The sequence below is a fragment of the Halorubrum kocurii JCM 14978 genome, assembly GCF_000337355.1.
GTDB lineage: Archaea > Halobacteriota > Halobacteria > Halobacteriales > Haloferacaceae > Halorubrum > Halorubrum kocurii.
The window spans coordinates 1-42,117 of the sequence record NZ_AOJH01000030.1; the positions used below are offsets into that span (position 1 = coordinate 1).

The window sequence follows — 42,117 nt, forward strand, 5'->3', positions numbered from 1 at the left end:
AGAAGGTCGAGGAGACGATGGACGAGAAGGTCGAGGAGACGATGGACGAGAAGGTCGAGGAGACGATGGACGAGAAGGTCGAGGAGACAGTGGGCGAGAAAGTCGAAGAGACGATGGACGAGAAGGTCGAGGAGACAGTGGGCGAGAAAGTCGAAGAGACCGTCGATGAAAAGGTCGAGGAGACTGTCGAAAAGACCGTCGACGAGAAGACATCCGACGAGAAGAAGTCCGACGACTCGTAGCGGCGACTGCCTGACCCACGATTTTTAAACGGCGTCTGATCGCCGGCTCGGAAGCGACTGCTCCCCCGCCCGCCCTGCACGCGTTAGAAGGCGTGGGGAGTAACCTTGGACGACGGTCCTGCTCCGGGTTGGTCTCGCCGTCGCGGTCCCCTCCGTATCGGTTTTAAATGCTCGGCAGCGTTCAGGTATGAACAATCTATTGGCTATAAATTCCGTATTCCGAAGCATACATCAGTATCTAGAGATAATAACGCGATAGAAGCATGGCCGGACACGACTTGGATCGAAGCCTCGGGTTGTACCCGACGATGATGATCAGTATGGGCGCGATGATCGGGAGCGGGATCTTCGTGCTCCCGGCACTGGGTTATAAAAAAGCGGGTCTCGCGGTGATCCTCGCGTACGTGTTGGCCGCGCTCGTCGTGTTGCCGGCGGCGCTGTCGAAAGCCGAAATGGCGACGGCGATGCCGGAGTCCGGCGGGACGTACCTCTACATCGACCGGGCGCTCGGACCGCTGTTCGGGACGATCGCCGGTGTCGGCGCGTGGTTCTCGCTGGTGTTCAAGAGCTCGTTCGCGCTCGTCGGACTCGGCGCGTACCTGCTGCTTTTCGCCCCGCTCTCGCAGGGCGCGGTGGTGTACGTCGCGTTGGCGCTTGCCGTGTTCGTCGTCGCCCTGAACATCTCGGGGACGAAGATGAGCGGCCAGATACAGGCGGTCATCGTCACGCTGGTCGTCGCGGGCCTGCTCGCGTACGTCGTCAACGCCGGCTTCGTCGCCGACACCGGCCGATACACCCCCTTCACGACGGACGGAAGCGGCGGGGTCATCACCGCCGCCGCCTTCGTCTTCGTCTCGTACGCGGGCGTCACGAAGATCGCGAGCGTCGCGGAGGAGGTGAAGGACCCGGGGAAAAACCTCCCGCGCGCGATGCTCGGATCGATGGCCGTCATGACGGTCCTCTACGTCGCCGTCGTGGGCGCGATCATCGGACTCGCCGACCCGGAGGTGTTGAAGACGGGCGGTCCCGACGGGACCGCGTCGCTCACGCCGATGGCCGACGGTGCGGGGGCGCTGCTCGGCGGATTCGGCGTGGTTGTGATCTCTGTGATCGCCGTTATCGCCCTCACGAGTATGGCGAACGCGGGAGTGTTGTCTTCGTCGCGATTCCCCCTCGCGATGAGCCGAGACAGGCTGCTCCCTCCGGCGCTACAGACCATCGACGAGCGGTTCAAAACGCCCCGGAACTCGGTGTTGCTCACCGGAGTTGTGCTGCTGCTGCTCATCGCGTTCGTCCCGGTGATCGAGTTGGCGAAGCTCGCGAGCGCGTTTCAGATCCTCGTCTTCTCGATCATCAACGTCTCCCTGATCGCGTTCCGAGAGGCCGACGTGCCGTCGTACGAACCCGAGTTCACGGCGCCCGGCTACCCGTTCGTTCAGTTGTTCGGCTTCCTCGCGGGACTGGGACTGCTCACGCAGATGGGAACGGTCCCCATCCTCGGGGCGGCCGGGATCATCGCCGGGAGCGCGCTCGTGTACCTCGTCTACGGGCGGTCCAGGACCGATCGGACCGGAGCGGTCGGGTCGATCCTCCGGGCCCGCCGCGGGGAGGAGGACGACGGAATCGCTTCGACGGAACCGGAGTGACCGGCGGAAGTCGCCGGGGCGGCCGGCGGCCGCCGCCGAGCGGAACCCTGGTCGGACCCCTCGACTCGGAAACGGCGCGCGGAGCCGGGGGACTCGGCCCGGTCAGTAGTCCCGGTTGACGACGATCACCGGGTCGCGGGTGTTGTTCGCGATCCGGTCTGGCAGCGTCCCGAACACCCGATCGCCGAGCCGCGACTCGGCCTCGTACATCACGACTGCGTCGTACTCGTCGGCCACGCGCAGAATTTCGTCGTCGTGCTCGTCGCCCTCCGCCACGCGGGTGTCCACCGATTCGGGGTCGAACCCCGCATCGACCAGCTTCTCACGGGTCTCCGCGACGATCCGCTCTCCGCGGTCCCGGGACTCCTCCCCCTCGACGACGTGGAACAGCGTGATGCGCTGCGTGGTGTCCTCGGCGAGAACCCGAATGAACGCGGGAAGGCGGTCGAACTCCGCGACGTCCGGGATCGGAACGAGAATCCGGTCGATCCCGTCGGTCGGGGCGGGGTCGAGCTCCGCTGCGCACTCCTCCTCGACGGCGACCTGCCGGATCGCCGTCTGCCGGTCCTTCCCGAACACCAACCGGGTCCTGACGGTCGCCCCCGCCTCGGCGAACTGGTCCGCGACCTCGTCGAGCGTCGCCCGCGCTTCGTCCTCGAACTGCTCGCGGGCCGACCGGACCGGCGTCTGTTCGGGCAGGTCGTAGTGTCCGAGCACCACGACGTCGAGCGACGACAGGTCGTCGATCAACACCGGCGACAGCGGTTCCGGGTCCGGAAGTTCGATCGGAACGAGGATCGTGTCTCCCATGGGATAAACTCGACCGCCGAGGCTAAAAAGCGGGCGGGGTCAGGGAGCCGCCGAGTCGGCGGGCTCCTCGGACGCGACGAACGCGGCCAGGTGCCCTTCCTCCGACGCGTCCTTCGGGAGCACTGTCACCACGTCGTTCGGCCGGACGGTCGTCTCGTCGGCGGGGTGGATGATCGACCCCTCGCGCTCGATCGACGTCACGACCGTGTCCGCGGAGAGGATCCCCTCGTCACGGGCCTCGGCCGGCGTGAGGCCGACGATCGGCGCCTCGTCCGTCACGCACACCTCGATCACCGCGGTCCCGTCGGCGAGCGTGACGGTGTCGGTGACCACGGGGCGCTCGGCGTCGTCGGAGAGGAACCGCGAGTACGGCGTGTGCAGCTCGGTCTGGAGCAGCTCCTCGTCCTCGATGCGGATGTCGAGGCCCGAGAGCTCTCGGGCGATCTCCCGGAGGTCGCTGGTCTCCTCGCCGACCGCGACCACCTGGAGGTCGCGTCGCCCCGCCATCAACACCCGGACGTTGATCACGCCGGGGATCGACCGCGCCGCCAGCGCCAGTCGTTCTCGCTCGTCGGCCGGAACGGTGCACATGAACACCGACGTGAGGCGGCCGCCAGCCTGCTCGAAGTCGACGATGGCGGTGTACCCGCGGATCACGCCCTCTTCCTCCAACCGCTCGATCCGGTTCCTGACCGTCGCCGGGGACACGTTCAGGTCCTCCGCGATCATCGGTGCCGACGTGTTTCGCGCGTCGGTCATCAGCGCGTGCAGTATCCGACGGTCGATCTCGTCGAGGTGGTGGCTCACGGCCGCTTCCCTCCCGCTCCGGTCGTACGCAGACCGCGCCGTCGAACGGTCGTCATACCGCGACGTAGCCGCCAGACCGTAATATGGCTTACTCACGGCTCCGCTCCGCTTCGCGGACCCCGCCCGGCCGTCAACGTCAACGGCCTGTCGACGAAAGCGCCGCACATGCAGTTCGCCGTGATCCAAGGGGACATCGCCGCACAGCGCGCGGACGCGCTCGTGAACGCCGCCGGAACTAGCCTGCGGATGGGGAGCGGCGTCGTCGGTGCGCTCCGCCGAAACGCCGGCGGGCCGATACACGACGAGGCCGTCTCGAAGGGTCCGGTCGACCTCGGAGGCGTCGCGGTCACCGACGCGTACGACCTCGCCGCCGACCACGTCATCCACGCCGCCGCGATGCCGCACTACGGAGACGGTCGCGCGACGGCCGAGTCCGTCCGCGACGCGGCCCGAAACGCGTTGGAGAAGGCCGACGACCTCGACTGTGAATCGGTCGTCGTACCGGTCCTCGGCACCGGTGCCGCCGGTCTCGACTTCGAGGTGGGGGCCCGGTGCGTCTGCGAGACGATCGGCGCGTACGAGCCGGCGGCGCTGACGGACGCCCGGGTTATCGCGCACTCGGACGCCGAGTTCCGGAGCGCCGCGGCGATCGCAGACCGAGTCCGCGCGGCGGACGAGTGACCGGTTCCGAGCGCGCGCGGTTCGACGCCCGCGGTGAATGCGCCCGCCGCCGGTGGGAATCCGGTGTTTCACCGGCGCCCTTCGAGGCCGAGAGATCCGCCCCCAGATACGTCTTTAGAAGCGCCGATAAATGTTCTAAGAGTATCTGAATTATTTTTAAACGGTCGATAAAACCGGTGAACGATCCAGAAATCACTGCAGCGGTCGTTAATCCGGCTGAACACGGGACAACGCTCTGGCGCTTATATGCGATCGGCGCTCCACGCGTCGAGCGAAGACGGTGTTCCCCATGTCAAGCCAAACGTCCCCCTCATCGATCCAAGCACCGATTCGGATCGGCTCACGCCTGTCGACCGCCTGCCGGACCAAAGCGATCGCGGGCGTCCGCGCCGCGGCGTTCTGGGCCGCGATCGCCCTCCCGCTCGCGTACGTTCCCGCGGCGTCCGGCGCGATGGGCTTCGAGAGCGCGTGGAGCGCGCTCGCGCTCATCGCCGTTCACATGGCGTGCGTCGTGATCGGTCACGAGCACAACAGCCCCTCCACCGACGGTCTCCCCAACGACACCCCCTCCACCGACCCATGAGCACCACCCAACCTCCCGCGCAGACGACCGAGCAGTCCGCTGACCAGTCCACCGAATCGACCGCCTCCAAGGCCGACCGCCTCGCCGCGTTCCTGCGCGAGGAGGCGGCGGACGGCGAGACGTACTTCAAGGCGAAGTTCATCGCCGACGACGTGGACCTCTCCCCGAAGGAGATCGGCGCGCTGATCGTGCAGCTCCAGCGGTCGGCATCGGACCTCGAGATCGAGAAGTGGTCGTACACCGGCGCGACGACGTGGCGCGTCTCGACGGCGTAGCCGCCCCGGGCACGTCTCGACGGCGTAGCCGCCCCGGGCACGTCACGTCCGCACCCCACCGGGCGCGCGACTCGGACACCGGGGATTATCCCTCGGTCGGTCGAAGCTTGACCATGGTACTCGCGGACCCGGACCTCTCAGGTTCGACGGCGTTCATCACCGGAACGACTCGCGGCATCGGCAAACAGATCGCGCTCGCGCTCGCCGACCGCGGCTGCAACGTCGTCTCGACGGGCAAGACGACCGACGACGACGACGCCGAGCTCGACGGCTCGGTCGAGCAGACGGCCCGCGAGGTGCGCGACCGCGGGGTCGAGGCGCTCGCGCTCGAACTCGACCTCCGCGACGAGGCTCGCGTCGCGGCGGTCGTTGAGGAGGCGATCGACCGCTTCGGCGAGGTGGACATCGTCATCAACAACGCGAGCGCCATCCAGCTGGCGAACGTCGCCGACCTGCCCGCCAACCGGTTCGACCTCCTGACCGAGGTGAACGTCCGCGGGACCCACCTCGTCGCGCACGCGTTCGCCGACCACCTGGCGGGGCTCGACGAGGCGTGGCTGCTGTCGAACTCGCCGCCGATCGTGACCGACCGCTCGCCGGGGAAGGCGCCGTACGCGTGGTCGAAGCTCGGGATGTCGTTCATCACGCTCTCGCTCGCCGAGGAGCTGGCGAGCGACGATGTCGGCTGTAACACGTTCTGGCCGGTGACGACCATCGACACCCGCGCGACGCGCTACTTCGGGCTCGGGACCGAGGACGACTGGCGCGCCCCGGAGGTCGTCTCCGACGCGGTCCTCGAGATCCTCGCGCGCGACCCGTCCGAGTGTACGGGCAACAGCTTCTACGACGAGGACCTGCTCCGCGAGGCGGGCGTCACCGACTTCTCGGCGTACAACCTCACCGACGGCGACCCGGCGCCGATGTCCGCGCGGCTGTTCGATCCGGAGTTCGAACGGGAGGCGTGACCGCGTCGCGGTCGCGGAACCGGGGCAGAGCGGATTCGAACGCTGGCGGACTCCCTCCGGTCGTCCGGCGCTTCCTGCCTCGCTCCGCTCGGCGGGCACGCCGACCTATTTTATAGCTCCTTCACGAACGTCAGGAAAGCGGATGGGTTGGGGCGGATTCGAACCGCCGACCTGCTCCGTGTGAAGGAGCCGTCATAACCTGGCTAGACCACCAACCCGCTCGTGTCGACGTATCCGACCTCCGGACTTAAGAGTTACCTTACGGCGAAGATTCATTCGCCGAGCGCCCGAATGGACCCGCCGTGACTCACGAACTCCGCTTCCTCGAACGCCTTCGCCAGCACGCGGCGAGTCTACTCCACCTCCCGCTGTCGGCGATCGGCCTCTACGCGGAGCGAGAGACGCCGCGCGACCAGTACGCGCTCACGCTCCGGGAGCCGTACCCGATCGTCGAGGCGCGGCTCCACCGCCTCGGCTTCGTCCGCAACCTCGTCTCGTCGCTCAAGTTCCGGGACTACGCCGCACCGTCCGAGACATCGATCGCGAGCTGGGTCCGGTACCCCGAGGGCGCGCTCGCGAGCGACCGACAGCTCCACCTCGCGCTGTTCGTCGGGCCGACCCGTGAGACGACAGACGTGTACGCGCACTGGGAGCCCTCGTGGATCCGCCACCCGATCCGACACTACCGCGCGACCGACGTCGACGCCGAAGCGGGGATCGAGCGAGTGCGGAGGCTGTTCGAGCGCGAAGGGATCGAGTACGCGGTGGTGCCGGCGGCCGAGCGGCTCTCCGCCGGTGACGCGCGTTAAAAAGCGACTCGCCGCGTCCGACCCGGCCGCCCTACTCCGCCTTGGCGGCGTCGCGGCCGCGGTATTCGGCGACGCGCTCGCGCGCCGATGCGACCGCCTCGCGGGCTTCGCCCTCCGCGCGCTCCTCCAACTTCTTCAAATCGACCTGTAACTGGTCGAGCCGCGACGGCTCCGGCTCCTCCTCCTCGTCTTCGATGCCGACGAGGTCCTTCACTCGCGCCTCGATCGGCTCGAGCTCCTCTTTCACGCCCGCCTTCGCGTGCTCCGCCGCGCGACCCAGGTAGTACCGTGCGTCTTCGAAGTGTTTGCTCATATCTGTCCTTTGGGATGCGACGGATATATTCTTTGTGGCGTCAGTGCGGGGTCAGATTGGTGTCATCGTCGCTCCGTCGTTGTCGCTTCGTCGGCGTCGCTTCGTCGGCGTCGCCCCGCCGCCGCTTCGGGTCGATCCCTTCGCGCGGCTCCGCGTCGGAAAACTCGGAGGACGGTAACGGACCGACGAGAATCAGTACGAGGGCGACTCCTCGCGCTCGCCGTCGCGCGCGTTCGCGACGCGACCGAGCGTGAACAGCAGGTCGGAGAGCCGGTTGAGGTAGGTGACAACTGCCTCGTTGATCGGCTCCGACCGCGCCAGTTCGACGACCCGGCGCTCCGCCCGCCGGGTCACCGTGCGCGCGTGATGGAGGCGGGCGCCCGCCTCGCCGCCGCCGGGCAGGATGAACGAGCGAAGGGGCTCCAGCTCCTCGTCGAGCGCGTCGATCCGCTCTTCGAGCGTCTCGACATGGCCGAGCTCGACGGCGGGGTCGTCGGGGTCCGGATCCGGGTTCGCCAGGTCCGCCTGCACGATGTGGAGGTGGTTCTGGACCGTTTCGAGGAGGTCGTCGAGGTCGTCGTGGCCGGTCGGGCGCACCGTCCCGAGCAGCGCGTTCGCCTCGTCGACGGTTCCGTACGCCTCGATCCGGGGACTCGCCTTCGACACCCGACTCATGTCCCGGAGGTCGGTGTCGCCCTCGTCGCCGCGTCCGGTGTAGATGGTCATGCGAGGCTCCGCTCGACGTACTCCAGGATGTTCGCGCTCTCCGACATCGTCACGCCGCGCTCCTCATCTATCAGGACGGGAACGCCGCGCTGGCCGCTGACTCGCTTCACCTCGTCGCGGTCGGAGTGGAGCGCGTCGACCCACTCGGTCTCGTACGCGGCGCCGGCCTCGTCGAGCGCCTCGGACACGTCCTCGCAGTAGGGACACCCGTCGAGGGCGTACAGTCGGAGTGACATACCCGATCGATCGGTGCGCGACGGCAAGAAGGTAGGGTGTCGCCGGCGGGAGGGCGGCGTGCGGCAGGGACGGATCGACAAGCTGGCCGACCCTCGACCGTCAGATCCCGTGGTACGACTCGATGGTCGACCGGTGCTCGTCGGGGATGGCGACGGGTTTCCCGGAGTCCGGATCCAGGCTCACGAGGGTCGCCTCGGCCTCGGCGACGACCTCGCCGCCGGTGCGAATCTCGTGGGTCATCGTCACGCTGGAGGTTCCCAGGTCGGCGACCGCGAGCTCGACGGTGACGGACCCGTCGGTCAGCTCGACCGGGCGCCGGAAGTCGACCGACATCGACGCCAACACCGTCGCCAGCGAGGAGATGTCGGCGTCGAGCACGTCCCGGAAGTACTCGGTCCGCGCCTGCTCGATGTACGTCGCGTACACGGCGTTGTTGACGTGCCCCATCGCGTCGATGTCGCGAAAGCGAACGTCGATCTCGGTGGTGTAGGTGTTCACGCCGGTCACTCGTCGGGGCCGCGTATGTAGGCGTCGGGATCGGTCTGTGGGCGGGGAGGAGGGAGGCGGGCGGGGAGGTGACGGAGGTCGGCGGGTGACGGGGGCGGTGACGGACAGATTTCGGAGACCCGTCGAGGCCCGTCGAGGCCCGCGACCCCGAGAGACGGCGGTCAGTACAGCAGCTCGTCGTCGTTCTCGATCATGTACAGCGAGCGCGCCGCGATGTTGACCGCGTGGTCGCCGACGCGTTCGAGGTCCCGGATCGTGAGGAGGAGCCGCGAGACGTTCTGCATCGTCCCTTCCACGTCCTCCTGCTCGCGGAGCTCGTCGCGCTCGATCAGGTCGCGCACGACCAGGTCGCTCGCGGCCTCGCAGGCGGCGTCGATGTCGTCGTCGGCCTCGGCGACCGCGAAACACCGCTCGGGGTCGGACTCGGCGTAGGCGGCCATCGCCTCGTCCAGCATCGCCAGCGTGTCGTCGCCGATGCGCTGCACGTCGACGTCGGGGAACACCTCCTTGTCCGCCTGCTTGGCGTACTCGCCGAGGTTCGTCGCGAGGTCGGCGATCCGCTCGAGGTCCGTAATGATCTTGAACGAGGCGGCGATGAACCGCAGGTCTCCCGCGACCGGCTGTTGGAGGGCGATGAGGTCCGTACACTGCCCCTCCAGTTCGAGGTACAGGTCGTTGATCTCGGCGTCGCCGGCAATGACCTCCTCGCCGAGTTCGCCGTCCTGCTGCTCTAAGGCGTTGAGTCCCATCCGGAGCCGCTCGGCGACGATCTCGCTCATGTACAGCACGTCGTCGCGGAGCCCCTCCAGTTTCGTCTGGTACTGTTCGCGTGGCATCGTGTTGGCGTATCACGCTCACCGGACGTATAAAAACACGTCGCCGATCGAACGTCTACAGATCGCCCGGTCGGCGCGCCGAAACCGACCGAACCGTCACCGTCGCCGACCCCGGTGCGGCCGTGAGGCCCGTCCGCCGCTCACTTATAAACGGACGCTGTCGGTCCGAGCCGTGAGCGGCCGGCCGTCGCGGGCTGCCTCGCGGCCGAGGCGGTTCGGGGCCGAACCGCCTCCGGGACCGACAATGGTTCGAGGGAGGCCGCTGTACGGTCGGATCTGACGAGGAATCGACCCGGACCCATGGACGGAACGCACACACGCGACGACGCAATCCCGGACCGGCTCACGCTTCACGTCGGCGACGAGGAGCGGCTGTTCGAGCGGGCCCGACGCCGTTCGACCCCGACCGAACTCGTCGTCTCTCCCGTCGAACTCCACCAGCGGAACGTCCAGCGCCGGCTCCGCGGGGCGGAGCTGCCGACGGACGCCTTCCGCTTCGTGGACCCGGTGGCGATCGGCGGCCGCGTCTTGGAGGCGGCGGGGCGGTCGACCGCGGCCGTCGATCGGGTCGACCGCCTCTCGCTGATCCGGTCCGTCCTCGAAGCGGCGGGCTCCGACGACCCTCCGGGCCTCTCACTCCCGCCGGGGGCCTCGCCGGGCGACCCGCGGCGCGTCGAGCAGCTGCGCGCCGACGTGGAGTCGATCACCAACTTCCACCCGGAGCGGATCGCCGGCTGGACGGACGCCGCCACCGGCCTCGACGGACCGATCGACGACGAGGCCGCGGAGATCCTCGACGTCGGCCTCGGCGTCGAACGCGCCTTACGGTCCCGGACCGCGGACGCCGTCTCGGAGACGGCGCTCCTGCGTCGGGCGACGCGGTCGATCACGGCGACGGACGGGTCGGCGTGGGACGACGCGTACCCGGCCATCGAACGGCTCACGCTCCTCGGGCTCAGCAGCCTGTCGGCGCCGCACACCGACCTCGTCCACGGGCTGGTGGCCGCCACGCCAGTCGAAGTGCACGTCCACTTCCGGGAGGGGACCGGAGAGTACCTCCGGCGCCGGGTTCCCGACCTGCTCGCCGTCAGCGATCCCGGGGCGGAGGCGTTCGAATGAGGGCAGCAGACCGACTCGCGCTCTCGGCACCGATCGACGCGCCGGACGTGCCGACGGTCGAGATCGCCGCTCCGACGCGCCGGGACGAGGCGCGCAGCGCGCTGGCGGCGGCGGCCGCGCTCCGAGAGGAGGGCGTTCCGGTCAGGGACATCGCGGTCGTCGCCCGCGACCTCGACCCCTACGAGGAGCCGCTGTTCCGGGCGGCGCTCCAGTACGACGTCGCGCCCGTGTTCTGGACCCAGTTCCGCGTGACGCGGACCCGACCGTACGCCCTCGTCGAATCGGTGTGCGAGGCGCTGTCCGGCGACGTCGCGGACCGCGAGACGCTGTTACGGCCGCTCGAACTCCGGTGGTCGCCGGGGGGCTCGGGCGGCGCGCCGACCCCGTCGGGTTCGGCGGACTCCGAAACCCCGTCGGGGGACTGGCCGATCGAACCCCGGGCGGTCCATCGAACGCGGGAGGCCCTCCCGGACGGCCCGCGACCGCTCCCGGAGTGGATCGAGTCGATCGAGTCGACCGAGGACGCGGACGACCGGGTCCGGCGGTTCGCGGAGTGGCTCGACGCCGCCCCGGCGCCGGAGCCGTCGTCGGTCGCCTCGCTGCTCGGCGAGGCGGTGGACGGATACGCCGATCGCGGGCTCCCGGAGACGAAGGCCGCCGATTCGCCGGCGCTGCTCGACACCGAAACGGACGCGCGCGCGGTCGTGCGGGTTCGAACGCTCGTCCGACAGCTCCGACGGAAGCTCGCCGACCGGCTCGACGCGGGGACCCTGGAGCGCTTGTGGGGCGACGTCGCCGAGCTCGTCGGCGAGATCGCCACGCAGCGCCCCGGTCGTCGGGAGCACTCGAACGCCCGCGCGCTCGACGTGTTCGAGGCGAACGACGTCTGGGCGCTCGAGGTCCCCTACGTGATCGCCGTCGGGCTGACGGCCGAGGAGTGGCCGAAGCCGCCGCGGTCCGTGCTGCCGCCGGAGTTCCGGGAGGCGGTCCTCCGGGGGGAGGGGACGACCGGGTCTCTCGCCCCCCAGCCGGCGTGGGTCGGCGGCCGCGACCGCGACCAGTTCGTTGACGCGCTCCGGGCGGCGGGGCGGTGCGTCGTCCTCACCCGACACACCCGGACGCCCGGCGGCGAGGACGCGGCCCGCTCCCCGCTCCTCGATCACCTCGACACGCGGCGAGTCGCCGAGGAGTCCCGGCGACGATTGGTCGGAGCGGACCGAGGGCTCCCGCCGGAACTGCGGGCGGTCGTCGCCGACGAGCCCCGGGGCACCCGCGGGAGTCCGGAGGGAGACCGTGAGTGACGGCGGCGGCGGGGTCGGCGACGGCGACCCCGTCCGGCTGCGAGGCGCACAGGAGGAGATCAGGGAGGCGTACTTCGCGTCAGACAGCGGGCTGTTCACCCTCGACTGCGTGCCGGGGGCCGGCAAATCGGTCGTCGCCCACCACGTCGCCGCGGAGGACGTCCTCCGACGATACGCGGCCGGGGACCCGACCCCGGAGCAACACGTCGCCGTGGTCTCGTTCAACCGCGACGAGGCGGCCGAGATCGTGCCGGCGATCTGCGATCGGCTGCGAGAGCTCGTCGAGCACGACCTCGTCCCCGCCGCGCTCGACGTCTCAGAGGAGGAGCTCCGATACCTCCGACAGCGCGTCCGACAGGCGCCATACGCGGGCACCGTCGACGGACTCCTCCGCGGGATATTCCGGGAGTTCGCCGGCGACATCGGCTTCGACGAGACGCCGTCGGTCGGGAACGACGCGCTCCTGAAGCGGGTCCACCGCGACTGCTACGAGTCGCTCCGCGACGACCCGGGACACGCTCGGCGCCTCCGCGACCTCGAGGCCGCCTACCCCGACGGCGAGTACGACGCCGCTGTCGACGAGATGCTGGCGGACGCCCTGACGTACTGCCGCGACCGGCGCCTCTCGACCGAGGCGTTCCGGTCGGCGCTGGAGCGGACGCGCGATTCGACGTACCCCGGCGGGAGACCCGACTCGTTCGACGACCTCGTCCGATCCGTCGAGCGGTTCGTCGACGGCGAGGAGGCCGGGAACGAGAAGGACGGGAGCGAGGAGGCGGGGAGCGGGAGACCCGGAAGCGGAGACGCTGCCGGCGACGAGCCCGACGCCGGAGCCGGTGACCGCGTCCGCGAGGCGGTGACCGGTTCGGACCGAGAGCGCCTCGTCGGCGCCGACCGCGAGCTGTACGACGCGTGGGGCGCGCGCATCGACGACTTCTGTGCCGCCCTCTCGGCGTACCGGACCCGCTACCGAGACGCCGTCCGGGAGCGCGGCGCCGTCTCGCACACGGACGTCGCGTACCTCGTGGACGCGTACTTCGCCGGGCCGAGCGAGCGACCCGACCTCCCCGAGCCGCTCCGGTCGCTCGACGACTCGCGCCGCGACCGGCTCCGTCGGACCTACCGGTCGCGGATCCGGAGCCTGGTCATCGACGAGGCGCAGGACGTCTCGGCCGTCCAGCACGCCGCGCTCTCGCACCTCGTGACGGGCGACGCGCGCGTGTTCGCCTGCGGCGACGTCCGACAGGGGATCTACCTGTGGCGGCACGCCGACCCGCGGTGGTTCGCCGCCGCGACGACCGAGGGGACGTACCTCGGCGTGGACTGGGACACCCACGAGAACCGGACCGCGACAGCGACCTACCGGTGCGTGCCCGACGTCGCCGCGGCGATAAACGCGGTCGCCGAGCCGATGTTTACCGACCCGGCCTGCGGGGGCCTCGGGGACCTCAACGCCGGGTACCCGCGGTTGGACGCGGCCCGCGACGGCGGCGACGACCCGGCGGTCCACGTCTCCTCGTTCGCCGGGGTCGGCCGCCCCGGCTCCGCGACGTGGGCGAACCCCGACGGCGAGGCCGGGGAGGCGAACATGCTCGCGACCCACGTCTCGCGGGGGCTCGCCGACGGAACGTTCCGCGACGAGGACGGCGACCCGCTCGGCGTCACGGTGCTGTTCCGCCGCGGGACGCGGATGCCGGAGTACGAGGCGGCGTTCACCGCCGAGGGGCTCCGGGTCCGGACCTCGACCGACGGGCTGTTCGACTGCCCCGCCGTCGAGACGACGCTCGCCGTCGTCGAGTGGCTGATCGCGCCGGCCTCTCCCCGACGCACCGCCGAACTCCTCACCGAGTCACCGCTCTGCGACGCCGTCGACGCCTCCCCCGTCGAGGCGGGGTCGTGGGACCTCGACCGCGTCCTCGACGACGGTCGGGCCGACCTCACGGACGCGCAGCGAGAGGTTCTCCGCGGGCTCGTCCGGCTCCGCGACCGAAGCGACGGGTTCGGCCGGCTCCCGGCGAGCGTCTCCGTCGAGGAGGTCATCGAGGCGCTCGCGCTGCGGGCCGACCCGAACGAGTGCGTCCCAGAGGTCGACCCGGCCCAGCGGGTCGCGAACCTGGACGCCCTCGTCGAGACGGTGTCCGAGTGGGAGGGCGACGGTCGCTCCTCGGCGTCGGAGCTCGTCGACCTCGCGGAACCGTTCCGGGAGGACCCCGGCATCGGGCCGAAGCAGCCGAGCGCGGCCGGGGCCGCGTACGACGTCGCGTTCCGCACGGTCCATCGGGCCAAGGGGGATCAGGACGACGTGGTCGTCGTCGCCGACCCCGGGTTCGACGTCTGGTCCCGCGGCCCCCACGCCCGCCGATTCGTCGCACAGGGGGCGGTCGCGGGGCTCGCCCCGCCGGCGAACACGGACGTGCCCGGCGACGTCCCCGTCCCGCCGTTCGAGGGCGGGCTGTACGACGCCGGCGACGGGTGGGGCCGCGACGCCGGGCTCCGCTGGGCGACGGCTCGCTGGCGGGACTCGGCGGGCGACGCCGCGCCCGACGACGCGCTCGTCGGCCCGGACCGCCTTCGCCGCGTCGCCGAAAACGAGCGCGCTGAGGCGTGGCGGCTGCTGTACGTCGCGCTGACCCGGGCGCGCGATCACCTCGTCGTGCCGCTCCCCCGCTCGGACGCGGGGGCGGACCAGACCCGGGACCGGTGGCTTGATGCGATCCGCGACGGGCTGTCGTTCCCGCGCGGCGGGACCGGCTCCTACGAGCTGCCGCTCGACGCGGATCCGAACCGCAAGGCGATCGCGGTCGGCGTCAACGACGTCGACCTGTTCGCCCGGCCCGATCGCCCGACCCCGCGAACGGGACGCGATCACGTCGCCGAGGCCCCGCCGCGGCGCAATCGGCTCGATCCGTGGGTCCCCCGATTCCTGAGCCCCAGCACGATGTACCCGCTGACGGAGGACGTCGACCGGTACGCGCTCGCCCACCTGTTGGGCGAGCCGCTGCACACGACGACGAACGCGGTCTCCGGCGACCTCCCCCTGCCCTTCGACCGACTCGGCCCCGAGGAGGTGGGGACGTGCCTCCACGACGCGCTCACGGAACTCGTCGTCCGCGGCGTCGACGAGCGCGCGATCCGAACGGCGGGGCCCGAGGTGCGCGCGGCGTTCGACGAGGCCGCGAACGCGGTTCAGAAACCGGTCGAGGGGGCCGAACGCGAGGGGATGTTCGCCTTCTTCGAGCGCGTCCTCGACGACTTCCTCGGCTCCGACCTCTGGGAGCGGATCGCGGACCCGACGACCGCGGTCGGGGTCGAGCGACCGCTGGACGGACTGGCAGAGGTCGGCGGTCTCGAGGTCGAGATCCACGGGCGGGCGGACTTCGTCGTCGAGTACCCGACCGGGGAGCGGTTCGTGACCGACGTGAAGGTCGCCCTCGCAGAGCCGACGCCCGAGACGCGACGGCGGTACGAGCTCCAGATCGCGGCGTACGCGTTCCTCGCGGGACAGCGCGGCGGGTCGGACGCGACCGTCCGCCGCACCGTCGAGACGTTCGGCGTCGCGACCGAGACCACGACGGCCTCCTGGCCCACCGACACCGTCCACCGGCGGCTGCGACGGCTCCTCGACCGCTGAGGCCGGTTTCGTCGCGCTCCCGACGCGAGCCTTTATCACCGCTCGACGACAATAGTGTGTATGGAATCCAAGACCGAACCCGAGAACTCCGGGTCGGGTGACGGCGCCTCCGCGAGCGACGCGTCTGCGGACGTCCGCCGACCGGTGTCGCTCGAGGACGAAGCCGCGCTCGACGCGTTCGTCGCCGACGCGGACGCCGCCGTGGTTGAGTTTTACACGGACGGCTGCGGCATCTGCGCGAGCATGGAGCCCGTCCTCGGCAACGTCGCTCGCGAGCTGGACCTCGCCGTCGCCACGGTGAACCCCCGCGACGACCCGCCCCTCGTCGAGCGGTTCGACGTTCGCAGCGTCCCGCTGTTCGTGCTGTTCGTCGACGGCGAGCCCGTCGCGCGGCGCGCCGAGGGGTTCATCCCGGGCGACGACCTCTCCGAGTGGATCGAAGACAACGTCGCGTAACCGAGCGATCGGATCGCGGACCTCCGTCCACGGGAACGGGACGGCTGCCGCTCTCCGGTATCGGAACGATCGAGCGTTAAAAAATCGCTTCTCTCTCGCCGGCGGCGAGCTCGCCTAGAGGCGACCGACGTTCTCGACGGCGACGGACTCGACGCCGTCCACTTCGGTGAACGCCTCTTCGACGGCCTCGGTGCCGCCCGCGCCGTCGGGGACGATGACGGTGGGAAGGAGGGCGACGAGGCCGAACGCGACGTCGTCGCGCTGGAAGCCGCGGATCTTCGCGCCCTGCGGGAGCGACTCCTCCAGTCGGTCCTGCAGGTCGTCGAGGTCGACGTCGGGGCTGTTCGGCATGACCTTGATCTTGGCGGCGACGTCTCCCATTGTCAGGGCCCTCGGAAGCCGCAGTCGGGACACTCGTAGAGGTTGCTCTGCTTCCGGCACTTGGCGCACCGGTGGATCGTCTCCCCGCAGTCGGGACAGGAGAACCGCGCGGCGTTCATCCCGGCCACCTGGATGCCACAGGAGACACACTGCCGGGTGCCCTGCGTTTCACTCTCGCTCATACACTGAACCACCACCGCGCGACTTTTAACCGTTGTTCTTTGCCCTCGCCCTCCGTACGGCCGATTGCGACGCGATACCGCGGATCACCCGACGATGAGCGGCCCGATCAACACCCCCATCAGGTGGACCCGCCGCGCGCCGACCCGCGGTGGGACGAGCCCGAGCGCGCCGGCCACGACGAACGCCCCGACCCCGAACGCTCCCGCGAAGGCGAACGAGAGCCCAGCGAGCAGCCCCAGTACGCCAACGGAGAGCCGCGTGTAGTCCGCGTTCCCGACGACGCGGAGGTAGGCGTCGCCGACCAGCAACACGAGCGCGAACCCGCACGCCGCGGCGGTCGCGGCCGCGACGAGCAGGATCGGGAGCGCGAAGGGGACCTCGGCGCGGTCGATCGCGACGGTGACCCCCGTCCGCGGCGTGCCGAGCGCGACGAGCGCGAACAGCGCGAATATCGTGTTGGCCGTGTTCGCGCCGCTCGTGGCGACGACGAACCCGCGGTCCGACTCGTCGCGCGGGACCGCCGGCAGCGCCGCGACCGCGGCGATGGCCGCGGAGACGCCCGGGACGTACCCGACGACCGCGCCCGCGAGCGACCCGCCGCCCGCGCTGACGCCGAGCCCGCGGCGGCTCATCGCGATCCGGGCGTCGGCCTGCGGCGGCACGCCCCCGCCGCCCATCGCGTCGACGAGCACCGGTGCGCCGAACAGCCCGGCGAACAGCGGCACGAGGACCCCGCCGGCGTCGAGGGGCGCCGCCGGGTCGGCGTCGAGCGTCGCGAGCCCGAGCGCGGCGCTCGCGAGGAAGGCGACGAGCCCTCCGAGCGCGGCCCGTTTCGAGGATTCGGTGACCACGAGGAAGGCGACGACTGCGCCCAGAAGCAGCGGGAGGTGTTCCCGAACGACGGGGTAGCCCCGCATCATCAGCCACGTGATCGGGACCGCCAGCGGGACGGCGAGCGCGACCGCCAGGCCGGATCCGACCGCGGACAGTCTGACCGCCTCGCGGCCGCGACCGGCGACCACGNCCTCGCGCCATCAGAGATGTGTATAAGAGACAGGGAGTGGACCACGCCCGCGCCGAGCATCGCGACGCCGACGAGCAGCGGGTCGGCGGATATCGAGGGCGCGACCCCGGCCAACAGGAGGGCGAAGTTGTTGGCGTGGAGCCCCGGGACCAGCCCGCTCGCGGTCCCGAGCGCGACGCCCCCGCACAGGAACGCCAGCGCCGCTGCCGCGAACCCCGGATCGACGACGGGTCGGACCAGCGCGTCCATCGCGACGAGGTGGCCGCGGCTCCCCCGATAAACGTGGGGAGGCGGTCAATGAGACCGAGCGCCGCGGCTCGGAGAGAGCGAAACGAACGGTCGAAAACTCGGTCCAGTTAGGCTTTCTGCGCCGCCTGCGCCTTCTTCTGGGTGACGTAGCCGGCGATCCGGTTGCGGACGCCCTTCGACTCGACGGTCGTCAGCGCGGTGACGCTCTCCTTGTTCGTCTCGAAGTCCGTGTTGAACGAGTCGGGGTACCGCTCAAGCAGGACGTTCCCGAGCTGCTTGATGTACTTGGGTTTGATGGCCATACCGAGCGATACCGCCGGGCCGAACTAAAAGGGTTCGTTACGCCGCGAGCGGGCCGCAGGCGCGCTCGCGTCGACCGCCTTCTCGGTCGACAGTCACCTCTCGTCACTCTCTGCCCGCTCACGCCACCCCGTCGCCTCGTCGATCGCGGCGAACGCCTCGCGCTCGGCCGGCCCGCCGCACCGCTCGACCACGTCCGCGAAGTACCGGAGCCGGTCGAGGAGCTCCCCCGTGTCGAACCCCGTCACGTCCAGTCTGGAGGCCGCCACCGTCGCGTCGACGACCGCGCCGAACCCCCGGTTCACCGTCGGGACGCGCTCGCTCACGACCGCCTGCTCGACCGGGTCGAGCGCCCACGTCCGGACCGTCGTGTCGCCCTCGACCTCGCTCCCGACCTCTTCGGCCGTCACCTCGACCCACGCGTCGGCGCTCGGGAGGACGGGGTCGTCGACCTCCCGGACCGTCAGCGCGGCGTCGACGAACGTCCGCGGGTCGGTCGTGAACTGTACGACGCCGCCGCCGCGCTCCGCGAAGTTCCGCCACGTTCTGGTGCGCCCGTAGGTCCGCGCGGTGACGGGGGCGCCCGGGTCGTCCGGCGCGTGAAGCCCGAGCGCCGCGACGTTCCAGCGGTCGTTCGGCCCCAGCGTCGTCACGACCGACTCGGTGACGCCGCGGAGCGCGACCGGCCAGCCGGGGGGCGTGACGGCGTCGCCGTCATCGCGGTCGGGGGCGCTCACGGCGCCACCTCCGCCCCGCGTCGGAGGGCCACGTACAGCGCCGCGCAGGTGAGATCGGCGGTCGTCCCGGGGTTTATTTCCTCGTCGACGAACGCGGTCGCCAGCTCCTCCGCGGCGCCGAGGTCGGCCGCACGGACCGCGGCGGCGTCGACGGCGTCGACGCCGGCGAGGGCGTCGGGGGGCGCGCCGGCGCCGCCGAGCAGCGCGGCGGCTCGCTCGCTGGCCTCGCGGGCGGTCTCCGGGCCGCGGTTCGCCGCGACCAGCGTGTCTGGCTCGGCGGCGAGCAGCCCGAGGAACGCCCGGGCCGCGCGGTCGGTCAGGGGGCCCTCGTCGCTCAGGATCCACTCGGCCGCGCGGAACGTCCGCGGAAATCCCTCGACCCACTCCCGCGCGTTGCGGTCGGGGACTCGGTCCGGGTCGCCGCGGTCGTCGTCGCCGCCGAGACCGGCCGAAAGCGCCATCACGTCCCGGAGCGTCGCCTCCCGCTCCCGGAGCGCGGGCGCCGCGTCGCTCCCGCGACGCACGTCGAGGTCGGCGGCGTCCGCCGGCGGGTCGGCGACCGCGACGTCGACGTGCTCGAAGGCCCGGTAGAACGCCACCGCGTCGTCGACGGTCGTCTCTCGGGCGACCCGTTCGACGCCCGCCGGGGCGAGGTCGCCGCCCGGCTCCTCGGCCTCGGCGCTCGCCCGCACCAGCGGAACGAGCAGGAGCAGGCAGCCGAACTGGGTGTTCGTCCCGGCTCGCGCCGCCATCCCCGAGACGCCGCGCTCGAAGGCGCGGCCGACCCCGGTCGTCCCGTCCGCGGCCAGTTCGAGGCCCTCGCGGGCGCCGACCGCCCCGCCGAGGAACGCCTCGAACCTGAGGCCGTCGAGGTCCCGGTGCCGGTCGACGTTGCCGGGCTTCGGCGTTCCGGCCACCTCCAGCAGGAGCGCGAGCGTCGCGTCGTCGACGGGAGTCGACGTCACGGCGGCGCCTCCGGCGGAGCCCCCGAGCCCGCTCCGAGCAGTTCCCCCTCCCGCCACGCCGCCACCGCGTCGGCGACGCGGGACAGGGCCGGCGGGCGCTCGCTCGGCCGGCCGACGCTCACGGCGTCCGCGCCGTGCGCGGCGTACTCCGCGACGGTCTCCCTCCCTCGAACGCCGTTGTTGGCGATCACCGTGAGCCCGCCTCTGGGGCGCTCGGTCCCGGTCTTCGCTCTGCCGGCGGTGAGTTCGCCGACGACCGACTCCGAGTCCATCGCGTCGACGTGGAGCCAGTCGGCGCCCGCGGCCGCGACCGCGTCCGCGACGGCGACGAGATCGACGCCGGGGACCTCGGCGCGGACCTTCACGCTCGTCGTCGCGCCGGTCTCGGCGGCGGCGGCCACGTACTCGGTCAGCCGGTCGGCGTCTCGGAGGAGCGACTCGCCGCACCCGACCGCGCGGAGCTCGGGCTGTCGGCAGTGCGCGTTCACCTCGCAGACCGCGCCGCGCTCGGCGCAGAGCGCCGCCGCCTCGCGGACCGGGTCGACGGTCGCGCTCCGGACGTTGACGCCGGCATAGACGGGGGTGTCGGCGAGCAGGCCGAGTTGGCGGTCGATCCACGCGATCGGGTCCGCGGGGAGGAACTCCGAGCGGTCGCGGGCGACGAGGTCCCGCGCGGCGGCCCGGCTCGCCGGGTCGAGGGCGATCCCCCCGACCACCGCGGCGTCGACGTGCGGGGCGGCGGCGCGCGCCCAGTCGGCGTCGGCCGCGCCGCTGAGGCTGGCCGCGACGAGGAACGGGGTCGGTGGCGGGACCCCCTCGCCGGTCCCCGTCACTCCGCCACCTCCGCGTCGGAACCCGTCACCGCCGCTAGCGCGCGCTCGCAGGCGCGGGCGACGCGCTCGGCGTCGTCGGCGTCGTCGATGCGGGTGTCGGTGCGTTCGACCCGACGGTCGCGAAGCTCGGTCGGGTCGTCGTCGTCGAGGACGAACGCGTCCGCGAACGGGTACGCGTCGGCGACGCCCGCGGTCGAGGGCTCGTACCCGACGCCCGCCATCAGCTCGGCGGCGGGGCCCGAGAAGACCTCGTCGCCCACGAACGGCGAGACGGCGACTACGGGCGTCGCCGCCAGCGCCGCCTCGACGCCCGGCGGGGCGAGTATCGGGCCGACGCTCGTCACGGGGTTGGAGGGGCCGACCACCACGGGCTCGTCGAGCGCCTCGCGGACGGCGGCGGTCGGCTCCGCGTCCGCCGCGCCCCGGAACTCCACGTCGTCGACCGCCGGCTCGCCCCGGCGCGCGACCCAGTACTCCTGGAAGTGGATCGTCTCGCCCGCCTCCGTGTGGATCAGCGTCGCGACCGGGTCGTCGGACATCGGGAGGAGGTCGACCTCGAGGCCGAAGGCGTCCGCGAGGACTCGGGTCGCCTCGGTGAGCGTGCGCCCCTCGTCGAGCAGGCTCGTGCGCGTGACGTGGACCGCGCGGTCGCGGTCGCCGATCTCCATGAACTCGCCGACGCCCGAGAAGCGCCGCCAGCGGGCGATCTCGCGGCCCGCCGTCTGCGCGGCGTCGTCGAGGTACCGGGGGGCCGTCTCGAGTCCGACCTCGTCGGCGAGCCGGCGCAGCTCCTCGTGAGTCGCCGTCGTGTCGTCTGCGATCCCCCACCACGTCTCGCGGTCGAGGACGCCGCCGCCGGCGAACAGCACGGTGTCGAGGTCGGGGCAGACGAGGTGGCCGCCGAGTTCGACGTCGTCGCCGGTGTTGGCGACGACCGCGATCTCCGATGGGTCCCACACGCGGGTCGCCCCGTCGAGGAGCTTCGGCGTCCCCGTGCCGCCGGCGAGGAACGTGACCATACCGGCGCAAGGCGGCGGGCGGATTTGTATCCTCGCCTCCGCGGGCGACGAGGCGGATCGGAGTGGACGCAGCGGATTTATTTATAAATGATCGGCGATGCTCAGTCGATCTTTCCGGATGGCGCGCTCCGGCGAGCGGCCCGCAGGGCCGCGAGCCGACGGCGCGAGGNGCGCGAGCAGCCCGCACGAGGGAGTCGGTCGCCCGGAGCAACGCGGAGGGCGACCGACGAGGCTGGGGAGGGGTGAGGTGCGGTTGCGGTCGTGGGTGGGTGGGACACAAAGGGGCAGTCGCGAGGCGGGCGCAGGCGATGTAAGCACCGCAAAGAGCGAGTAAAACGAGCGACTGAGGAGCGCAGCGAGCGTGCGCCCGCCTCGCGACTGGGGCTTTGGAGGCGTTCGCCGTCGATCGACAGTCACCCATTTATAAGCGAGCGACTGGGGCTTTGGAGGCGTTCGCCGTCGATCCGCGGTTAGCCGTATATCACTGGACGTTTGCATTTCAAACATCTCGCAGCAGAAAGCACGAGTGAGATGCTAGCAAGGTCGTGCGTATTTACCGCTCTACGTCCGTACTGGTGGCATGAAAAAAGTCGCTATCAACAACGTAGAGGCTCACGCCGTTGGCGAAGATAGCGCTCGACGGGGGTTATCAGAGCCCTTAGAGACGACCGATATCGCACTCAACCACTACCGGCTTGCTCCCGGTGAGGGGTTTCCCGGAGGGCTTCACGCCCACATGGATCAAGAAGAGGTGTTTGTCGTCCTGAAAGGAGAGGCGACCTTCGAGACGCTGGACGGCGAGGTCACCGTCGGTGAACGGGAAGCGATTCGGTTCTCTCCCCGCGAATTCCAATCGGGCAAGAACAACGCGGATCGCGAACTCATCGCGGTTGCGATGGGCGGACCCCGCGATAGCGAGGATATCCGAATCCCCGTAGCGTGTCCCGACTGCGAGCATGACACCCTGCGCTTCCAGACGCGTGATGATGAACTCACGTTCGTCTGCCCGGACTGTGACGCTGAGCACGTTCCGCGAAACTGTCCGGAGTGCGGCGATCCCGACCTGCGCGTCACTCTGGACGAGACGACCCACACGGTCGTCGTCTGTCAGGGATGCGGTGCCGAATTCGAGACCCCCCCGCTACAGAGCGAACTCGACTGATCGCCGGTATCCTCCGAAACCACCACCGCACGCGACTACTTATAAGCGATGCTCGTCTGCATCCCGTCCGTGTTAAACGCGCTCCCGGCACCCTCCGTCCCGAGGACGATCACGCCAGCACCCGATCCGGTGATCGCCTCGAACTCGTCGATCGCTCGCTCGGCCGCCGCCTGCGCGCCGACCCCGTCGTCGAGATACCCCACGGCCCGCCGCGAGAGCGTCACGCGGGCGATGTCCTCGCCGGCGCCGGTCGCGCTCGCCCCGCCGGCCTCGGTACAGAAGAAGCCGGAGCCGACCTGCGGCACGTCGCCGACGCGGCCCGCGAGCGCGAACGACCGGCCGCCCGTGGAGGTCGCCGCGGCGAACGTCTCGCCGTCGGTCGCGACCGCGCCGACCGTGTCGTGGTCGGGCGCGTCGCGCTTCCCGTCGTCCCCCTCCCCGCTGTCCGCCGACCGCTCCCCCGCCTGATCGTCGCCCGACCCGAACCGCGTCGCGAGCCAGTCGAGGTGCTCGCGGGGGCCGCCTCCCGGCGGGTCCTCGTCCTCGTACCGCTCGCGCTTCTCGTCGGTGAGCAGGTCGACGCCCGTCTCGACGCCGAACTCGTCGGCCAGATCGACCGCGTGCTCGCCGGAGACGAAGATGTGCGGCGTCTCGGAGTGGACGACGCGGGCGACGCTCGCCGCGTGCTCGACGCCCGGCATCGAGCAGGCCGCGCCGACCTCGCGGTCCGAGGTCATCACGCCGGCGTCGGTGCGGACGACGCCGTCGGACTGGACCGCGCCGCCGACGCCGGCGTTGAACCGCGGGCTCGACTCGAGGACGCCGAGCGCCGCCTCGACCGCGTCGAGCGGCGTGTCGGCGTCGACGCCGCGGCGGGTCGCCTCGTCGAGCGTCGCCTGTCTGGAGTCCGGCTCGTCGGGGCGTCCCCCGGCGCCGCCGTGAGCGATGACGCGCATACGCCGGAGTCGCGCGGCGCCCAGATAAGCGCCCGGAAAGCGGTGGAACCGATCCGCCTCCCTCGCCTCCGTACCCGCCGCCGCAAGACCTATCCACGCTCCTCGGAGAGTCGTCACCACCGTGGTCGAACGCCGAGACGCCGCCGCCGGTGACGCCGAGTCGGCCGACGGCGGATCCGCGGCCGCCATTCCGTCACGCCTCCGCGCCGCGCTCCGGCGCCGTCTCGGGATCGACCCGCGCGCGCTCGCGGCCTTCCGGATCGCGCTCGGCGCGGTCCTCCTCGTCGACCTCGCGCTGCGCGCCCGGAACCTGACTGCCTTCTACACCGACGCCGGGGTGCTCCCCCGACCGCTGCTCGCGGAGTCGTACCCCCTCGCGCGCCACTCGCTCCACGCGCTCTCCGGCGAGGCGTGGGCGGTCGCCCCGCTGTTCCTCCTCGCCGGGGCCGCCGCGCTCGCGCTCGCGCTCGGCTATCGGACCCGCGTCGCGGCCGCGGTCTCGCTGGTCCTGCTCGCGTCGCTGCAGGCGCGGAACCCGTTCGTGCTCAACGCCGGCGACACACTCCTCTGGCAGCTGCTCGGGGCCGGTCTGCTGTGTCCGCTCGGCGCGCGCTGGTCGGTGGACGCGGTCCGAGGGCGTGGGGGCGCACCGCGCGCACGCTCCCAGCCAGAAACCGATCGGTTCGCCGGCCCGCAGTCGGCCCTCCTGTTGACCGTCGTCCTCGCGGTGTACGTCTCGAACGCCGTCGTGAAGCTCCGCGGCGAGGCGTGGCCCGCGGGCGAGGCGGTCGAGACCGTCTTCCGGCTCACGTACCTCCACGGCCCGCTCGGGGGGCTGCCGCCCGAGAGCCCGGCGCTGCTCGCGGCCGCGGCCTACGGCTGGCTCGCGCTGCTCGTCGCGTCGCCGCTACTCGTCGCGGCCGCCGGGCGGGTTCGGGCGGCGCTCGCCGGACTCCTCGTGGCCGCCCACCTCTCGATGGCGTTCACGCTCCAGATCGGCGTCTTCTCGGTGATTTCGGCGGTCGGCCTGCTGCCCCTCTTCCCGCCGTTCGTCTGGGACCGGACCGAGACGCTGGCCGCCCCGGCGATCGGGCGGCTCCGATCGGCGGTCGACGGCTTCTCCGAACCGCTGGACTGCGGCGCCGCGACCGGTTCGCTCTCCGGCGTCGGTCTCGACCGACCGACCCGCGGTCGCCTCCTCGCCGCCGTCGCCGCGCTCCTCCTCGTCTCGCTGCTCGCGTGGACCGCCATGGGTCTCGGGGTCGTCGGTGCGCCCGAGCCCGTCGCGGCCGTGTCCGACCCGGCCGAGAGCGACTGGGACATGTTCGCGCCGGAGCCGCCGTCGACCGACGACCTCATTCTCGCGACGGCGACGACCGCCGACGGCGACCGGATCGACGCCCTTTACGGCGACCCGGTCGCGGTCGACCGTCCCCCGTCGGACGCCCGCGGCTACCCCACCGCCCGCTGGCGGAAGCACTTCTCGCTGCTACCGGTCGACGACGCCGACCGCGTCGACGCGACGCTCGCGCACCTCTGTGACCGCGCGGCGGGGCTCTCCGACGCGGAGACGGACTCGGTGACGGTCTCGTCGGTCGAGGTCGACGTCTCCGGGGACGGGGAGGCCCGGGTCCGAGCGGTCGGCACGCGCGAGTGTCGGTGAGGGCCGGGCGCGAGTCGTCCCGGAGAGAACGACCGTGCGGGAACGCGACTGGCTCCTTATTACTCCCCCGGCCGAAGCGGCCGACGTGACACGCGCGGACCAGGACCGACCGCCGACCTCCGTCCTCCTCCCGACCGTGCGCTGGACCGACGCCTGCGACGAGGTGGCCGGACAGCTCGGCGGGCGCGACGAGCTGCTCGTGATCTGCGACACCGACGACGACCCGGTCGCCGAGCGCCGGGGACGGGCGCCTGAGGGCGTCCGGATCGTCCTCGCGGGCGAGCCCGAGGGGTGCTCCGGGAAGGCGAACGCCATCGCCGCGGGGATGGAGGCGGCCGGCCACGACCGGATCGTCTGGACCGATGACGACTTCGCGCACCCGGACGACTGGCTCGCGACGCTCAACGCCGACTACGAGCGGCAGGGGCCGACGACGGAGATTCCGGTCTTCGTCGGGAAAGACCCGCTCGCTCGGTTGTTCGAGCCCGCGTACGCGATCGGCGGGACCGCCGCGGTGTTCGCGGGCGGGATCGCCTGGGGTGGCGCGGTCGTCTTCGAGCGCGACGACCTCCACCGGCCCGGGACGGTCTCCGACGCCGCCGCAGACGACGGCAGAGACGCCGACGACCCGGAGGCGGCGTTCCTCGCGGACCTCCGCCGGACCGTCAGCGACGACGGGACCCTCACCGAGTACCTCGACGTGACGGCCGCGGACCGGACGCGGACGGTGCCCTGCGGCGGCTCGCTTCGCGGATCCCTGGAGCGGTTCGTCCGGTTCTTCCGGATCGTGCGGTTCCACGACACTCCCGCGGCCGCGTTCGACGTCGCCTTCGCGGTCGGGTTCGCAGCGCTGTGTCTGTTCGCGCCGGTGCTCGGCGTGGCGCTCGTCACCGCCGTCTCGGCCGCCGTCTACGCCCGGTTCGGGATCCGCCGGGCGACGTTCCTGCTCGCGGGCCCGTCGGTGCTCCTCTCGCCGCTCTTCATCGCGTACGCGCTGGCGCGTCGGACGTTCGTCTGGGGCGGCCGGCGCTATCGGTGGCGGTCGCTGTTCGACGTGGAAGTGTTGCCCGCGTGAGACCGGCTCCCTCGAGAGACCGGCTTAAACGCCCGATTTCGGGGGCTCTGGCGTCCAGCGGCAAAGCGGCAGGCACTTTACGCGGCTCCGACAACGCACGAACGTTCATGAGCTACGACAAGGTCGACGTCCCCGACGACGGCGAGGCCATCACGCTCGCCGACGAGGAGACCGGCGAGCTGAACGTCCCCGAGAACCCGATCATCCCGATCATTCACGGCGACGGGATCGGCACCGACGTCGGGCCGGCCGCCCAGAAGGTACTGGACGCGGCCGCGGAGGCGACGGGCCGCTCCATCGCGTGGATGCGCGTCTACGCCGGCGAGAGCGCTCGCGAGAAGTACGACGAGAACCTCCCCGAGGACACCGTCTCGGCGATCCGCGACCACCGCGTCGCGATCAAGGGCCCGCTGACGACGCCCGTCGGCGCCGGCTTCCGCTCGCTGAACGTCGCGCTCCGCAAGACGCTCGACATGTACGCGAACGTCCGGCCGACCTACCATCTCGACGGCGTCCCGTCGCCCGTCAAGAACCCCGAGGCGATGGACATGATCACCTTCCGTGAGAACACGGAGGACGTGTACGCCGGCATCGAATGGGAGGCCGGCACCGACGAGGTCGAGCGGGTACGCGACTTCCTCGAAGACGACATGGAGGTCGCCGACGTCATCCACGACGGCCCGGTCGGGATCGGCATCAAGCCCATCTCGGAGTTCGGCTCGAAACGCCTCATCCGCGAGGCGGTCGACTACGCGCTCGCGAACGGCCGCGACTCGGTCACGCTCGTCCACAAGGGGAACATCATGAAGTTCACCGAGGGCGCGTTCCGTGACTGGGGCTATGAGGTCGCCGAGGAGGAGTACGGCGACGACGTCATCACCGAAGACCAGCTCTGGGACGAGCATGACGGCGAGCAGCCCGAGGACACCCTCGTCGTCAAGGACCGCATCGCGGACAACATGCTCCAGCAGCTGTTGACCCGCACCGACGAGTACTCGGTCATCGCGACGATGAACCTCAACGGCGACTACATGTCCGACGCCGCCGGCGCGCAGATCGGCGGTCTCGGCATCGCGCCCGGTATCAACCGCGGCCACGGTCGCTGTCTCGCCGAGCCCGTCCACGGCTCCGCGCCCAAGTACGCGGGCCAGGACAAGGTGAACCCCACCGCGATGATCCTCTCCGGCCGCGAGATGCTCGACTACCTCGGGTGGGACGACGCCGCCGAACTCGTGCGCGACGCCGTCGAGGAGACGATCTCGTCCGGACAGGTCACCTACGACCTCCACCGGCAGATCGAGGGCGGCGAGAAGCTCGCGACGAGCGAGTTCGCCGAGGCCGTCGTCGACAAGATCGACGAGCTGGCGTAAGCGTCGTTTAATCGCATCTACGATTTTCATTCTTTTTCTGAGCGCGAGAGACGTCGCCGCTTCTAGACAACCGGTGATCGCGGATCGGTGGTGAACACCTCCAAAGCCCCAGCCGCTCGGCAGTACGTGATCGACGACTCCGCGCCTCACGCCTCCCCAGCCTCGCGGCTCCCTACGGTCGCCGCGTCCCTCGCGGGCTCCTCGCGACCGCCCTTGGCGGTCGCTCGGAGGCACGCCACCGCACACGTTCACTTATAAAGAGCTGCCGTCTACCCCAGCCGCTCGTCGAGGATGAGCCGCGTCTTCGTCGACTTGACCTCGTCCATCTCCCTCGCCTGGGAGATGAGCTCGTTGACCGCACGCGTGTCGACGGCGTCGACGACGAGCACAACGTCGTCCTCGCCGGAGACCTGCCAGACGAAGTCCACCTCCTCCCAGTCGACCATCCGCTCGCCGACGGCGGCGGTGTCGACGTTCATCTCCACCGAGATCTCGATCATCGCCTTCACGTTCCCCGTGCGGGTCGTGACGGTGAACCGCTCGATGATCCCCTCGTCGGTCATGCGGTCGACGCGGTTGCGCACCGTCCCCTCGGAGGTGCCGACCCGGTCCGCAATCTCCGTGTAGGGGGTTCGCGCGTCTCGTCGCAGTATCGAGAGGATCCGGCGATCGAGGTCGTCCATACCCGTCCGTCTCGCCCCGACGACTTACTCGTTACGAATATCGTAACGTAACTACGAACGACGCATTTATTACCCTTTGCGCGTACGTTTCTCGTAATGTCGGACGCCTATATCGCGCTGGCCGACGGACGCGTGCTCGAAGCGCGCGCTCGTTCGCCGGGGCGCACCCGCGGCGAACTGGTGTTCACGACCGCGTACACCGGCTATGAGGAGTCGCTCACCGACCCCTCCTACGCCGAACAGATACTCACCTTCTCGTACCCCCTCATCGGGAACTACGGCGTCCGAAGCGAGCGGTTCGAGTCCGAATCGGTCCAGCCGCGCGCGGCGATCGCCCGCGAGCTGACCGACGACGTCGCCGAGTGGCTCGCCGGCGAGGACGTGCCGGCCGTCGACCACGTCGACACCCGCGAGATCGTCACGACCGTCCGGGAGGAGGGCGCGATGGCCTGCGGGATCGCCGCCGGCCCGGACGCGACCCCCGAGGACGCGGTCGAGGAGATGGAGGCGTGCAAGCCGATGAGCGACCACGTCGACATCGGCGCGCAGGTCTCCGTGTCGGAGCCGACCGTCCAAGAGGGCGACGGCGTCGCCGACGTGGCCCTGATCGACTGCGGCGCGAAGGGCTCGATCATCTCCTCGCTCACCGAGCGCGGCGCGGACGTCCACGTCCTCCCGTACGACGCGACCCCCGAGGACGTGGCCGACGTGGACCCGGACGTGCTGTTCGTCTCGAACGGCCCGGGCGACCCGGAGAACTTTGTCGCCGCGCAAGCGGTCGTCGACGCCTTCGCGGGCGACCTGCCGATGGCCGGTATCTGCCTCGGCCAGCAGGTGATCACGAGCGCGCTCGGTGGCTCGACCGAGAAGATGGCGTTCGGCCACCGCGGCGTCAACCAGCCCGTCAGGGACCTCCGGAGCGGGAAAGTCGTGATGACCACGCAGAACCACGGCTACACGGTCGACGACACCGGTCCGCTGGAGGTGACGCAGGTGAACGTCAACGACGACACCGTCGAGGGGCTCGACAGCACGGACCTCGACGTCATCACCCGCCAGTACCACCCCGAGGCGAACCCCGGGCCGCACGACTCGCTCGGCTTCTTCGACGAGGTGCTGGAGCTCGCGGAGGCGACGCCGCCCGTCGCCGCCGACTGACCACGCCGCCCGCCGCTGACCACGCCGGAGTACCACTCGCCGACGCCTGTCGGTTCCCGCGTCGAACTTTCGCCCGCTCCGCTTCCCGTCCGACCCGCGTTCCGACCGCGACCGGCGACGTTTTCCCCCGTCCCCTCGCAGTGACGGCCATGACGACGGAGATCCTCCTCACTAACGACGACGGCATCGACGCCGTCGGGCTCCGGGCGCTGGCCGACGCGCTCTCCCGCGACTACGACGTGACGGTCGTCGCGCCCGAGAGCAACCAGTCCGGCGTCGGCGGCGCGCGCTCGTGGTGGGACACGACGGTCGAGTACACCGAGACGGGCGCCGGTTACGCGGTCGACGGCACTCCCGCCGACTGCGTCGCCGTCGCGGACGTGGCGCTCGGGCTCGACCCCGACGCCGTCGTCTCCGGCTGTAACCACGGGCCGAACATCGGCGCGCACATCCTCGGGCAGTCCGGAACGGTCGGCGCCGCGATGGAGGCCTCGTTCCTCGGGACGCCGGCGATCGCGGTGTCGCTGTACGACCGCGGCAACCTCCCCGTCCCGCCGACGCTCGACAACGGCGACTTCGCGGTCGCCGGCGAGGTCGTCGTCGACCTGCTCGGACGCGCGGAACGCGCCGCCGCCGACGGCGACCTCGCCCTCCCGTTCGGCGCCGACGTGCTGAATGTCAACGTCCCCGCCGCCGACGACGAGACCGCCGCGGACCCGACGTACCGGCTGACCGAGCCCGCGCGCGGCTTCGACGTGATCGAGTTCCGTCCGGGCGAGGAGGGGCCGGAAGACGAGAACGTCCCCGAGGGCTGGGAGTTCAACGAGCGACGCGGGGAGATGGGGATGGAGCTTCGCGACCGCTTCTGGCGGGAGTTCCTCCGCGGCGACGTCCCCGACGACCCCGGCTCCGACCGGCTCGCGGTCGTCGAGGGCGAGGTGAGCATCTCGCCGCTGTCCTCGTCGCGGTCGATCGCCGGCGACCGCGCCGGCGAGGTCGTCAACGGGCCGGCTGAGGCCGCCTCGGGCGCCTCGCGGATAGAACAGGACTGACCGGCGGACTCCTTCCGTCACCGCCGTCCCGGAGCCGTCTCAGCGCCGTCTCAGCGCCGCCGTCCCGGTCGACGCGAACTGCCGGCGAACTCCCTGCCGAGCCGGCCGAGGTACCACACAATGATCAGCCCCAGCACGATCCCGCTGCCGAGCGCCGCGAGCAGCTCGACCGCCGAGGGGTCGAACTGGAGCGAGATGAGCGGCGGCGACACCGCCACGATGAGGAGGATGGCGGCCTTTATCCGTCGGTTCCCGGCGTCGCGTTCCGCCTCCGACATGGGCTCTACCACGCGGACCCCTCCGCGGTCCACGCTCGGGGCCCGATCGCTCCCGTGTCCATGGCCCACCCACGACTCGCCCGGATATCAACCCGGCGGAGCCGGACGGACGCCGCTCCGACCGCCGGCTCCCCGAACCGATCGCACACGTTCGCCGCCGCGGCTTGATAAACGTCTCGACCGTTCACGTCGGTAGCGGGTGCATATCGGCGTGAACGGTCTCGACGGTTTAAGCCCGGCCGGGCTCACGTGTCCGATACCCCTGCCCGCGGCCCCGCCGGTGCGGCTCGTTTCGCGCGAGTCGCTCCCTCCACCGCCGTTCCGCGGCGTTTTTGAGCCGACCCCGACAAGCGACGTGCATGGACGACGAACTCCGCGAGCGCGTCGAGGCGGCCGCCGAGGCCGCCGCGCTGTTCAACGCGCTCAAACACGGCAGCGACCCGGACGTGGGCGCCATCATGGGCCCGCTCATGGGCGAGAACCCCGACTTCCGACCGCACGGCGACGAGATTCCCGGCGTCGTCGCGCCGGTCGTGAACCGGGTCGCCGGCATGGACGAGGCGGAGCGCCGGGAGCGACTCGGCGAGCTCGCGCCAGACAAGCTCGCGGAGCTGGAGGCCGACGACGAGGAAGACGAACGCGTCCTCCCCGACCTCCCGAACGCCGAGGACGGCGAGGTCGTGATGCGCGCCGCGCCGAACCCCAACGGTCCGTGGCACGTCGGCCACGCGCGCATGCCCGCCGTCATCGGCACGTACAAGGAGCGGTACGACGGGGAGTTCATCTGCCGCTTCGACGACACCGACCCGGAGACGAAGCGCCCGGACCTCGACGCCTACGACGCCATCTTAGAGGACATCGAGTACCTCGGCTTCGAGGTCGACCGCGTCCTGAAGGCCTCCGACCGGCTGGAGACGTACTACGACCACGCCCGCGACCTGATCGACGCCGGCGGCGCGTACACCTGCTCGTGTTCCGGCGAGGAGTTCTCGGCGCTCAAAAACGACGCCGAGGCGTGCCCGCACCGCGACAAGGACGGCGAGACGGTCCGCGAGGAGTTCGAGGCGATGGTCGACGGCGAGTATTCGGCCGGCGAATTGGTGTTACGCGTCCGGACCGACATCGAGCACAAAAACCCCGCGCTCCGCGACTGGGTCGCCTTCCGGATGATCGACACGCCGCACCCGCGCGAGGCGGCCGCCGACTACCGCTGTTGGCCCATGCTCGACTTCCAGTCGGGCGTCGACGACCACCTCACGGGCGTCACGCACATCATCCGCGGGATCGACCTCCAGGACTCCGCGAAGCGCCAGCAGTTTGTCTACGACTACTTCGACTGGGAGTACCCGGAGGTGCTCCACTGGGGCCACGTGCAGGTCGACGAGTACGACGTGACACTCTCCACCTCGACGATCAAAGGGCTGATCGAGGACGGCGAGCTGACCGGCTGGGACGACCCGCGCGCCCCGACCATTCAGTCCATGCGCCGCCGCGGCATTCAGGGGCAGGCCCTCGTCGACTCGATGACCGAACTGGGGATGTCCACCTCCGACGTCGACCTGGCGATGTCGTCGGTGTACGCCAACAACCGGGACCTGGTCGACGACGGGGCGAACCGGTACTTCCTCGTGCGCGACCGCGACGACGCTCCCGCGGTCGAGCTGCCGGTCGTCGACGGCGACGCGCCAGCGCCCGAGGCGGGCCACCCGCCGCTCCACCCCGACCACCCGGACCGCGGCGACCGCGAGGTCCCCGCCGGGCGGGTCGTCGTCGAGTCCCCGGACCTCCCGAGCGAGGGCGAGCGCGTCTGGCTCAAGGGGTACGGCTGCGTTCGGTACGAGGGGGACGAGCTGGTCTTCGTCGACGCCGCCATCGAGGTCGTCCGCGAGGGCGACGTGGACGTGATCCACTGGGCGCCGGTCGAGGAGGGGCTCGAAACCCTCCTGCGCACCGTCTCCGGCGACGTGCGAGGGATCGCCGAGCCCGCGGTCGCTGACGTCGACCCCGACACGGTCGTCCAGTTCGTGCGCGTCGGCTTCGCTCGGATCGACGGGTTCGACCCCGAGCCGACCGACGATCCGGACGGGCCGAACGGCGAAGAGGACCTGCTCGCCTACTTCGCGCACCCGTAGGCGGCGCCTTCGGACCCCCTGCGGCTCCCGCGAGACGCCCTCGCCGGCTTCTCGCCGCGGGGGTTAAATAGCGAGCCCCGGAACTACGGGCACGATGGCCATCGACTCGAACTTCGAACAGAGCCGGGAGAAGGTCGGCGAGGAGGACGGCGTCGCCGTTTGGGGCCCCGTCGAGCCGCCGGAGAAGCAGGGAATTCGCGGGACGCACGTCGCGGTCGACTTCGACATCTGTCTCGCCGACGGCGCGTGCCTGGAGGACTGCCCGGTCGACGTGTTCGAGTGGGTCGACACCCCCGGTCACCCCGAGTCCGAGCGGAAGGCGAACCCCGCCGACGAGGACCAGTGCATCGACTGCATGCTCTGTGTCGACGTCTGTCCGGTCGACGCGATCGACGTCGATCCCGGTCGCGAGAACCGTTTATAAACGGCCGAGGGCGTCGTACTCGCCTCCGAAGCCACCGCAGACCACTTATACGTCGTTGATCGCGGATCGACGGAAACCCCGCCCCGCACAGCAACCGCACAGCACCTCACGCCTCCCCAGCCTCGCGGTTCGCGCTCTGCGAGCGCTCACCGCGTCCAGCGAGAATCGAAGATTCTCTGGCAGCCGGCGGCTCCGCCGCCGGCGACCTCGCGCGTGCGATTCGCAGCCCGACGGCTGCTCATCGGCACGCGCCACCGCACAGCGGTTTATAAGTAATGCGTAGACGTCTCTCAGTCGTTTATAAATCGCTCCCGTTCTTCGAGCGCGAAGTCGGTCCCGTACCGCTCGACGAGGGGCTCGTAAGCGTCGCCGAGCGCGCGCATGCAGGCGCCCGTCGACACGTACCCGAGCTCGTCGGCGACCGACTCGCTCGGGTGGCCCTGCAGGACCTTCCGGACGAGCAGGCGCTTCTCGCGGTCGTCGAGCGCGTCGCCGTCGCTCGTCTCGCTCCCCCCCTCGCCGTCGATCAGCGCCGCGACCGCGAGGTCGCGGAACGCGCCGGGCGCGCTGTCGTACATCCCCGGACCGTACGACGCGCCTACGACGGAGCGCCACTCGATCTCGGTCAGGTCGACGGTCGTCGGCGCGGAACAGGCGCGGAGCGCGCCGACGACCACGCCGGGGTCCACGTCGCGGTGAGCGTCGGAGAGCCCGTCGCGCTCGCGGTCGCGAAACGCGGCGGCGTGGCGGCCGAGGAGGGCGCTCCCCGGTCCGTCCTCGCCGCCGGGGCGAAGCATGATCGCGGAGTACTCCCCGGAGGCGTCGTTGCGGGACGTCGAGAGGTGGACCGTGCGGTAGCCCGCCCGCCGCCAGAAGCGGAGCAGGCGCGGGGTCGCGCCGTAGCCGACCGAGAAGTAGTCGACTGCGTCGCCGTCGGTTTCCCCGCCGAACTCCTCGTGCACCTCCTCCAGCAGGCGCGTGCCGAACTCCTCGCCTCTGAGCGCGTGGTGGGTCGCGATCCGCACGGTCCGCACTCCCCGCGGCTCGGCGGCCGCCTCGTCGCGGAGCTGGCTCGTGAGTACGTCCGGCACCATGTTACCGCGGACGCGCTCGCCCTCGTACATCCCTCGGCGGGTCTCGGCGTCGAGCCCGCCCTCCCGCGCGAGCAGCGCGACCGCGACGACGCGCCCCTCCGCCACCAGCGCCCGCGCGGCGAGGTTCGGGGCGTCGAGCAGGCGCGCGAGGTCGTTCGGCTCCGTGCGGTAGTGCGCCGCGACGAGCAACCCGAACGCCTCCCGCAGCAGGGCCTCGTCCGCGAGCAGGTCGTCGGGTGCGAGCGTCCGGTACGTCGCCTCCCCGACCGCGCTTCCCGCGACCGCCTCTTCGACCGCCGGGCGCGCGTCCAACAGGAGCGCCCGCGACGCCCACGCCTCCACCGGGTCGTTCCGCGCGTACCGGATCGGCTCGTCGAGCCGCACGTCCCGCACCGAGAACGGGCTCGCGCGCAGCCGCTCTTTGAACCGGATCGAGAACCCGCGGCCGGCCCCCTCGTAGCCGTGGACCGTCGTGCAGAACGCGACCGCCGGCGCGTCGAGGAACCGCTCGAGCAGCCGCACCGGGAGCGCGGCCGCCTCGTCGACGATCACCGCGTCCGGGTCGCCGGGGAGGTCGGCGGCCTCGGCGGGCGCGAGGTAGCGCACCCGTCCCCCGCTCGGGGCGTCGAGGTGACGGGCGTCGCGCTCGGGGTAGCTTTCCCCGCCCTCGCCGGCGTGCTCGTTCCCCTCGATCAGCGCTCCCGCCCGCGCGAAGACCTCCGCCGCGTTGCGGAACGCCGGCGCCGTGACGAGCACGTCGGCGCCGCCGAGCGCCAGCGCGCCCGCCGCGATCCCCGCCGCGCTCGACTTTCCGCGCCCGCGGTCCGCCTCGGCGACGACCGCGGTCCCCGGCGTCGCGAGCGCCTCGAACGCCCTCACCGCCCGGACCTGATCGGCCGTGAGACATGCCTCGTAGGCCGCGGCCGGGAACGTCGCGTTCGGCGGGGCGGTCGGCCGTGCGGCCGGTTCTGCGGTCGTCTCTCCGCGTGACCCGACGAGGCCGTCGCGCTCGACCGCGTCATCCGCCGGCCCGTCCGCCCCGAGCGAGGCGATCGCGATCCCCGGGTGCGAGCGGAGCGTTGCGACGAAGCGCTCGCGGAAGCGACCGGTCACGTCATCGATCCCGTACGGCGGGACCGCGAGCGAGTCGTCGAATCGGTCGCGGACGGCCGGCCACGCGTCGAGGTCGGGGGTCAGGAGGACGAGGAGCCCGCCGCCGTCGACCGCGCCGACGCACCGCCCGACCGCGTTCGGGACGAACTGCTCGTGGCAGTCGAGGACGACGGCCTCGCGGGTGCGACCGAGCAGGTCGTCGGCGTTTCGAGGGCGGTGTTCCTCGAACCGGAACCCCTCACGGGTGGAGACGACCGAGACCGACTCGCGCGTGTCGCCGTTCCGCTCGTCGCCGTTTCGGTCACCGCCTTTTCGCTCCTCGCTTTCCCGCCTGTCGCCCGCGATCGCTTCGACCGCGGCGTAGGCCGCGTCGAGCCCGCGGTCGCGGTCGCCGGCGAACACGAGGACGCGCCGCTCGTTCGTCGCCTCGGCTTCCCGCTTCGCGTCTCGCGCCAGCGCCGCGATCATCGTTCGGTCGTCGTTGCCGGGGGGCGCGGATGTGTCTTCCCCTCCGGACCCACCACGTCTCACTCGCCTCTCAAGTCTCACGCTTCGCGAGGCGGGACGCTTACGGACTCCCGGCGCGTCTCTCCGGGTATGACCACGGTCACGCTCATCGGCACGCGGCTCGCGGACACGGGTCGCGAGTTCGTCTATCAGGGAGAGTCGCCCGACTGCGAGGGGTGTCCCTATCGGAGCCAGTGTCTCAACCTCTCGGAGGGGACTCGGTACCGCGTGACGGGCATCCGCGAGAACGCGCAGACGCTCGACTGCGCCGTCCACGACGCCGGCGTCCGCGCGGTCGAGGTCGAGCCCGCGCCCGTCCCCGCGAACGTCCCGTCGAAGCAGGCGTACGCCGGCGGCCGCGTCTCGCTCGCCGGCCCGTGTCCGCACACCGAGTGCCCGAGCCACGGGTACTGCGTCCCCGACGGCGCCGGCTTCGACGACGAGCGCGTGATCGACCAGGTGCTCGGCGAACCCCCCCACGACACCTGCGCGCTCGACCGCGACCTGACGCTGGTGGAGTTCCGGGCGGAAGAGTAACGAACCGGCTCTCGCGATCGACGCCTACAGCTCGGTGACCGCGTTCAGCGTGATCAGGATCGCCCGTTCGACGTTGTCTTTGGCCTTCTCCGGCAGCTCGTCGTCCGAGTCCGCGCCCTTCTGCGAGCCCGCGACGAGGTTGCCGTCGACGGTGCAGATCGCGCCGGCCCGCAGCTCCTTGCGCCGCGCGAGCGCGAAGACGGTCGCCGCCTCCATCTCGATCGCGAGCAGGTTCGCGTCGTTCCAGTCGTCGACGTACGCGTCGCTCTCGTTGTAGAAGGCGTCGTCGGAGACGATCGGCCCGACGTGGATCTCCTCCTCGTTGTCCTCGGCGGCGCCGACGAGCTCGGTGAGCGCGTCGTAGTCCGGGACCGCGGGGTAGTTCGCCGACTCGTAGCGCTTGCTCGTCCCCTCTTCCTTGGCCGCGCCCGTCGCGACCACCATGTCGCCGACCTCCATGTCGGGCTGTAAGGCGCCGCAGGTGCCACAGCGCAGGAACGTCTCGACGCCGACCCGCGAGAGCTCTTCGACCGCGATGGCGGCCGACGGGCAGCCGATCCCGGTCGAGCAGATCGTGAGGTCCGTCCCCTCGTAGCTCGCGTTCACGACCTTGTACTCGCGGTTCTGCGCGACGAGCTCGCTGTCGTCACACAGGTCCGCGATCCGGTCCACGCGCCCCGGGTCGCCGGGGATGATCGCGATCTCGTGGACGTCGCCCTCCTCGACCAGCAGGTGCGGCTGTTTCGCCATACGCGCGGAGACTCTCGCCGCGCGCAAAAACGGACCGGTCGGCAGCCGGTGCCGCGTTCGCGATCCCAATTTGATATCGCGGGATATACTTTATAATATGGAACCACCGATCGTCTCGACGACGGCGACGACTCGACCGCCGCCGTCCGATCGGCCGGTTTATCGCCTCGGGCGCGGCGAGTTCGGGTATGAGCGACTCCGACGAAGCCGCCGTCTCTCTCGCGTCGTCGATCGGCGCCCTCGTTGTCACGTTCCTCCTCGTCACCCCGGTCGCGGGGACGCTGCTCGGGTTCAACTGGACGCAGGCCGTGTTGATCGGCGGGTTCGCCGGCGCCGTCGCCGTCGCGTCGGCGCGGTTGACGGCGCGGCGGATCGACGGCGACTGACTCCGGCGACGGCGATCGGCGTGCGTCGCTCGGGCGGTTATCGGGACTGAGAGCCCGGACGGAGGATTTTATACCCGTCCGGCGTCGACATCTGGTAATGCGCTTCAGTCGCGACCGTCGGGGCCAGTCGGTCGTGATCGGGACGGTGATCCTGTTCGGCTTCCTCATCTTGGCGCTGTCGCTGTACCAGGTGCAGGTGGTGCCACAGGAGAACAGCGACATCGAGTTTGACCACAGCCAGCAGGTCGAAGGAGAGTTTTTGGACCTCCGAAACGCGGTCTTGAGCGCGAGCCGCACCGGTGCCGGCCGCTCGACATCGTTGAAACTCGGAACCCGGTATCCACAGCGGACGTTCGCGCTGAACCCGCCGCCGGCCGCGGGCCAGTTATCGACGACCGACCCCCGTGAGCTGCGTGTCGAGAACGCCACGGTCGAGGGAGAGGGGAACGTCGTCGCATACTGGAACAACCGGACTACGAGGGACGGTGCGATCGCGTTCAACACGAGCTCGCTGCGGTACTCGCCCGGATACAACGAGTTCCGGGACGGTCCCGACCTCGTGTACGAGCACTCGCTCGTCGTCGCCGAGTTCGAGAACACGGTCCTCTCCCGGACCGGGCAGACCGCGGTGGACGGCGACAACCGGATCCGGCTGACCGCGCTGGACGGAAGCGTAGACGAGTCGGGCGTCGAGCGGACGAGTCTGGACCCGGAAGCGCTCTCGCAGAGCCGGCGTTCGGTGACGCTGAACTCGACCGGAAGCGATCCGATCGTCCTCGAGCTACCGACGGATGTGTCGACTGAGCGAGCCGGGGATCTCGAGTCGGTGTGGCGCGACCGACTTGCGGAAGACGATGCGAATGTCGAGGATGTCACCGTCGCGAGCGGCACGGTTCGAGTCGAACTGAACGGTACAGCAACGTACCGCCTTGAGCTTGGCAAGGTCGGACTCGGAACTGAGACGACCGCTACCAACGAATCGGACGGGTACATCATCAAGGTCTCTTCGGAGAACGGGGTCGCAGTCGCGGAAGTTCGTGACCGATACAACAACCCTGTTGGGAACGCACAAGTCACTATCTCGGTCGACGGTTCGTTCGAGGAGACCGCGCAGACCAATGAAGAGGGTCGCGTCAGTTACGAGGTTGACGACGTTTCGGATATTGAGATGGCGATCAACGACGGGACCGAAACGTGGGAATCCATTTCGTTCGAGAGTGTCGGTGCTGGTGCCCCTGGCGGAGGTGGTGGTGCCCAATCGCTCCTCGTCGCACCGGAGGAGGCAGTCGCGTTCAATGGTCCTGGCTCTACCGAACGAGGCGGGTTTCAATTAGATGTCGAGAATCAACACGATGAGCAAGTCCGCATCACCGACGTAACGGTCCTTCCAGAGGATCCGGCCCTCAACGGGTTGTCCGATGAGGCGGATAGCTCTGGACCGGGTCGATCTGAACTGTACGTGCAGTCCGAAACCGACGCCATCGGTGATAAAAACGTTCTCTTAATTCCCGATCGGGAGTACGCTTTCATTCCGAACAGCGGACTCCAACTGAATCTCCAGCGCGGCCCTGAAAAACGAGCGTACGACACGGACACCGGGGAATATGTCGACGCCGAGACGGACTTTTCCGGTGTAGAAGTCCCGCTGAATTCCGGAGAACAGGCCACGATCACCCTAGCGGAGTTCTACAAAGTTGATCTGTTTGATGCGGCTGTCGTCGATGTCGCTGGTGAGACGTTCAGCGTTACTATCGGATACAAGGTCGCAGGTGAGCGACAGACCAAACAGTTCGTTACGACGATCGAGGAAGCGCCGATAGGGCGCGTGAACGTCCAAGAAAACATTGCACCCGGTGACGTCGACTTCGATGTGACCACCGATCAGTTCCAGAGTTTAGCAGCGGGATGGGTCGTTGTCGAGAACGCAGCAAGTGGCCAAACGGTTTCGTTTGAGTCGACTGATGGGGAGACGACGGCGGTCGATTCGGCTGACGTCGGCGGACTCTCTGAGGGCGATGAAATCGTCGCCACCCTCTATGAAAGTGACACGGAAGAGCGGCAACTGGATCAGGATAGCACCACCGTCGGAGGTGGAGCGTCTGCGATCAATGCGTTCGACGTGACGGACCAGAGCGGTAACCAAGCTCGGTTTGATGTCGATTGGGTTGTGACAAATGACGACGACGACCTCGATACAGTCGAAATCGAACTACAAGATGAGACCGGTACTGTTGTCGATACAGTTCTTAACGACGTCGGCGGTGGGAGTGCTTCGGGAACCGATCGGGTCGAACAGACCGCAAATCCTCCCGATCAAACGTATACCGTACGACTGATCGTGACAGACAACAACGGAAACGAGGTCGTCGAAACGCGGGAAATTGTGTATAGTGGCTGAGTCGGCTCCGCTTTTGCAGCGGTCTCAGTGTAGTACAGGCCGCTTTTAGCTCTCGTGCTGGCAAATGTACGAGAACCGGTTTCTGTAGGTGGCTTTAGAAGATACAACAATCGACGTAATCCACCATCGACAAAGCCATATGCCCACCTCATGAACAATCGCCTATGACCGAAGTCGGCATCGACGCCGTCGAGATCTGGACCGGAAAGCTCAAGCTCGACTTGCCCGGCACGTTCGCGCCGGAGAAGGGCGACGACCCGGAGAAGTACACGAAGGGGCTCGGGCTCAACAACTCCTCGTTCCCGGACGTGTACGAGGACATCGTCACGATGGGCGCGAACGCCGCCAAGGGGCTGATGGACCGGAAGGGGTTGGAGCCGGCCGACATCGGTCGGATCGACGTCGCCACGGAGTCGGCGTTCGACCACTCGAAACCGGTGTCGACGTACATCGCCGGCTGCCTCGAACAGGTGTACGACGGCGACTTCACCCACGCCAACAAGGGCGAGCGCAAGTTCGCCTGTCTGGCGGGAACGCAGGCGATCGACGACGCGTACAACTGGATCCGGGCGGGGCGAAACCGCGACCGCCCGGCGATCGTGATCACGACGGACACCGCGCTCTACGCCCGCGGCGACCCCGGCGAGGCGACGCAGGGCGCCGGCGCCGTCGCGATGCTGATCGACGAGGACCCCTCGATCGTCGCGCTCTCGACCGATCAGGGGTACGGCTCGAAAGACGAGACGGACTTCTTAAAACCGAACCAGCAGTTCCCGAGCGTCGACGGGAAACGCTCGGTGCAGGTGTACCTCTCCCGGATGCGCGAGGCCCTCGAGGACTACGAGTCCGTCACCGACGACATCGAGCTCGACGACTTCGCGTACGCCCCGTTCCACACGCCGTTCCCCGGGATGGTCCGGAAGGCGGCGCTGCTAGCGTACCGGCACGTCATCCGCGACACGGAGCACGAGGACGCGCTCGCCGACGAGATCGGCCGGCAGCCACGCGAAGGCAACTTCGTGGACCGCGAGGCGTACGAAGAGGCCATCCGCGAGTACATGGACAAGCTGAAAACCACCGAGCAGTACCAGACGTGGTACGACACCGTCGTGGAGCCGACGCTCGGTCTCTCGCGGGAGGTCGGAAACTGGTACACCAGTTCGGTCCACATCGCCCGTGTCAGCGCGCTGCGGGACGCTCTGGCCCGCGACCGGTCGTTCGTCGGCGACACGCTGCTCGTCGCCTCCTACGGCTCCGGCGCGCAGGCGGAGATCCACTCGGAGACGGTTCGGGAAGGCTGGCGGGCGGAGATCGAGGGGCTCGACATCGACGACCAGCTCGCCGAGCGCTACGACCTCACGTGGGAGGAGTACGAGGACGTCCACGACGTCCACGAGTACGACATGGACGTCGAACGCGAGATCGAGGAGTTCACGCAGCCGGAGTCGGAGTTCGTCTTCACCGGGTGGGGGCGGATGAACGAGCGGAAGTACGAGTACGTCGAGTGACCGGCTGACGGTGGGGAGTCGACGACGAGATCGCGGCTCTCCGTTCCGTTTCTGTAGGTCCGCTGTCCCGTGAAAACCGGTCACACGACGCTTCTCGAATACGATGGGTTTAAACGACGTTAGGCTGAAAATCACCTCAATGGTAACCATCTACGACGTGCCGGCCGACGCCCTCATCGAGGAGGTCGCCGCACGCCTCGAGGACCGGATCGACGCTGTCTCTTATACACATCTCT

Annotated in this window: 41 protein-coding genes, 1 tRNA gene and 3 pseudogenes; 24 read left to right on the top strand and 21 right to left on the bottom strand. The window is 70.1% G+C overall.

Annotation, left to right across the window (positions count from 1 at the left end; all coding sequences use genetic code 11):
* Together C468_RS03820 and C468_RS03825 are read left to right on the top strand one after the other, a co-directional pair.
* Positions 1 to 242: pseudogene (locus C468_RS03820) on the top strand (hypothetical protein); the annotation flags it as partial.
* A gap of 263 nt (positions 243 to 505) precedes the next feature.
* On the top strand, positions 506 to 1,888 hold the full coding sequence (locus C468_RS03825) for an APC family permease (protein ID WP_008847558.1): 1,383 nt from the start codon (positions 506 to 508) through the stop codon (positions 1,886 to 1,888).
* Between the two features lie 102 nt (positions 1,889 to 1,990).
* Here the strand turns inward: C468_RS03825 and C468_RS03830 are convergent, their stop codons facing one another.
* Together C468_RS03830 and C468_RS03835 are read right to left on the bottom strand one after the other, a co-directional pair.
* Positions 1,991 to 2,698 carry a universal stress protein gene (locus C468_RS03830; RefSeq protein WP_008847559.1) on the bottom strand — a complete coding sequence of 236 codons (708 nt, stop codon included), beginning with the start codon at positions 2,696 to 2,698 and terminating at the stop codon, positions 1,991 to 1,993.
* 39 nt (positions 2,699 to 2,737) lie between these two features.
* A complete protein-coding gene (locus tag C468_RS03835) occupies positions 2,738 to 3,505 on the bottom strand; it encodes an Lrp/AsnC family transcriptional regulator (protein WP_008847560.1) in 768 nt (255 codons plus the stop codon).
* A 165-nt stretch (positions 3,506 to 3,670) separates the two neighbouring features.
* On the opposite strand from C468_RS03835, the gene C468_RS03840 reads away from it, so the two are divergent.
* The 4 genes from C468_RS03840 to C468_RS03855 all read left to right on the top strand — a co-directional run bounded on the left by C468_RS03840 (position 3,671) and on the right by C468_RS03855 (position 6,009).
* The gene (locus tag C468_RS03840) at positions 3,671 to 4,186 is read left to right on the top strand and encodes a macro domain-containing protein (RefSeq protein WP_008847561.1); all 516 of its coding nucleotides are present in this window, start codon (positions 3,671 to 3,673) and stop codon (positions 4,184 to 4,186) included.
* 289 nt (positions 4,187 to 4,475) lie between these two features.
* Entirely contained in the window at positions 4,476 to 4,769 is a 294-nt protein-coding gene (locus tag C468_RS03845; RefSeq protein ID WP_008847562.1) for a hypothetical protein, read from the top strand.
* The gene (locus C468_RS03850) at positions 4,766 to 5,044 is read left to right on the top strand and encodes a DUF7123 family protein (RefSeq protein ID WP_008847563.1); all 279 of its coding nucleotides are present in this window, start codon (positions 4,766 to 4,768) and stop codon (positions 5,042 to 5,044) included. The genes C468_RS03845 and C468_RS03850 overlap by 4 nt, the downstream gene beginning before the upstream one ends.
* Before the next feature lie 113 nt (positions 5,045 to 5,157).
* Positions 5,158 to 6,009 (top strand): SDR family oxidoreductase, encoded by an 852-nt coding sequence (locus tag C468_RS03855; protein WP_008847564.1) that lies wholly within the window; start codon positions 5,158 to 5,160, stop codon positions 6,007 to 6,009.
* Between the two features lie 143 nt (positions 6,010 to 6,152).
* Here the strand turns inward: C468_RS03855 and C468_RS03860 are convergent.
* Positions 6,153 to 6,227 (bottom strand) — tRNA-Val (locus tag C468_RS03860).
* Between the two features lie 84 nt (positions 6,228 to 6,311).
* On the opposite strand from C468_RS03860, the gene C468_RS03865 reads away from it, so the two are divergent.
* The gene (locus tag C468_RS03865) at positions 6,312 to 6,818 is read left to right on the top strand and encodes a hypothetical protein (RefSeq protein ID WP_008847565.1); all 507 of its coding nucleotides are present in this window, start codon (positions 6,312 to 6,314) and stop codon (positions 6,816 to 6,818) included.
* A 31-nt stretch (positions 6,819 to 6,849) separates the two neighbouring features.
* Here the strand turns inward: C468_RS03865 and C468_RS03870 are convergent, their stop codons facing one another.
* The 5 genes from C468_RS03870 to phoU all read right to left on the bottom strand — a co-directional run bounded on the left by C468_RS03870 (position 6,850) and on the right by phoU (position 9,437).
* On the bottom strand, positions 6,850 to 7,131 hold the full coding sequence (locus tag C468_RS03870) for a DUF7553 family protein (RefSeq protein ID WP_008847566.1): 282 nt from the start codon (positions 7,129 to 7,131) through the stop codon (positions 6,850 to 6,852).
* Positions 7,132 to 7,323: 192 nt separating this feature from the next.
* Entirely contained in the window at positions 7,324 to 7,857 is a 534-nt protein-coding gene (locus C468_RS03875; protein ID WP_008847567.1) for a cob(I)yrinic acid a,c-diamide adenosyltransferase, read from the bottom strand.
* Positions 7,854 to 8,093, bottom strand: a complete 240-nt coding sequence (locus C468_RS03880) for a glutaredoxin family protein (RefSeq protein WP_008847568.1) — start codon at positions 8,091 to 8,093, stop codon at positions 7,854 to 7,856. Before C468_RS03880 ends, C468_RS03875 begins: the two co-directional genes overlap by 4 nt.
* Before the next feature lie 100 nt (positions 8,094 to 8,193).
* The gene (locus tag C468_RS03885; RefSeq protein WP_049911980.1) at positions 8,194 to 8,592 is read right to left on the bottom strand and encodes an acyl-CoA thioesterase; all 399 of its coding nucleotides are present in this window, start codon (positions 8,590 to 8,592) and stop codon (positions 8,194 to 8,196) included.
* Between the two features lie 170 nt (positions 8,593 to 8,762).
* Positions 8,763 to 9,437 (bottom strand): phosphate signaling complex protein PhoU, encoded by a 675-nt coding sequence (gene phoU, locus C468_RS03890; RefSeq protein WP_008847570.1) that lies wholly within the window; start codon positions 9,435 to 9,437, stop codon positions 8,763 to 8,765.
* A gap of 300 nt (positions 9,438 to 9,737) precedes the next feature.
* Here phoU and C468_RS18780 point away from each other — a divergent pair, with 300 nt between their 5' ends.
* From C468_RS18780 to C468_RS03910, 4 genes are read left to right on the top strand one after another with little or no spacing between them, the layout of a single operon-like run.
* On the top strand, positions 9,738 to 10,556 hold the full coding sequence (locus C468_RS18780; RefSeq protein ID WP_193788242.1) for a hypothetical protein: 819 nt from the start codon (positions 9,738 to 9,740) through the stop codon (positions 10,554 to 10,556).
* Positions 10,553 to 11,857: a hypothetical protein gene (locus C468_RS03900; RefSeq protein ID WP_049911982.1), complete on the top strand. Its 1,305-nt coding sequence runs from the start codon at positions 10,553 to 10,555 to the stop codon at positions 11,855 to 11,857. The genes C468_RS18780 and C468_RS03900 overlap by 4 nt, the downstream gene beginning before the upstream one ends.
* A complete protein-coding gene (locus tag C468_RS03905; protein WP_008847571.1) occupies positions 11,850 to 15,488 on the top strand; it encodes a UvrD-helicase domain-containing protein in 3,639 nt (1,212 codons plus the stop codon). Before C468_RS03900 ends, C468_RS03905 begins: the two co-directional genes overlap by 8 nt.
* 60 nt (positions 15,489 to 15,548) lie before the next feature.
* Positions 15,549 to 15,944, top strand: coding sequence for a thioredoxin family protein (locus C468_RS03910; RefSeq protein WP_008847572.1), 396 nt, complete (start codon positions 15,549 to 15,551; stop codon positions 15,942 to 15,944).
* A gap of 114 nt (positions 15,945 to 16,058) precedes the next feature.
* Here C468_RS03910 and C468_RS03915 read toward each other — a convergent pair whose 3' ends face one another.
* The 8 genes and pseudogenes from C468_RS03915 to cofD form a co-directional block, all read right to left on the bottom strand.
* Entirely contained in the window at positions 16,059 to 16,325 is a 267-nt protein-coding gene (locus C468_RS03915; protein ID WP_008847573.1) for an elongation factor 1-beta, read from the bottom strand.
* Between the two features lie 2 nt (positions 16,326 to 16,327).
* A complete protein-coding gene (locus C468_RS03920) occupies positions 16,328 to 16,507 on the bottom strand; it encodes an HVO_2753 family zinc finger protein (RefSeq protein WP_004047107.1) in 180 nt (59 codons plus the stop codon).
* A gap of 84 nt (positions 16,508 to 16,591) precedes the next feature.
* Positions 16,592 to 17,781, bottom strand: a pseudogene (locus tag C468_RS03925) (tripartite tricarboxylate transporter permease).
* Positions 17,782 to 17,888: 107 nt separating this feature from the next.
* Positions 17,889 to 18,083, bottom strand: a complete 195-nt coding sequence (locus C468_RS03930) for a 30S ribosomal protein S17e (RefSeq protein ID WP_008007028.1) — start codon at positions 18,081 to 18,083, stop codon at positions 17,889 to 17,891.
* Between the two features lie 93 nt (positions 18,084 to 18,176).
* Positions 18,177 to 18,818 (bottom strand): DUF447 domain-containing protein, encoded by a 642-nt coding sequence (locus tag C468_RS03935; RefSeq protein ID WP_008847574.1) that lies wholly within the window; start codon positions 18,816 to 18,818, stop codon positions 18,177 to 18,179.
* Positions 18,815 to 19,783 carry a triphosphoribosyl-dephospho-CoA synthase gene (locus C468_RS03940; protein WP_049911990.1) on the bottom strand — a complete coding sequence of 323 codons (969 nt, stop codon included), beginning with the start codon at positions 19,781 to 19,783 and terminating at the stop codon, positions 18,815 to 18,817. The genes C468_RS03935 and C468_RS03940 overlap by 4 nt, the downstream gene beginning before the upstream one ends.
* Complete coding sequence (locus C468_RS03945; RefSeq protein WP_008847576.1) at positions 19,780 to 20,616, bottom strand: tRNA-dihydrouridine synthase; 837 nt, start codon at positions 20,614 to 20,616, stop codon at positions 19,780 to 19,782. The genes C468_RS03940 and C468_RS03945 overlap by 4 nt, the downstream gene beginning before the upstream one ends.
* A complete protein-coding gene (cofD, locus tag C468_RS03950) occupies positions 20,613 to 21,635 on the bottom strand; it encodes a 2-phospho-L-lactate transferase (RefSeq protein ID WP_008847577.1) in 1,023 nt (340 codons plus the stop codon). The genes C468_RS03945 and cofD overlap by 4 nt, the downstream gene beginning before the upstream one ends.
* Positions 21,636 to 22,215: 580 nt before the next feature.
* On the opposite strand from cofD, the gene C468_RS03955 reads away from it, so the two are divergent.
* Entirely contained in the window at positions 22,216 to 22,797 is a 582-nt protein-coding gene (locus C468_RS03955) for a cupin domain-containing protein (protein ID WP_008847578.1), read from the top strand.
* A gap of 35 nt (positions 22,798 to 22,832) precedes the next feature.
* Here the strand turns inward: C468_RS03955 and C468_RS03960 are convergent, their stop codons facing one another.
* Entirely contained in the window at positions 22,833 to 23,753 is a 921-nt protein-coding gene (locus C468_RS03960) for an isoaspartyl peptidase/L-asparaginase (RefSeq protein WP_008847579.1), read from the bottom strand.
* A gap of 121 nt (positions 23,754 to 23,874) precedes the next feature.
* Here C468_RS03960 and C468_RS03965 point away from each other — a divergent pair, with 121 nt between their 5' ends.
* From C468_RS03965 to icd, 3 genes are all read left to right on the top strand, one after another.
* Positions 23,875 to 25,416, top strand: coding sequence for an HTTM domain-containing protein (locus C468_RS03965; protein WP_008847580.1), 1,542 nt, complete (start codon positions 23,875 to 23,877; stop codon positions 25,414 to 25,416).
* An 85-nt stretch (positions 25,417 to 25,501) separates the two neighbouring features.
* Positions 25,502 to 26,491 (top strand): glycosyltransferase, encoded by a 990-nt coding sequence (locus tag C468_RS03970; protein ID WP_049911984.1) that lies wholly within the window; start codon positions 25,502 to 25,504, stop codon positions 26,489 to 26,491.
* Between the two features lie 107 nt (positions 26,492 to 26,598).
* Positions 26,599 to 27,861, top strand: a complete 1,263-nt coding sequence (gene icd / locus C468_RS03975) for an isocitrate dehydrogenase (NADP(+)) (protein ID WP_008847582.1) — start codon at positions 26,599 to 26,601, stop codon at positions 27,859 to 27,861.
* A 269-nt stretch (positions 27,862 to 28,130) separates the two neighbouring features.
* On the opposite strand, the gene C468_RS03980 is transcribed toward icd, so the two are convergent.
* Entirely contained in the window at positions 28,131 to 28,544 is a 414-nt protein-coding gene (locus tag C468_RS03980; protein ID WP_008001183.1) for an Lrp/AsnC family transcriptional regulator, read from the bottom strand.
* Between the two features lie 96 nt (positions 28,545 to 28,640).
* On the opposite strand from C468_RS03980, the gene carA reads away from it, so the two are divergent.
* Positions 28,641 to 29,702, top strand: coding sequence for a glutamine-hydrolyzing carbamoyl-phosphate synthase small subunit (gene carA / locus C468_RS03985; RefSeq protein ID WP_008847583.1), 1,062 nt, complete (start codon positions 28,641 to 28,643; stop codon positions 29,700 to 29,702).
* A 149-nt stretch (positions 29,703 to 29,851) separates the two neighbouring features.
* Positions 29,852 to 30,754, top strand: a complete 903-nt coding sequence (surE, locus tag C468_RS03990; protein WP_008847584.1) for a 5'/3'-nucleotidase SurE — start codon at positions 29,852 to 29,854, stop codon at positions 30,752 to 30,754.
* 50 nt (positions 30,755 to 30,804) lie between these two features.
* Here surE and C468_RS03995 read toward each other — a convergent pair whose 3' ends face one another.
* Complete coding sequence (locus C468_RS03995; RefSeq protein WP_008847585.1) at positions 30,805 to 31,032, bottom strand: hypothetical protein; 228 nt, start codon at positions 31,030 to 31,032, stop codon at positions 30,805 to 30,807.
* Between the two features lie 359 nt (positions 31,033 to 31,391).
* Here C468_RS03995 and C468_RS04000 point away from each other — a divergent pair, with 359 nt between their 5' ends.
* Positions 31,392 to 33,164 (top strand): glutamate--tRNA ligase, encoded by a 1,773-nt coding sequence (locus C468_RS04000; protein ID WP_008847586.1) that lies wholly within the window; start codon positions 31,392 to 31,394, stop codon positions 33,162 to 33,164.
* Positions 33,165 to 33,258: 94 nt separating this feature from the next.
* Positions 33,259 to 33,588 (top strand): 4Fe-4S dicluster domain-containing protein, encoded by a 330-nt coding sequence (locus C468_RS04005; protein WP_008847587.1) that lies wholly within the window; start codon positions 33,259 to 33,261, stop codon positions 33,586 to 33,588.
* A gap of 290 nt (positions 33,589 to 33,878) precedes the next feature.
* Here C468_RS04005 and tmcA read toward each other — a convergent pair whose 3' ends face one another.
* Complete coding sequence (gene tmcA, locus C468_RS04010) at positions 33,879 to 36,263, bottom strand: tRNA(Met) cytidine acetyltransferase TmcA (protein ID WP_008847588.1); 2,385 nt, start codon at positions 36,261 to 36,263, stop codon at positions 33,879 to 33,881.
* 129 nt (positions 36,264 to 36,392) lie between these two features.
* Here tmcA and C468_RS04015 point away from each other — a divergent pair, with 129 nt between their 5' ends.
* Positions 36,393 to 36,839: a UPF0179 family protein gene (locus tag C468_RS04015; RefSeq protein WP_008847589.1), complete on the top strand. Its 447-nt coding sequence runs from the start codon at positions 36,393 to 36,395 to the stop codon at positions 36,837 to 36,839.
* A gap of 24 nt (positions 36,840 to 36,863) precedes the next feature.
* On the opposite strand, the gene C468_RS04020 is transcribed toward C468_RS04015, so the two are convergent.
* On the bottom strand, positions 36,864 to 37,589 hold the full coding sequence (locus C468_RS04020) for a nucleoside phosphorylase (protein ID WP_008847590.1): 726 nt from the start codon (positions 37,587 to 37,589) through the stop codon (positions 36,864 to 36,866).
* A gap of 188 nt (positions 37,590 to 37,777) precedes the next feature.
* On the opposite strand from C468_RS04020, the gene C468_RS04025 reads away from it, so the two are divergent.
* The 4 genes and pseudogenes from C468_RS04025 to C468_RS04040 form a co-directional block, all read left to right on the top strand.
* A complete protein-coding gene (locus C468_RS04025) occupies positions 37,778 to 37,975 on the top strand; it encodes a hypothetical protein (protein WP_008847591.1) in 198 nt (65 codons plus the stop codon).
* A gap of 97 nt (positions 37,976 to 38,072) precedes the next feature.
* Positions 38,073 to 40,373: an Ig-like domain-containing protein gene (locus tag C468_RS04030; protein WP_008847592.1), complete on the top strand. Its 2,301-nt coding sequence runs from the start codon at positions 38,073 to 38,075 to the stop codon at positions 40,371 to 40,373.
* Positions 40,374 to 40,537: 164 nt separating this feature from the next.
* Positions 40,538 to 41,881, top strand: coding sequence for a hydroxymethylglutaryl-CoA synthase (gene hmgB / locus C468_RS04035; protein ID WP_008847593.1), 1,344 nt, complete (start codon positions 40,538 to 40,540; stop codon positions 41,879 to 41,881).
* 139 nt (positions 41,882 to 42,020) lie between these two features.
* Positions 42,021 to 42,117: pseudogene (locus C468_RS04040) on the top strand (30S ribosomal protein S19e); the annotation flags it as partial.

Coding starts and splice junctions, on each gene's coding strand:
- C468_RS03825 (WP_008847558.1), top strand. CDS start 506: ATGGCCGGACACGACTTGGATCGAAGCCTCGGGTTGTACCCGACGATG.
- C468_RS03830 (WP_008847559.1), bottom strand. CDS start 2,698: ATGGGAGACACGATCCTCGTTCCGATCGAACTTCCGGACCCGGAACCG.
- C468_RS03840 (WP_008847561.1), top strand. CDS start 3,671: ATGCAGTTCGCCGTGATCCAAGGGGACATCGCCGCACAGCGCGCGGAC.
- C468_RS03845 (WP_008847562.1), top strand. CDS start 4,476: ATGTCAAGCCAAACGTCCCCCTCATCGATCCAAGCACCGATTCGGATC.
- C468_RS03850 (WP_008847563.1), top strand. CDS start 4,766: ATGAGCACCACCCAACCTCCCGCGCAGACGACCGAGCAGTCCGCTGAC.
- C468_RS03855 (WP_008847564.1), top strand. CDS start 5,158: ATGGTACTCGCGGACCCGGACCTCTCAGGTTCGACGGCGTTCATCACC.
- C468_RS03870 (WP_008847566.1), bottom strand. CDS start 7,131: ATGAGCAAACACTTCGAAGACGCACGGTACTACCTGGGTCGCGCGGCG.
- C468_RS03875 (WP_008847567.1), bottom strand. CDS start 7,857: ATGACCATCTACACCGGACGCGGCGACGAGGGCGACACCGACCTCCGG.
- C468_RS03880 (WP_008847568.1), bottom strand. CDS start 8,093: ATGTCACTCCGACTGTACGCCCTCGACGGGTGTCCCTACTGCGAGGAC.
- phoU (WP_008847570.1), bottom strand. CDS start 9,437: ATGCCACGCGAACAGTACCAGACGAAACTGGAGGGGCTCCGCGACGAC.
- C468_RS18780 (WP_193788242.1), top strand. CDS start 9,738: ATGGACGGAACGCACACACGCGACGACGCAATCCCGGACCGGCTCACG.
- C468_RS03900 (WP_049911982.1), top strand. CDS start 10,553: ATGAGGGCAGCAGACCGACTCGCGCTCTCGGCACCGATCGACGCGCCG.
- C468_RS03910 (WP_008847572.1), top strand. CDS start 15,549: ATGGAATCCAAGACCGAACCCGAGAACTCCGGGTCGGGTGACGGCGCC.
- C468_RS03915 (WP_008847573.1), bottom strand. CDS start 16,325: ATGGGAGACGTCGCCGCCAAGATCAAGGTCATGCCGAACAGCCCCGAC.
- C468_RS03920 (WP_004047107.1), bottom strand. CDS start 16,507: ATGAGCGAGAGTGAAACGCAGGGCACCCGGCAGTGTGTCTCCTGTGGC.
- C468_RS03930 (WP_008007028.1), bottom strand. CDS start 18,083: ATGGCCATCAAACCCAAGTACATCAAGCAGCTCGGGAACGTCCTGCTT.
- cofD (WP_008847577.1), bottom strand. CDS start 21,635: ATGGTCACGTTCCTCGCCGGCGGCACGGGGACGCCGAAGCTCCTCGAC.
- C468_RS03955 (WP_008847578.1), top strand. CDS start 22,216: ATGAAAAAAGTCGCTATCAACAACGTAGAGGCTCACGCCGTTGGCGAA.
- C468_RS03960 (WP_008847579.1), bottom strand. CDS start 23,753: ATGCGCGTCATCGCTCACGGCGGCGCCGGGGGACGCCCCGACGAGCCG.
- icd (WP_008847582.1), top strand. CDS start 26,599: ATGAGCTACGACAAGGTCGACGTCCCCGACGACGGCGAGGCCATCACG.
- C468_RS03980 (WP_008001183.1), bottom strand. CDS start 28,544: ATGGACGACCTCGATCGCCGGATCCTCTCGATACTGCGACGAGACGCG.
- carA (WP_008847583.1), top strand. CDS start 28,641: ATGTCGGACGCCTATATCGCGCTGGCCGACGGACGCGTGCTCGAAGCG.
- surE (WP_008847584.1), top strand. CDS start 29,852: ATGACGACGGAGATCCTCCTCACTAACGACGACGGCATCGACGCCGTC.
- C468_RS03995 (WP_008847585.1), bottom strand. CDS start 31,032: ATGTCGGAGGCGGAACGCGACGCCGGGAACCGACGGATAAAGGCCGCC.
- C468_RS04000 (WP_008847586.1), top strand. CDS start 31,392: ATGGACGACGAACTCCGCGAGCGCGTCGAGGCGGCCGCCGAGGCCGCC.
- C468_RS04005 (WP_008847587.1), top strand. CDS start 33,259: ATGGCCATCGACTCGAACTTCGAACAGAGCCGGGAGAAGGTCGGCGAG.
- tmcA (WP_008847588.1), bottom strand. CDS start 36,263: ATGATCGCGGCGCTGGCGCGAGACGCGAAGCGGGAAGCCGAGGCGACG.
- C468_RS04015 (WP_008847589.1), top strand. CDS start 36,393: ATGACCACGGTCACGCTCATCGGCACGCGGCTCGCGGACACGGGTCGC.
- C468_RS04020 (WP_008847590.1), bottom strand. CDS start 37,589: ATGGCGAAACAGCCGCACCTGCTGGTCGAGGAGGGCGACGTCCACGAG.
- C468_RS04025 (WP_008847591.1), top strand. CDS start 37,778: ATGAGCGACTCCGACGAAGCCGCCGTCTCTCTCGCGTCGTCGATCGGC.
- C468_RS04030 (WP_008847592.1), top strand. CDS start 38,073: ATGCGCTTCAGTCGCGACCGTCGGGGCCAGTCGGTCGTGATCGGGACG.
- hmgB (WP_008847593.1), top strand. CDS start 40,538: ATGACCGAAGTCGGCATCGACGCCGTCGAGATCTGGACCGGAAAGCTC.